41 protein-coding genes, 2 tRNA genes and 9 pseudogenes (2 of these 52 cut by a window edge) are annotated in these 57,671 nt (G+C 35.4%); 39 read left to right on the top strand and 13 right to left on the bottom strand.

Annotation, left to right across the window (positions count from 1 at the left end):
* From FNZ60_RS00890 to FNZ60_RS10565, 11 genes and pseudogenes are all read left to right on the top strand, one after another.
* Positions 1-3 carry the end of an aminopeptidase gene (locus tag FNZ60_RS00890; RefSeq protein ID WP_142415878.1) on the top strand. It extends 1,245 nt beyond the left edge of the window, so only the last 3 of its 1,248 coding nucleotides appear in the window; its start codon lies off the left edge, out of view; the stop codon is at positions 1-3.
* 305 nt (positions 4-308) lie between these two features.
* Positions 309-1,184: a bifunctional DNA-formamidopyrimidine glycosylase/DNA-(apurinic or apyrimidinic site) lyase gene (gene mutM / locus FNZ60_RS00885; RefSeq protein ID WP_142415877.1), complete on the top strand. Its 876-nt coding sequence runs from the start codon at positions 309-311 to the stop codon at positions 1,182-1,184.
* Between the two features lie 85 nt (positions 1,185-1,269).
* The gene (locus tag FNZ60_RS00880; RefSeq protein ID WP_142415876.1) at positions 1,270-2,664 is read left to right on the top strand and encodes a M20/M25/M40 family metallo-hydrolase; all 1,395 of its coding nucleotides are present in this window, start codon (positions 1,270-1,272) and stop codon (positions 2,662-2,664) included.
* Complete coding sequence (locus tag FNZ60_RS00875; protein WP_142415875.1) at positions 2,657-3,277, top strand: ribonuclease D; 621 nt, start codon at positions 2,657-2,659, stop codon at positions 3,275-3,277. Before FNZ60_RS00880 ends, FNZ60_RS00875 begins: the two co-directional genes overlap by 8 nt.
* Before the next feature lie 690 nt (positions 3,278-3,967).
* Positions 3,968-4,288, top strand: a complete 321-nt coding sequence (locus tag FNZ60_RS00870) for a hypothetical protein (RefSeq protein WP_185913390.1) — start codon at positions 3,968-3,970, stop codon at positions 4,286-4,288.
* Positions 4,289-6,141: 1,853 nt separating this feature from the next.
* Complete coding sequence (locus FNZ60_RS00865; protein WP_142415873.1) at positions 6,142-6,975, top strand: outer membrane protein; 834 nt, start codon at positions 6,142-6,144, stop codon at positions 6,973-6,975.
* Positions 6,976-7,312: 337 nt separating this feature from the next.
* Positions 7,313-8,140 (top strand): outer membrane protein, encoded by an 828-nt coding sequence (locus tag FNZ60_RS00860; RefSeq protein WP_142415872.1) that lies wholly within the window; start codon positions 7,313-7,315, stop codon positions 8,138-8,140.
* 385 nt (positions 8,141-8,525) lie between these two features.
* Positions 8,526-9,368: pseudogene (locus FNZ60_RS00855) on the top strand (outer membrane protein).
* Positions 9,369-9,535: 167 nt separating this feature from the next.
* A complete protein-coding gene (locus tag FNZ60_RS00850) occupies positions 9,536-10,420 on the top strand; it encodes an outer membrane protein (protein ID WP_142415871.1) in 885 nt (294 codons plus the stop codon).
* A 746-nt stretch (positions 10,421-11,166) separates the two neighbouring features.
* The gene (locus FNZ60_RS00845) at positions 11,167-11,358 is read left to right on the top strand and encodes a DUF4102 domain-containing protein (protein ID WP_246054684.1); all 192 of its coding nucleotides are present in this window, start codon (positions 11,167-11,169) and stop codon (positions 11,356-11,358) included.
* A gap of 214 nt (positions 11,359-11,572) precedes the next feature.
* Positions 11,573-12,203, top strand: a pseudogene (locus tag FNZ60_RS10565) (phage integrase central domain-containing protein); the annotation flags it as partial.
* Between the two features lie 157 nt (positions 12,204-12,360).
* Here FNZ60_RS10565 and FNZ60_RS09565 read toward each other — a convergent pair.
* Positions 12,361-12,507, bottom strand: coding sequence for a hypothetical protein (locus FNZ60_RS09565; RefSeq protein WP_185913388.1), 147 nt, complete (start codon positions 12,505-12,507; stop codon positions 12,361-12,363).
* Between the two features lie 640 nt (positions 12,508-13,147).
* On the opposite strand from FNZ60_RS09565, the gene FNZ60_RS00825 reads away from it, so the two are divergent.
* From FNZ60_RS00825 to FNZ60_RS00815, 3 genes are all read left to right on the top strand, one after another.
* Positions 13,148-14,779: an outer membrane protein gene (locus tag FNZ60_RS00825; protein WP_142415869.1), complete on the top strand. Its 1,632-nt coding sequence runs from the start codon at positions 13,148-13,150 to the stop codon at positions 14,777-14,779.
* Between the two features lie 247 nt (positions 14,780-15,026).
* Positions 15,027-17,942, top strand: a complete 2,916-nt coding sequence (gene ileS, locus FNZ60_RS00820) for an isoleucine--tRNA ligase (protein ID WP_142415868.1) — start codon at positions 15,027-15,029, stop codon at positions 17,940-17,942.
* Between the two features lie 177 nt (positions 17,943-18,119).
* A complete protein-coding gene (locus FNZ60_RS00815) occupies positions 18,120-18,611 on the top strand; it encodes a hypothetical protein (RefSeq protein ID WP_142415867.1) in 492 nt (163 codons plus the stop codon).
* Between the two features lie 947 nt (positions 18,612-19,558).
* Here the strand turns inward: FNZ60_RS00815 and FNZ60_RS00810 are convergent.
* Positions 19,559-20,005, bottom strand: coding sequence for a nucleoside deaminase (locus FNZ60_RS00810; RefSeq protein WP_142415866.1), 447 nt, complete (start codon positions 20,003-20,005; stop codon positions 19,559-19,561).
* Between the two features lie 269 nt (positions 20,006-20,274).
* On the opposite strand from FNZ60_RS00810, the gene FNZ60_RS00805 reads away from it, so the two are divergent.
* The 10 genes and pseudogenes from FNZ60_RS00805 to lpxK all read left to right on the top strand — a co-directional run bounded on the left by FNZ60_RS00805 (position 20,275) and on the right by lpxK (position 32,222).
* A complete protein-coding gene (locus FNZ60_RS00805) occupies positions 20,275-21,675 on the top strand; it encodes a pseudouridine synthase (RefSeq protein ID WP_142415865.1) in 1,401 nt (466 codons plus the stop codon).
* Positions 21,656-22,222: a 16S rRNA (guanine(966)-N(2))-methyltransferase RsmD gene (rsmD, locus tag FNZ60_RS00800; RefSeq protein WP_142415864.1), complete on the top strand. Its 567-nt coding sequence runs from the start codon at positions 21,656-21,658 to the stop codon at positions 22,220-22,222. Before FNZ60_RS00805 ends, rsmD begins: the two co-directional genes overlap by 20 nt.
* Positions 22,223-22,503: 281 nt before the next feature.
* A pseudogene (locus FNZ60_RS10515) lies at positions 22,504-22,780 on the top strand (type II toxin-antitoxin system RelE/ParE family toxin).
* 18 nt (positions 22,781-22,798) lie between these two features.
* Complete coding sequence (locus FNZ60_RS00790; RefSeq protein ID WP_142415863.1) at positions 22,799-23,098, top strand: HigA family addiction module antitoxin; 300 nt, start codon at positions 22,799-22,801, stop codon at positions 23,096-23,098.
* A gap of 687 nt (positions 23,099-23,785) precedes the next feature.
* Positions 23,786-24,243, top strand: a pseudogene (locus tag FNZ60_RS00785) (SRPBCC family protein).
* 1,686 nt (positions 24,244-25,929) lie between these two features.
* On the top strand, positions 25,930-27,261 hold the full coding sequence (locus FNZ60_RS00780; RefSeq protein WP_142415862.1) for a TldD/PmbA family protein: 1,332 nt from the start codon (positions 25,930-25,932) through the stop codon (positions 27,259-27,261).
* Positions 27,248-28,051 (top strand): 3'(2'),5'-bisphosphate nucleotidase CysQ, encoded by an 804-nt coding sequence (locus FNZ60_RS00775; protein ID WP_142415861.1) that lies wholly within the window; start codon positions 27,248-27,250, stop codon positions 28,049-28,051. The genes FNZ60_RS00780 and FNZ60_RS00775 overlap by 14 nt, the downstream gene beginning before the upstream one ends.
* Before the next feature lie 45 nt (positions 28,052-28,096).
* Positions 28,097-28,342, top strand: coding sequence for a DUF4170 domain-containing protein (locus tag FNZ60_RS00770; RefSeq protein ID WP_142415860.1), 246 nt, complete (start codon positions 28,097-28,099; stop codon positions 28,340-28,342).
* 1,527 nt (positions 28,343-29,869) lie between these two features.
* Positions 29,870-31,198, top strand: coding sequence for a lipid IV(A) 3-deoxy-D-manno-octulosonic acid transferase (gene waaA / locus FNZ60_RS00765; protein WP_142415859.1), 1,329 nt, complete (start codon positions 29,870-29,872; stop codon positions 31,196-31,198).
* Positions 31,188-32,222 (top strand): tetraacyldisaccharide 4'-kinase, encoded by a 1,035-nt coding sequence (lpxK, locus tag FNZ60_RS00760; RefSeq protein WP_142415858.1) that lies wholly within the window; start codon positions 31,188-31,190, stop codon positions 32,220-32,222. The genes waaA and lpxK overlap by 11 nt, the downstream gene beginning before the upstream one ends.
* Positions 32,223-32,248: 26 nt before the next feature.
* On the opposite strand, the gene FNZ60_RS00755 is transcribed toward lpxK, so the two are convergent.
* A complete protein-coding gene (locus FNZ60_RS00755; protein ID WP_142415857.1) occupies positions 32,249-32,485 on the bottom strand; it encodes a DUF2093 domain-containing protein in 237 nt (78 codons plus the stop codon).
* Between the two features lie 109 nt (positions 32,486-32,594).
* Complete coding sequence (gene mutL, locus FNZ60_RS00750) at positions 32,595-34,448, bottom strand: DNA mismatch repair endonuclease MutL (RefSeq protein ID WP_142415856.1); 1,854 nt, start codon at positions 34,446-34,448, stop codon at positions 32,595-32,597.
* Between the two features lie 272 nt (positions 34,449-34,720).
* Between mutL and FNZ60_RS00745 the strand changes: the two genes are divergently transcribed.
* Positions 34,721-35,809, top strand: coding sequence for a 2'-deoxycytidine 5'-triphosphate deaminase (locus FNZ60_RS00745; RefSeq protein ID WP_142415855.1), 1,089 nt, complete (start codon positions 34,721-34,723; stop codon positions 35,807-35,809).
* 1,095 nt (positions 35,810-36,904) lie between these two features.
* Positions 36,905-38,056 (top strand): FMN-dependent L-lactate dehydrogenase LldD, encoded by a 1,152-nt coding sequence (lldD, locus tag FNZ60_RS00740; RefSeq protein WP_142415854.1) that lies wholly within the window; start codon positions 36,905-36,907, stop codon positions 38,054-38,056.
* 587 nt (positions 38,057-38,643) lie between these two features.
* Here lldD and FNZ60_RS00735 read toward each other — a convergent pair.
* From FNZ60_RS00735 to FNZ60_RS00725, 3 genes and pseudogenes are all read right to left on the bottom strand, one after another.
* Positions 38,644-38,949 (bottom strand): annotated as a pseudogene (locus FNZ60_RS00735) (hypothetical protein); the annotation flags it as partial.
* A 214-nt stretch (positions 38,950-39,163) separates the two neighbouring features.
* The gene (locus FNZ60_RS00730; protein WP_185913386.1) at positions 39,164-40,144 is read right to left on the bottom strand and encodes a transketolase family protein; all 981 of its coding nucleotides are present in this window, start codon (positions 40,142-40,144) and stop codon (positions 39,164-39,166) included.
* The gene (locus FNZ60_RS00725; protein WP_142415852.1) at positions 40,141-40,989 is read right to left on the bottom strand and encodes a transketolase; all 849 of its coding nucleotides are present in this window, start codon (positions 40,987-40,989) and stop codon (positions 40,141-40,143) included. Before FNZ60_RS00725 ends, FNZ60_RS00730 begins: the two co-directional genes overlap by 4 nt.
* A gap of 1,217 nt (positions 40,990-42,206) precedes the next feature.
* Between FNZ60_RS00725 and FNZ60_RS00720 the strand changes: the two genes are divergently transcribed.
* Positions 42,207-42,479 (top strand): hypothetical protein, encoded by a 273-nt coding sequence (locus tag FNZ60_RS00720; RefSeq protein WP_142415851.1) that lies wholly within the window; start codon positions 42,207-42,209, stop codon positions 42,477-42,479.
* A gap of 1,275 nt (positions 42,480-43,754) precedes the next feature.
* Here FNZ60_RS00720 and FNZ60_RS09950 read toward each other — a convergent pair.
* From FNZ60_RS09950 to FNZ60_RS00705, 3 genes are read right to left on the bottom strand one after another with little or no spacing between them, the layout of a single operon-like run.
* A complete protein-coding gene (locus FNZ60_RS09950; RefSeq protein ID WP_142415850.1) occupies positions 43,755-43,964 on the bottom strand; it encodes a hypothetical protein in 210 nt (69 codons plus the stop codon).
* A complete protein-coding gene (locus FNZ60_RS00710; RefSeq protein WP_142415849.1) occupies positions 43,897-44,124 on the bottom strand; it encodes a hypothetical protein in 228 nt (75 codons plus the stop codon). Before FNZ60_RS00710 ends, FNZ60_RS09950 begins: the two co-directional genes overlap by 68 nt.
* Positions 44,121-44,783, bottom strand: coding sequence for a lysozyme (locus FNZ60_RS00705; RefSeq protein ID WP_142415848.1), 663 nt, complete (start codon positions 44,781-44,783; stop codon positions 44,121-44,123). The genes FNZ60_RS00710 and FNZ60_RS00705 overlap by 4 nt, the downstream gene beginning before the upstream one ends.
* Positions 44,784-45,912: 1,129 nt before the next feature.
* Here FNZ60_RS00705 and FNZ60_RS09945 point away from each other — a divergent pair.
* Together FNZ60_RS09945 and FNZ60_RS00695 are read left to right on the top strand one after the other, a co-directional pair.
* The gene (locus FNZ60_RS09945; protein WP_342774750.1) at positions 45,913-46,086 is read left to right on the top strand and encodes a DUF488 family protein; all 174 of its coding nucleotides are present in this window, start codon (positions 45,913-45,915) and stop codon (positions 46,084-46,086) included.
* Positions 46,087-46,384: 298 nt separating this feature from the next.
* Positions 46,385-46,587, top strand: a pseudogene (locus FNZ60_RS00695) (helix-turn-helix transcriptional regulator).
* A 100-nt stretch (positions 46,588-46,687) separates the two neighbouring features.
* On the opposite strand, the gene FNZ60_RS00690 reads toward FNZ60_RS00695, so the two are convergent.
* Positions 46,688-46,760, bottom strand: a tRNA-Thr gene (locus FNZ60_RS00690).
* A gap of 1,805 nt (positions 46,761-48,565) precedes the next feature.
* Positions 48,566-48,886, bottom strand: coding sequence for a hypothetical protein (locus FNZ60_RS09940; protein ID WP_142415847.1), 321 nt, complete (start codon positions 48,884-48,886; stop codon positions 48,566-48,568).
* A gap of 146 nt (positions 48,887-49,032) precedes the next feature.
* Here FNZ60_RS09940 and FNZ60_RS00680 point away from each other — a divergent pair, with 146 nt between their 5' ends.
* From FNZ60_RS00680 to FNZ60_RS00635, 9 genes and pseudogenes are all read left to right on the top strand, one after another.
* Positions 49,033-50,460 carry an amino acid permease gene (locus tag FNZ60_RS00680; RefSeq protein WP_142415846.1) on the top strand — a complete coding sequence of 476 codons (1,428 nt, stop codon included), beginning with the start codon at positions 49,033-49,035 and terminating at the stop codon, positions 50,458-50,460.
* 40 nt (positions 50,461-50,500) lie between these two features.
* Positions 50,501-51,181 (top strand): energy-coupling factor ABC transporter ATP-binding protein, encoded by a 681-nt coding sequence (locus tag FNZ60_RS00675; RefSeq protein ID WP_142415845.1) that lies wholly within the window; start codon positions 50,501-50,503, stop codon positions 51,179-51,181.
* Positions 51,178-51,773, top strand: a pseudogene (locus FNZ60_RS00670) (energy-coupling factor transporter transmembrane component T family protein). The gene FNZ60_RS00675 and the pseudogene FNZ60_RS00670 overlap by 4 nt, the downstream one beginning before the upstream one ends.
* Before the next feature lie 58 nt (positions 51,774-51,831).
* On the top strand, positions 51,832-52,386 hold the full coding sequence (locus FNZ60_RS00665; RefSeq protein ID WP_142415844.1) for a biotin transporter BioY: 555 nt from the start codon (positions 51,832-51,834) through the stop codon (positions 52,384-52,386).
* A gap of 188 nt (positions 52,387-52,574) precedes the next feature.
* Positions 52,575-53,135: a biotin transporter BioY gene (locus tag FNZ60_RS00660; RefSeq protein WP_142415843.1), complete on the top strand. Its 561-nt coding sequence runs from the start codon at positions 52,575-52,577 to the stop codon at positions 53,133-53,135.
* Positions 53,136-54,987: 1,852 nt separating this feature from the next.
* The gene (locus FNZ60_RS09935) at positions 54,988-55,155 is read left to right on the top strand and encodes an ERF family protein (protein ID WP_342774749.1); all 168 of its coding nucleotides are present in this window, start codon (positions 54,988-54,990) and stop codon (positions 55,153-55,155) included.
* A 211-nt stretch (positions 55,156-55,366) separates the two neighbouring features.
* Positions 55,367-55,986 (top strand): annotated as a pseudogene (locus FNZ60_RS00645) (lambda exonuclease family protein); the annotation flags it as partial.
* Positions 55,987-56,262: 276 nt separating this feature from the next.
* Entirely contained in the window at positions 56,263-56,442 is a 180-nt protein-coding gene (locus tag FNZ60_RS09930) for a hypothetical protein (RefSeq protein WP_425456817.1), read from the top strand.
* Between the two features lie 165 nt (positions 56,443-56,607).
* A pseudogene (locus FNZ60_RS00635) lies at positions 56,608-56,811 on the top strand (helix-turn-helix transcriptional regulator).
* 65 nt (positions 56,812-56,876) lie between these two features.
* On the opposite strand, the gene FNZ60_RS00630 reads toward FNZ60_RS00635, so the two are convergent.
* Positions 56,877-56,952 (bottom strand) — tRNA-Phe (locus FNZ60_RS00630).
* 402 nt (positions 56,953-57,354) lie between these two features.
* Here FNZ60_RS00630 and FNZ60_RS00625 point away from each other — a divergent pair.
* Positions 57,355-57,671 carry the beginning of a phosphoserine transaminase gene (locus tag FNZ60_RS00625; RefSeq protein WP_142415842.1) on the top strand. It continues 847 nt past the right edge of the window, so the window shows 317 of its 1,164 coding nt (coding positions 1-317); its start codon is at positions 57,355-57,357; the stop codon falls past the right edge of the window.

Here is a 57,671-nt window from a genome sequence, read left to right as displayed (position 1 = left end):
TAATCCTGTTATAGTGTAAAACACCGTCATTTGAGATGGGAAATGTAGGCTTTCTTGACATGTGAAGTATTCTATAAGAGTACGTGTTGAATACTCAAGGTGGAGGTCTGACCGTAAAATCTTTTGGTAAGTAAATCACATGGTTAGGAAGCCAAGAGAGGTCCATTTGACGAGAGCTTGTTTTTTTTATAGACCAGATGAGGTGAGGGGTTTCGTTCTTTAAGAACAGAGAAGAAGTCAATTTATCGGTGATATGATTGGAAAGTGCATAAATCATTAAAAAAGTGCATAATTATTAAAGAGGACTGATGCCAGAGCTTCCTGAAGTAGAGACAGTTCGTCGTGGACTTGAGTCTGTTGTCACTGATGCAAAGATAGTGTCTGCCAAACTTAATCGTAGAGATTTGCGTTTTCCTTTTCCTGAGGCTTTTTCTGAGCGTCTTGTTGGCAGAACAATTATAGAGCTTGGTCGGCGTGCGAAATATCTATTATTTCATCTTTCTCAGGATGAAACCATTTTAAGCCATTTAGGAATGTCGGGCTCATGGCGTATAGAGAATGATCTTTTAAGAAAAGGTTTTTCAAAGACAAGTAAATTGGTTAAGCATGATCATTTTATTATGGTTCTTCAAGCCAAGGATGGTGAAGTTTATCATCTTATTTATAATGATGTGCGTCGCTTTGGGTTTATGCTTTTAGTTGATACAGACAAGCTTTATGAACATCCGCTTTTAAATAAGCTAGGGCTTGAACCTATGAGTAATGCATTTTCTGGTCATTATTTACAAAAGGCTTTTGTTAATAAAAAAATGTCTCTTAAAGGGGTTTTACTTGATCAATCTATCGTTGCGGGTCTTGGGAATATTTATGTTTGTGAGGCACTTTGGCGGAGTCGTTTATCTCCACACCGTGGGGCATTTACATTGGCATCAAAAAACCTACATGCACGTGAACTTGCAGATTCTTTAGCACAGAATATACGCAATGTAATTTCTGAAGCCATTTTGTCTGGTGGCTCTTCTTTACGTGATTATACGCATGTAGATGGTTCACTTGGTTATTTTCAACATGCTTTTTCAGTTTATGGACGAGAAGGCAAGGAATGTTTGGAATGCGGAACGCCTATACTCCGTATTTTACAGGCTGGGCGTTCAAGTTTTTACTGCTCACAATGTCAAAAATGAATAAGGTGTCTTGCAAAATCCGACAAGAAGCTTAAAGTCAGGATCTGACAATTATACGAAAATACAAGGCTTGAGAGGTTTTTTTATGCTGAATAAAGTACTAACACATCTTGATAAGAATATAGAAAAGAGCCTTGAACGCCTTTTTTTTCTTTTACGTTTTCAATCGATTTCTACAGACTCGGCTTATAAAGATGAATGTCGTAAAGCAGCTGATTGGTTAGTAGAAGATTTAAAAAGCATTGGTTTTGAGGCTTCACGGCGTGATACACCAGGTCATCCAATGGTCGTTGGGCATCATCCAGGACCTTCAGAGGATTGTTTACATGTGTTATTTTATGGACATTACGATGTTCAACCTGTTGATCCACTAAGTTTATGGGAAGATGATCCATTTAGTCCTTCCTTAAAAGAGAAAGAGGGAGAACAGGTTATTTGTGCTCGCGGAGCTTCTGATGACAAGGGGCAGTTGATGACTTTTATTGAAGCGTGCCGTGCGTTTAAAAAAGAAACGGGACAGCTTCCCATTAAAGTTACTGTTTTATTGGAGGGGGAAGAAGAAAGTGGCTCTTCTTCTCTTGTTCCTTTCTTGAAAGAAAACAAGGATGAGCTTAAGGCTGATTATGCATTGGTTTGTGATACTTCAATGTGGAATGCAGATACACCATCTATTTGTATTGCTCTTCGGGGTATTTTAGGAGAAGAGGTTACCATTACGGCAGCTAATCGTGATTTGCATTCTGGTGCTTTTGGAGGAGTCGCGGCCAATCCTATTCATATCCTAACGAAAATTTTAGCAGGACTTCATGATGATAATGGTCAGGTAACACTTCCTGGTTTTTATGATGGCGTAGAGGAAACACCTCCACATATTTTACAATTATGGAATGCATTGGACTGTACTGCTGAAAATTTTCTTGGTCCTATAGGACTTTCCATTCCTTCTGGTGAAAAAGGTCGGAGCATTTTAGAACTTGTATGGGCACGTCCTACGGCAGAAATTAATGGGATTAGTGGTGGTTATGAAGGAGAGGGAATAAAAACGGTTATTGCTTCTCAAGCGAATGCGAAAGTGTCTTTTCGCTTAGTGCATAAGCAAGATCCGGATAAAATACGTCAAGCTTTCCGTCATTATGTGCACAGTCTTATTCCTGCTGACTGTACTGTTGAGTTTAAGGAACATGGTGGTTCTTCTGCAATTCAAATACCTTATGATTCACCTTGTATTAAGGCGGCAAAGGAAGCTTTATCGCAAGAATGGAGTAATCCTGCTGTACTTGAAGCTATGGGGGGCTCGATTCCAGTGGTTGGAGATTTTCGGTCAATTCTTGATATGGAATCTATTCTAGTTGGGTTTGCGTTACATAATGACCGTATTCATTCCCCTAATGAAAAGTATAATCTAAAATCATTTCATAAAGGGCAACGGTCTTGGGCACGTATTCTTGCTGCTTTTGCAAATAGGGGGAAAAATGGCTGAGATTCGTGTTCATCAAGGTGATTTACCAAACTTAGACAATTATAAAACTGATGCCATTGCGATTGATACTGAGACTTTAGGGCTTCAACCACATCGTGATCGTTTATGTGTTGTTCAGATTTCTTCTGGAGATGGGACTGCTGATATTATACAGATTGCTAAAGGACAAAAGAGTGCGCCTCATTTGGTCAAGATTCTTAAAGATAATGCAGTCACCAAGATATTCCATTTTGGGCGTTTTGATCTTGCTATTTTAGCGCATACATTTGGAGTGATGCCAGAGGCTGTTTTTTGTACAAAGATTGCTTCAAAACTTACGCGTACCTATACAGATCGTCATGGATTGAAAGAAATTTGTAGTGAATTGCTGAATGTGAATATTTCTAAACAGCAACAATCTTCCGATTGGGCGGCAGAAAAGTTATCTCAGGCACAAATTGAATATGCTGCGTCGGATGTGTTATATTTGCATCGTTTAAAAGTTATATTTGAAGAACGCTTAAAACGCGAAGAGCGAGAAAGTGTTGCTAAGGCATGTTTTCAATTTTTGCCTATGAGAGCTAGGCTTGACCTTTTAGGGTGGTCGGAAGTTGATATTTTTGCGCATAGCTAGCTTTGAAAATTGGCTTTTAAATGGAGTGAATTATTAATGCGAGAGGATAAAATGCCCACATTATCGGCATTTTTTCCTCTTATTTTTTTGATGAGAGCATTTTTATAATAGAGTTGCGCTATTTTAGTTGAAGTTTAGGCAATAAAAATACATTTACGGCTTTATGCTTTTTTATGCTTATGTTTTTAACGGTCTTTATTTGAAAAAAGCGATTTTGAGGAGAGGTTGGGAACATATGCTAGGTTGGAGGACTTCAATTTCTGAAATCGGTATATGGCTTAATTTGCCGAGAATATGAAGACATCAATGTAAAAACAACTTCCATTCTTACCATCCTTAATTCTACTTTATGCCTTTCAAAAGTATCTAAAGCAATATCATTAAGTCATGGAGATGACACGCGTGCTTCACGCTCTTTAATGGTATAATACTTTGATTTATAAATATATTGATGTGATACTTGTGTCGTTTCTTCCAGACGATACTTTATGCTTTTATTTATTACCAAACAAGAGATTTCTATGTTGGTAGAGCAGGGCAATTTGTATTTATTTTAAAATTAAGATGCTCCAAAACTTTGTTTTTTTTATATTTTTCACTTTTTATCTATAAACATGCTATTTTTTCTGGAAATTTGCAATGAAGATACTAGGTAAAACTCATTATGAATATTTTAATGAGGTTAAATTTATGAGTATAAAATATTTTATGACAGCTTTTGCTACTTTTACTTCAATCTCTGTCGCTCAGGGGGGGGCTTTTTGGGCGTCTCAAAACCTTATACAGAGAGCATCTTCAGTTGCTCCTCTTATAGATCTTTTTTCTAGGGAACAGCTGAGTAAGGCTTTATCTGATGTTGTTCAAATGGAACTTTCTTGTATAAATAGCAACCCGTGTATGACAGCTGCTCAGTTAGTACCTGTATCACATTTTGGTAAAAACAGAGGCCCTAAAAAAGGACCAGGTAAAAAAGGGCGGCCAAGATTGTCACGAGGTCCAATGAGTTTCTAAAAAGTGAAACGATAATATCAGGAGTTGTAACTATGCTCGGGAGTTGAAGAAAAGAGATATTTTTTATCAATTGGAAAGGGGGAGGAGTGTTTGTTTGCAAAGAGTAATATAATTCTGCGCGATAAGGATGAAATGCACTGTTTATAAAGTATATTGATTTATAATGATTATTCATTGTTTTGCGTGTTGAGTGAGAATACAGAGTATCATAGGCTTTTCCTATTTCAAACGTGCTCCATGATTGAATGAATCAAAATCATTTCTTTGTATTTTACCAGCGTGATGAGCGTTTGGAGTGAGGCTGTACAATAAAATGCCTCTTATGAGCCGTCTGTAAGGGCGAGAAGGTTGAGGCAGGCTTGGAGATTAGCAGAGTGCAGGAGGGTATCTGTTTGCTCTTTCATAAGCATAAAGATGGTAACAAGGGATTTACCTTATACCGTTCATGTTTGCCGTTGCGAAATGGGAGTGGAAACTATAAGAGATGTCTCTTTAAAGTGAATGCGTGGCTATACAACCCAATGGTGTTTTGACATTGGAAAATATAGGAGCTGGGAGATTTCAGTAAAAACTGTATAATGGCAATCGCTCGTTATAAATTTATCGCTCTATTACAAATTTTATGGGTTTATAAACCTATAGATTGGGTGGAAGCGGTAAATACCTTTTTAAGTGTGGCATTTAAACTTCCGTGATCATTCATTTTTAAAGGAAGGGATGGATCAGAGCAGGGTTTAGTCCATAGAGTCTTCAGTTAAGTCAATTACATGAGCGGGAAATGAAGAAACCTCGTTTGACAAGAGTCTTAGCTGTTTGCATACTGGATGCGATGAGGCCCTTTCCTCAAAATCGAGGAGGACTTTATGAGTGAAGGTATAACAAACTTTTTTAATTAAACTTTTGATTTTTGTAGTATGTTTCAACGACACAATTAAAAACACTGCATTATTTGCCTATGATTCAATTTCAGGTATTTTTTCCACCAAATTATTTACCAAATTCATGATTTTTAGAGCAAGGTTTGTTTTGAACACTTTAAGAACAATCTCTCATTTTTTTAACTTTAGGGAGAGCTTTTATATAAGTTTCAATGTTTATCATACCGGTTGTTTATCATGAATTGTTTTTTCAATTTAGTTTATAAAAGAGCATGGAATAGAGCGCCAAAAAAGAAGGCTGAAGCTTTGAAAAAGATTTTCTACAAAGTCGAGATAAAAATGGGCAATCTTTCAAAAACAATAAGCGTCTAACGTAAAAACAAAGAGCAGGTAAGTTGAATGTGATCTTGTTACAACCTATGAAGTATTCGAAACTTTGTTTATATGCAACACACATCCTTTACAGTAAAAAAAATAATCAAAGAGCTATGTGCATTTTCTCAAGATCGTAATAGTTTTTTCGCTGTCTTTGATATTGAGAGTGTCATAAAAGCCATTTTTAGCTTTTTCTTAAACAGGTTTTACACACACATGCTTGTTTGTAACCTATAGGTGGGTGATTTTGCTTACTTTAAATAAAATGATTTAAGATGAAAGCCTTTTCAATATTACAGAGGAAAAGATAACTTTTGCATTATAATCAATAAGCTATCTTTCCATAGTTAATAACACATGCTTTACACGGGGGATGACACAGTTTTTTTGAAAAATTTATAAAGAAAAAAATATGGTGAGAGGAACCCATTTGTGTATGGGCATCGTTTACTTCTCATTTGTTAAAGCACAAGCAATTAAGGGCGCTGTGATTGGCTTTTTGTTTTTTTATAAGTGTGTCATTTTTACTACAGATATCTGGAATTGCGGCTCTATATGACATGATGTGTTCAAATAAATATTCAGCTATGGAGAGAAAATATGAATATGAAATGGTTAATGACAGCTTCTGCTTTCGCTTTTATTTCAGGTTCAGCGGTGCAGGCAGCAGATGTTATTGTTCCCCCGAATCCAACACCTGTTGCTCCCGTTATTGTTGCACCAACTTTTTCTTGGACAGGTTTATACCTTGGTGGGCAGATTGGTGGTTTTTCTGGTAAGACGAAGATGGATATTCTTGCTGGAGGACAAAAGATTCCTGTGAGTAAAAGCCTTTTGCCTAAATTATCTGGTTTTATGGGGGGGCTTTACGCAGGTTCCAATATTGATCTTGGCAATGGTCTCATTTTAGGTGTCGATACAGATATCATGTGGACTGATAAAAGCGACACGAAGACAGGAGAAACATTTCTCATTGACAAAGGTCACGTCAATTATATTAAGAGGATGTTGAAAGAGGCTGGAATTAATATTGGTGAAGATGCACTCGTAGAGGGTTCTAAACGGACACATAGTTTTACTTTTAAAGAAAAGTGGGCCGGTGCAACGCGTGTACGTATTGGTTTTGCTGCTGAACGTATTATGCCTTATGTTGCGGGGGGTATTGCCTATACACAGCTTCAAGATACTGCATCGATTTCAATAACAGGAAAAGATTCAGACAAAGTTATAGCTTCTGGTAATCTTACTGATGAAACAAAGACTCTTGTTGGTTACACCCTTGGTGCAGGTGTTGATTTAGCCATGACCAATCATGTTATTGTCCGTGCGGAATATCGTTACTCCGATTTTGGTAAAAAGAAATTCTCAAATGATAAATATGAAACTTCTTATAAAACCAATGATTTCCGTGTTGGTGTTGCTTACAAATTTTAACAGATGATCAGTTAAATAACGAAGAGGCTCTGTTAAAGATAGGGTCTCTTGTTATTTTTGTTGCTATATTATCACACTTCCATATTTTAGTGTGGATGTGAAAAGATATTTATCAGACTTTACTAAAAGTATTTTCATAAACAAAAAAATAAGATTTACATTTTAAATCAATCATTTATTTATATACACCGTTTCCAGTTTCTCGTATAAAACGAGGGTATGAAGTGTTTTTATCTTCGGCAAACTCTCCATTTCCTGTGACTGTGTCATTTTTACTACAGCTTTTCTCCATATTATTTTGTAGCACTGTCTCATAAATAAATTAGGAGCAAAGTTTATGAATATAAAATCTTTAGTAACAACTTCTGTTATCGCTATAGCAGCTGCTTCTGCAGCACAAGCTGCTGATGTTATCGTCCCTCATAAAACAGCCCCAGCAGCAGTTATTGCAGCAGCCCCTTCATTTTCTTGGGCAGGTTTTTATATCGGAGGTCAAGTTGGAAACTTTTCAAGTAAAGTTGATATCTTTGATTCAGAATCAAAAAAGAAAATTACAGATAAAGACTCGGTATTTAAGCCTTCTGGTTTTATGGGCGGTATCTATGTAGGTTCTAACGTGGATCTTGGCAATGGCCTCATTTTAGGTGTTGAAACTGATGCCGTTTGGGCAGATCGCAAAGAAACAAAAGCTTCTTCAGAAGTTATTGGGAAGACTGACCTTCCAACATTCAAAAATAAGCTTACAGCACTTAAAGCTACGGGAAAGGTTGATAGTATTACGGAGAATGACAAGAAAGTAGAGAGCAGCTTTCTAAAAGAAAAGTGGTCTGGTGCTACACGCGTTCGCGTTGGTTTTTCAGCCATTGACCGTATTATGCCTTATATTGCTGGTGGTATTGCTTATACACAGCTGCAGCTTGCCAGTTCTCTTAAGGCAGAAACAGCTGGTGGTGACGAAATCGCTACTGCTAAAGTATATGATAAATCAAAAACGTTTGTTGGTTTCACCATTGGTGGTGGTGTTGACTTCGCAATGACAGACAATGTTTTGTTGCGTGCTGAATACCGTTACTCAGACTTTGGTAAAAAAGCCTTTGAAAAGGACGAGGATAAAACCTCTTACAAAACCAATGATTTCCGTGTAGGTGTTGCTTACAAATTCTAATTTCGTAAAAAACGAAATGATGAACATAAAATAATTTATTATGAGGCTCTGTCAAAAACAGAGCCTCTGTTTTTTTCTGTTTCTATCTTATTCACGCACTTCGTGTCTTATTGAGGGTGCAAAAAGGATATTATTCAGATTTTCTTAAAATGTTTTTATAAATCATAGACAATAATGACGCTGTAAGATCAACATCTTATGTATGTGTATAGCTTGCATTTTTTTGTACGAACTAAAGTTATGAAGCGTTGTGAGGGTGTGGAAGCTGTGCAGTGATTTTATTTTCGGCAAACTCCTCCTTTCCTGTAACCGTGTCATTTTTACTATAGCTTTTCTTCATTTAATCTTGTAGCACTGTCTCATAAATAAATGAGGAGCAAAGTTTATGAATATAAAATCTTTAATAACAACTTCTGTCATTGCTATAGCAACGGCTTCTGCGGCACAAGCTGCTGATGTTATTACCTCTCGTGAAATAGCTCCAGCAGCAGCTATTGCAGCAGCCCCATCATTTTCTTAGGCAGGTTTTTATATCGGTGGTCAAGTTGAAAACTTTTCAAGTAAAGTTGCAGCATTTGATTTAGAGACAAAAGAAAAAACGACAGATAAAGATGGGCTCCCTAAGCCTTCTGGTTTCATGGGGGGATCTATGTAGGTTCTAACGTAGATCTTGGTAATGGCCTTATTCTAGGCGTTGAGACCGATGCCGTTTGGGCAGATCGAGGAGATAAGAAGACAGTCTCAAAGATCCTTGCGATTGATGAATTTGATGATTTTAATGATAAATTTGAAGATGCTGGTGTTATACTGGATGAAAATGAAAAGTTTAAGAAGGGTGACAAAGCAGTATATAGCATTGGTTTCAAAGAAAAATGGTCTGGCGCTACACGCGTTCGTATCGGTTTTGCTGTTACACACCGCATGATGCCTTATGTTGCGGGGGGAATTTCCTATGCGCAAATACAAGGTGTTGGTGGTGTTTCAGGAACAAAAAAGCCGGTAGATGGTAAACCAAGTAAAGAAGTCTTTGCGACAGTACTTGATAAAACAAAAATGATGGTCGGTTTTACTCTTGGGTGCAGGTGTTGATTTCGTAATGACAGACAATGTGTTATTGCGTGCAGAATACCGTTACTCAGACTTTGGTAAAAAAGAATTTAAAAAAGATAATCTTAAATTAGGCTATAAAACCAATGATTTCCGTTTCGGTGTCGCTTACAAATTTTAGGCCCGTAAAATAAAATGATTAATAAAAAATAAATTTCTAAGAGTTTTTATCAAAGATAACTCTTTTATTTTATTTCCTTTTTATTTGTACGACTGTGACATTTTTACTACAGCTTTTCACTCTGTAATCTTGTAGCACTGTCTTATAAATAAACTAGGAGCAAAATTATGAATACAAAATCTTTAATAGCGACTTCTGTTGTCGCTTTGGTTTCCGCTTCTGCAGCACAAGCTGCTGATGTCATGATCCCTCATGAAGCAGCCCCAGCAGCCGTTATTGCAGCAGCCCCTTCATTTTCTTGGACAGGTTTTTATATCGGTGGTCAAGTTGGAAACTTTTCAAGTAAAACTAAAGTAACTATTCCAGGAGAAGATAAAGATCTTTTCAAAAAAGATAACACACCTAAGCCTTCTGGTTTCATGGGAGGTATTTATGCAGGTTCTAACGTAGATCTTGGAAATGGCCTCATTCTCGGTGTTGAAACCGATGCCGTTTGGGCAGACCGTGAAAAAACAAAAACAGCAGATGAGTACACTCTTAATTCTACGCAAGCAGAAAGTTTTAATGCTGCCCTTGAAAAAGCTAAGGTTGAATTAGAAGGTGACCAAGTGTTTCAAGCAACGGACCAGGTAGCGGAAACACACAGCTACAAAGAAAAATGGTCTGGTGCGACACGTGTTCGTATTGGTTATACTGCTTTTGACCGTATTATGCCTTATATTGCTGGGGGTATTGCCTATGCGCAGGTACAGGGCATTCAATCCGTTGCAGGAAAAGGCCAAAGAGCTAAGGATGTGCAGAAAGATGGGGGGCAGGAGCCAGAAAAGAATATGCAAACTGTAGATTTGACTGGTGGTACTTGGGCTGATGACACGAAGACAATGGTTGGTTTCACTATAGGTGGTGGTGTTGACTTTGCAATGACAGACAATGTGCTGTTGCGTGCAGAATATCGTTACTCTGATTTTGGTAAAAAGAAATTCGCAAACGATACACGTGAATTCCACTACAAAACTAATGATTTCCGTGTAGGTGTTGCTTACAAATTTTAATTTCATAAACATGAAATTATAAACACAGGAAAAATACGAAGGCCTCGTTTAACGGGGCCTTTATTTCATTCACTCTCTATTTGATCTCTCTTAATTTCTTTATATTATTTTGCGTCATAAGACTTTTAAAAAAAGTTTTATATCATAGGGAGTAAATTGGGGCATATATCGGTTTTATAATGACTGATTCATAAAACTTTATAGTGCTACGACTATTCTACGAAACAAGTGGAAAGCATTTAGCAAATCTCAGAAGTAGAAAAAGATTATAATCAGTAATCAACTTTAACCTTCTTTTATAGACTATATACCAGATGAGAGCGAGGGTATGATGTATATCTACTCATCGCTAAAACCGAAATATAGAGCTTCATTTTAGAAAAATATGAAGTTTTAAAAATAGAAACCAATTTTTAAAAAATAGAAAACAGTTTCCAACTTCACCCTCTTTTTTGTCACTCAGCTTTACGATTTTCAAAAGCATCTAATATCTTTTAAATAATAAAGATTGGACATTTTTTCAATATATTGCGCTTTCATTAACGATGTTCTTTAAAGGATATGATACATTGATTTATAATGATAATCTAGCGTTATTCAACTTGAATTAAAAGTCTGAATACCGTAAGATTCTTTTATTTCAAATCTCACTATGTTGCATCAATAAAAATTACTTGGCTTGCGCGTCACAAGCGGGGCAGGCGTGTGAGTACAAACTATACAAGAAAGGTCTAAAAATGGTTCTTATGAATCGTCTTAAGTGCCAAGGTTTGCTGCAATATTTTAGGACTGGAAAATATAACGATGATGCCGGTTTTCTTTTTCACAAGCATAAAAATAGGGAGCTCAATAGATTTATATTATTGGGACTTTATCGTTATACCATTCACAGTCGGCGTCGTAAAATGGGGGGTATATCTTGGGAGATGCCTCTTTAAAACAAGCTCGTGAATATACAACATACCTATATTCTATTTGGAGCGTTCTGTGTTACATGAAGGTCGTACTCCCAGAACGCAATATTTTAGGGCTGGAAAATATAACGATGGTGCCGGCTTTCTCTTTCACTAGCGTAAAGATGGTGGAGCTCAATAGATTTTATATTATTGAGGCTTTATCACTATCCCCTTCATTTATGGGGCCCTGTGTGAAATGGGTATAATATACCTTGAGAGATATTTCTTTAAAACAAATCCATGAATGTGCAACATGCCTATATTCCATTTGGGCGCTGTTTTAGGTGAGAGTTGTGATTCCATTAGACACACAATAAACAAAAATGTGAGGCAATGGGTAATCTCCATTATTTAAAAGACATTAGATACTTTTGAAAGCCATAAAGCTGAATTAAAAGGTGATGGGGAAAAAATGGTAAATGGTTTACACCTTTACGTCTTCATATTCTTCCTAAATTAGGCTGTCTGCCCATTTTAGAAATTACACAAACAGAGATACGCAATACTCTCGCTCCTATTTGGCATAGAAAAGCTGCAACAGCTGAAAAAATACTGAACCGTTTTAATCTTTGTCTCAAATATGCGGCTGCCTTAGGGGTGGATATTGATTTACAAGCAATAGAAAAGCACGTATTTTTTTAGGAAAACAATGTCATAAAATACAACATATGCCAGTAATAAATTGGAGAGATATTTCGGCTTTTTATAAAATACTTTGTCAAACAACAGCTATAACACAACTGGCTTTACCTCTGCTGATCCTTACAGAAGTTCGTACATATCCTTTACGTTACATATGTGAAGATCAAGTTAAAGGGGATATATGGATCACCGCCCATGCAAAACAGAATATCCCAACAAAATACACTTGTTTTTCGTATTTAAACACTTACTCTAAAGAAATATTTGCTCAAAGCACATCACATTTACTTCATGACGGCTCTATGAATGATGCAATACTCCCCCCTCCATATCATATAAAATCTATCGATCACCCCCATCTTTACGCTTATGGAGTAATAAGCTGACATCATCATACACTTGTGCGAGCTCTAGAATGTCGCAGACTAAAGCTTGGCACTTCTCAACGGTTTGTGAAAAGGCATATCTTTCTTGTACGGTTTTTCCCACATGCTAACCTCGCTTTTGATGTGTAAGCAAGTAATTTTGACTAATTCAGTATAAATAGGTTTGAAATGAGATAATCCTATGTTTTTTTGCATTCAACGTGCAAAACAATAAGTTATTATTATCAATCAAAGTGATGTGTCTGGATGAAAATATCTCCACAAAGAATCTAAAAGTTGTTTGATGTTTGACTTTAGGCTTTTGTATTTCGTAATTAAAGATACAAAATACTCATTTCTAAAGCATCAAAGATAGACCATGTTGGACAATAGATAAAACTCTAATGGTGCTTAATTTTAACAAAGGCAATGATTTGTTTAATTGTTTGCGCTGGCATTAACTTTGCAATGACAGACAATATTCTATTGTATGAAGCATAGCATTATTTAGATTTCGGTCAAAAAAATTTGTAAAGAATATTGTCCTTAACAGTCATGCGAAAATTTAATGCAAATGAGTCCAACAATAAGACACATATCCAGTATGATTTAGTTTATAAATTTTCATTGAATACAAAATTCAATGGTTCAGAAGGCTTATTTTCAAAAGTTCTTTATTTTTTTGTGAGTGTGTCATTTTTGCTACAGATATTTCCAAAAAGATGCTCTATATACATATCATTTTGGATATTTGGAGAGATTTTATGAATACAAAACGTTTAATAACGGCGTCTATTTTTTCTTTAATTTCAGCGTCTACAGCGCTTGCTGCTGATGTGATGATTCCTCATCAGTCAGCATCATCAACGTCTTCTACTATTGTTGCGCCTACTTTTTCATGGACAGGCCTTTATTTAGGTGTTCAGGCTGGTGGTTTTTCGAGCAAAGGTGATATAGCTCTTGTTGATCAAGAAAAGAGTTTTCCACTAGATAAAGAGTTCTCTCCTAAACTTTCAGGTTTTGCAGGTGGTTTTTATATGGGCTCTAATATTGATCTCGGTGATAACTTTATTTTTGGTGTCGATACGGATTTAATGTTATCAGGTAAAAAACACACAAAGACCATTAATATAGGTGCAACTAATGACTCTACAGTAGAAAATGCAGTCGCAAGATCCCGCAGATCTGTACGTGCATTACGGTCAGGAGCATCAGGAACAGGAACAGTACCAGGAGAATCAGGAGAGGCAAAAGCACCAGAATCAGCAGGAGCAACATCTGGCACATCAGCAACGCTTAGCGCTTCAGTGACACCTGTAGCAGCAGCCTCCACTACCACATCAGCGTCAACGGTAACGACAGTATCAAGGAGTGGGGCTTCAACTACACCCACAACATCCTCTAGTTCAGGGGCAATATCACCATCAGTACAATCATCACCGGAATTATCAGCGCGATCAGATACAGGAGGGACATCATCGCTCTTATTGGGAAGATCAGCTTCGGTGGATAACTTATCAGGAGTAGGGGCAAGTGGAACAAGTGTGCCTATACAACCAGCACCAGTAAAACCTGATGATGTAGCTAAACCAGCAGCACAACCGACAACGGCAGTATCCTCTGCATCATCAACAGAATCAGCAGTAAATAAGCTAGCAACAACAGCACCTACGTCGATACAGCCAGGATCACAATCATCAACAGCAGAAAAAACAGTACCGAGCAAAACACTTACATTGGCGAGGTCAAGTTCATCCTCTGAACCAGCAAAAGCTGCAAACGGAACAGGAACAAGTGGAGCGCAAGGTTATCATGGTGCCCATGGTGGTGGATATCCTCATTCGCATGGTAGCTATCACGCAGGTAGTCATCATGGCTCTGGTGCTAACCCACACGGTTCACATGGCTCTCATCCACATGGAGTGCAAAGTACCCAAGCAGCGGATAAGGGGGCGTCCGGTGTATATGGTATAGAACAAATGAAAAGGATGGCTTCTGAACTTGGTCTTGATCAAGAGGATGACGTTGAAACTTTAAATCATACTTTCAAACAAAATTGGGGTGGTGCTACACGGGTACGTATTGGTTTTGCTGCTGATCGCTTTATGCCTTATCTTGCTGGTGGTATTGCTTATGGGCAGTTCCAAGATACTGTATCAATATCCGTTAAGGATGAGGATGGGAATGTTGTTTCTTCTAGGAATTTAACCGATGAAACTAAGACTATGGTTGGTTACACTCTTGGTGGTGGCATTGATTTTGCGATGTTGGATAACGTTATTGTGCGTGCAGAATACCGTTACTCCGATTTTGGTAAAAAGAAATTTGCAAAGGAAAAACTTGAGGTTAACTACAAAACCAATGATTTCCGTGTTGGTGTAGCTTATAAATTCTAATCTATTTTAAGAGCAAATTTTTAAGAGGCTCCACTAACAGTGGAGCCTTTATTTTTTTAAGCTCATTTTTTGGTTTCTTTTTTTGTGAATTTCATGATAAAGCCCATAAAGTGTGATGATATATTTTCTTGATTGCTGTTTAATACGAATGATAAGCAGGGCTTTCCCTATAGATAAAAACAAAAGTTGCAGGATTCAGGGAAGTTATGCAAAAATAAAATCGTAAAATGGACAGGAATATTTCACAATGACTGTGAAAAATGAAACAATAGATTATTCAAAAACTCTTTATCTCCCACAAACAAATTTTCCTATGCGTGCAGGGCTTCCGCAAAAAGAGCGTGAATTAATGGCGCGTTGGGAAAATATGGGGCTTTATGCGCAATTGCGCCAACAAGCAAAAGATCGTCCATTTTATATTCTGCATGATGGCCCACCTTATGCAAATGGTCATATTCATATTGGGCATGCCTTAAACAAAGTTCTCAAGGATGTAGTTGTTCGTTCATTCCAAATGCGGGGTTTTAATGCAAATTATGTTCCTGGTTGGGATTGCCATGGGCTTCCAATTGAATGGAAAATTGAGGAAAAATATCGCGCACAAGGAAAAAATAAGGACGAGGTTCCTCTGAACGAGTTTCGTCAGGAATGCCGTGAATTTGCACAGCATTGGGTGAGCGTTCAAAGTGAAGAATTTAAACGCCTTGGTGTTGTGGGAGATTTTAATACGCCTTATACAACAATGGCTTTTCAAGCAGAAGCACGCATTGCGCGTGAATTGATAAAATTTGCGATGTCAGATCAGATTTATCGTGGTTCCAAGCCAGTGATGTGGTCTGTTGTGGAGCGCACAGCCTTGGCAGAGGCAGAGATTGAATATCATGATCATGAATCAGAGGTGATTTGGGTTAAGTTTCCTGTTTTTGAAACAAATTCTGATGATTTATATGGGGCCTATGTCGTCATTTGGACAACAACACCATGGACAATTCCAGCTAACCGTGCGGTGAGTTATTCTTCGCAGATTTCTTATGGCCTTTATGAGGTTGAAAGGGCTGAAAATGATTTTGGTCCGCAAATGGGAGAAAAGCTTCTTTTTGCAGATGCTCTCGCCATGAGTTGTGCAGAAAAAGCCAAACTTGTTTTGAAACGTTTGCGTGTTATTTCCGCTGATGAATTGAAAGCTCTTATTCTTTCTCATCCACTTAAAGGTTTGGCTGGAGGATATAATTATAAGATTGCACTGCTTGAGGGGGCTCATGTGACGGAAAGTGCTGGTACAGGTTTTGTCCATACAGCACCGAGCCATGGGCGTGAGGACTTTGAAATTTGGAATGATTATAAGCTTTTATTAGAGCAAGCGGGAATTGATTCATCAATACCCTTTCCTGTTGATGATGCAGGGTTCTATACGAAAGATGTTCTTGGGTTTGGTCCGAATCGGGAAGGGGGACCAGCACGTGTTATTGATGATAATGGAAAAATGGGTAACGCCAATAAAGAGGTCATTAATGCTTTAATTAATGCAGATCGATTATTTGCACGGGGGCGTTTAAAACATTCCTATCCCCATAGTTGGCGTTCGAAAAAACCCGTTATTTTTCGCAATACGCCGCAATGGTTTATTTCAATGGATAAAGATCTTGGGGATGGGGAAACTTTACGTAGTCGAGCTTTGGAAGCTGTTGCAAAAACCCGTTTTGTACCATCTTCTGGGCAAAACCGCCTCGCTTCTATGATAGAAGATCGTCCTGATTGGGTTCTGTCACGGCAACGTTCTTGGGGGGTTCCTATTTGTATTTTTGCCAATGAGGATGGTGTTGTCCTAAAAGATGAAAGCGTGAACGAGCGTATTTTACGGGCTTTTGAAGAAGAAGGGGCAGATGCATGGTTTGCTGAAGGAGCGCGTGAACGTTTTTTAGGTAACCGTGCACATGAGCCTTGGGAGCAGGTTTATGATATTTTGGATGTTTGGTTTGATTCTGGCGCAAGTCATAGCTTTGTATTGGAAGATCGGGTGGATTTGAAATGGCCAGCAGATGTTTATTTTGAAGGTTCTGATCAACATCGTGGATGGTTTCAATCTTCTCTTTTGGAAAGCTGCGGCACACGTGGTTGTTCTCCTTATAAAACAGTGATCACACACGGTTTTACTTTGGATGAAAATGGTAAGAAAATGTCTAAATCTTTAGGCAATACGGTTGTTCCACAAGAGATCATAAAAACATCTGGAGCTGATATTTTTCGTCTTTGGGTGATGACAACAGATTATTGGGAAGATCAGCGTTTAGGTAAGAAAATTCTTCAGACAAATGTGGATTCATATCGTAAATTGCGCAATGCAATTCGCTGGATGCTTGGAACTTTAGCCTACGATGAAGGGGAAGAAATACCTTATGACGCACTGCCAGATCTTGAGAAACTTATCTTACATCGGCTTTTTGAACTCGATCAACTGATTAATCGAGCCTATGATGCGTTTGATTTTAAAAAGATTATGCGTGCATTATTGGATTTTTCAATCATTGAGTTATCGGCATTTTATTTTGATATCCGCAAGGATTCTCTTTACTGTGACGCACCTTCATCACAAAAACGTAAGGCTTCTTTACAAGTTGTTCGTGAGATTTTTGAACGAATGGTGACATGGCTTGCTCCAATGTTGCCTTTTACGATGGAAGAGGCTTGGTTGGAGCGTTATCCAGAAAGTCAGTCTGTGCATTTGGAACAATTTCGCTCTGTGCCAGAAGAATGGCAAAACCAATCTTTGGCTGAACGTTGGAAAAAAATTCGGCAGGTTCGTAAAGTTGTGACAGGTGCTTTAGAGCTTGAACGCGCAGATAAGCGTATTGGATCCTCACTAGAAGCAGCGCCTATTGTTTTTATTTCCAATCCGGTTTTACGAGAGGCATTAGAAAATGTGGATATGGCAGAGATCTGTATCACCAGTGCTCTCACGATTACGCAGGATCCTATACCGTCTGATGCTTTTACTTTGCATGATGTTGAAGGCGTTGGTGTCTTGCCAGAGAAAGCGGTAGGGAAAAAGTGTGCCAGGTCATGGCGTTATACACAAGATGTCGGGAGTGACCCAACTTATCCTGATGTCTCTGCTCGTGATGCAGCGGCTTTGCGGGAATTAAAAGCTCTTGGCAAGATTTAAAATTTTAGATCAGGGGAAAGAAATGCAAGAAGACTTCCCATATTGATAAATATAGTTTTTTGTGCTACGAGGTAAGTTCCGTTATTTTATCTGCAGGGGGGAAATTTGTGTATGGATCGTTCTCTCATAAATAGCGGGAATATTAATAAGCCATATACTTAGGAGATGGAATAGGCAGTGAGAAAACGTGAAGTAAAAATATTTCCAATAGGAGTTTTAAGTGTATGCTTTATTTTAACAGGATGCAGCTTATCTGCTCCTACCTATGGGACAAATAAACCGGTTTCGATACAGTTTTTTGAAGATGTTGCTAATATTGCTTCATTGACACCGGTCAACAATAGTAATCAGATTGTTATGAAACCTCGTCGAGAGCTTATCATACCAAGTCCTAGCTCACGTAGGTTTTTACCGTTGCCACAACAAGATAGATCGGTTAATAAAATGGCAGTATCGAAGAAAAATCAAGGAAGTTCTCCTTTTCCTCACAAAGGATCGTCAGTTAAGAGTGCTGGTTCAGAAAATCCTTCACAGTTAAATGCAAAACAACGACAAGAATATTTACGTCGTCAAAGAGCACAAGTGGGAAGTCCCAAATATCGTCGCTATCTCACGGAACCGCCTTTAAGTTATCGCCAACCAGCAAAGACTGCACCGATTGGTCGATAGAGGAAAGATCAAGTATTAAAGGATGTGCGGTATTCTTATAAGACTTATGATACCAAGTTTTTATTTACGCAGAGCTTTGTCATTGCTATAAGAAGATCGTTATTTTCATAAAGTTGTAATATAGCAATAGCATCGAGAGGGAGTTTTTTTATTTCTCTAACAAGAAACCTCTCTCAAAGTTCTCAAGCCCATTTCACACTGTTACTTGTGTGGATGGTATAACGATAAAACCTCCATGAAATAATATAAAATCTATTGAGTACTACCATCTTTATGCTTTTGAAGGAGAAAGCTGGTATCATCATTTTATTTTGTTGGCCTCAATATTTACGATAGATCTTAATTAAGACAATTCATAAAAAGGCATTTTCGTTCTTTCTTATATAATTTTTATCCACGCGTCAGCTCTGTTTGTGGTGTGCAAGAAAGTGATTTTGATTGATTCAATATAAACTAGATTGGAAATGAGAGAATCTCACGATATTCGGATCTCTAATCTAATATAAACACACTAAATTATCATTATAAATAAATGTGTTATATAAAAAATTCATTATTCTCTATCTTTATGCTTATACAGAAGCAGGCTGGTGTTATCATTGTATTTGCCAGCTTCTAATGTGCTAATTTTTCTATTTAAGAGTCTTCATAAAAGCTATTTTTAGTCTTTTCTAAATCATTTTTTATCCAGATGGTAATCTACCTTGTGGCATGTAAGAGGGAGATTTTTATTGATTCAGTATCATTTAAAATGAGCGTATATCTACGATATTTTGGACTATATATTTTATATACAAAATAATGGATTATCTAATAAAAGCACGATGTAGTGTTATAAGAGAAAAAATGCTTTGAAATAGTTTTTTCTATATTAAAAGGATAATAGTCTTTTTTTAAAGATAGGATAGTTCTTTTAAAGAGTGAAAGGTATAAATGAAGCATTGTTTTTAGGATCTCTTTTGGATAAAAAAATCTTTAAGTAATTGAGCAGCTTCTTTTTCCTTAAAGCCAGAATAAATCTCAGGTTTGTGATGACAAGTTGGTTGCTGATAAAAACGTGGGCCATTTTCTATAGCGCCTCCTTTGGGATCATTTGTTGCATAATAGAGACGTCGTATGCGTGCGAATGAAATGGCAGCAGCACACATAGCACAAGGCTCAAGTGTTACGTAAAGATCGCAATCCGGCAGTCTTTCGCTTTGCAATGTTTCACAAGCCATACGGATTGCACGCATTTCTGCGTGTCCTGTAGGGTCATAGGCAGATTTTATAAGGTTACCAGCGCGTGCGATAATAGCTTTTCCACGTGTAATGACAGCGCCTACGGGAACCTCATCTTTTTTTGCAGCCCATTGTGCTTCCAAAAGGGCTATTTCCATGGGCGTCAAGGTCATGATGTTCTTTCTACTGAAGGCATAGAAAATCTCAAGCTTTCTCGATAAGGAATGCTATGGAATGAGTAATTTATTATTTTTTTATAATGAAAGGAATACTTTTATTTTTTTTAAATGTTTAAAATAAACTTGCAAGTCAATGGATACGTTATTGCTGTTAAAGGATAGAAAATGATAAATGATTGTGTTACTTGCTCTTTCAGGATAAGCGGTATGGTGCATATAAATAATTTTCTGAACATACTGGCAAAAATTGGTTTGAAACGCAAATGAATGAAAATAATGAGAGTGAACGGATTGCTAAAAGGTTAGCGCGTGCTGGCGTTGCTTCACGTCGAGATGCAGAAATGATGATTGTTGCAGGTCGTATTTCTGTGAATGGTACAGTTGTGAAAACGCCTGCTTTTAATGTTAGCCGCTCTGATGTTATTAAAGTCGATGGCAAACTTTTACCCCCTGTAGAACGAACCCGTTTATGGCTTTACCATAAGCCAGCAGGGCTTGTCACCACGAACCGTGATCCGGAAGGTAGACCTACAGTATTTAGTCATTTACCAAAAGGAATGCCGCGCGTTCTTTCTGTTGGAAGGCTTGACATTAATACGGAAGGGCTTTTGCTTTTAACCAATGATGGTGGCTTAGCACGTGTATTAGAGCTTCCTGTAACGGGGTGGGTTCGCAAATATCGCGTTCGTGCCCATGGAAGAATAAAGCAGAGTGCGCTAGATAACCTTAAAAATGGTATTGCGATTAATGGTATTTTCTATGGTTCGATTGAAGCTTCAATTGAATGGGAACAGGGGTCTAATATATGGCTTTCTGTCGCTTTGCGAGAAGGAAAAAATCGTGAAATAAAGAATGTTTTAGGGGCGTTGGGATTATCAGTTAATCGTTTAATCCGTGTCTCTTATGGTCCATTTCATCTCTCTGATTTAGAAGAAGGAGCTGTACAAGAATTAAAAGGTCGGATGTTACGTGATCAGTTAGGAGAGCGTTTGATTATGCAAGCTAATGCAGATTTTGATGCTCCTATTCTGAAACCATTTTCAAATTCTCCAGTTGTTGGGAAAAAACAAAGCCAGAAGGATGTTTCTATTGCCAATAATGGTTGGGTTTTCTCAAGCGAAAGAGCGATACGGCGCCACCCTAGAGATGGTTCTGTTGAGCATAGTCGCGCACGATTAAATGCAAAGTCTCATGAGAATGTGAATAAGGGGAAAAGTGTGGAGGGAAAAGCAGAACGTTTTCTCCCGCGTTCTCGTCGTGCTAATGTTTGGATGGCTCCTGGTGCTCGTCCGCAGAGTGCACGGAGGAATCCTTCCTATAGTGAGGATAAATCGCATGATCATAAGAGAAATTTGACTGATAAAAAATTCTTTCATCGAGGCAAGGAAAAATTAAAAGACAATCACTTGCAGAAAGAGAAGGGGGGAAGCTTTGTTCAAAAACGTGGCAAAACATCTTATGATGAGACACATAGCTTTGGTAAGAAAGATCGCTTTTTAAAGGATAAAGAGAGAATGGTAAAAGGTGATCCTGATGAGCATTCTTTTGAAAGAAAGAAAAAGGTAAAATCATTTGGTGGTGCTATGAAAAAATCTAAACCACACAAAGATGGTACAAAAACTTCGAAACGATTTGGAGGCCCCCGTGCGGATCATCGGCGGTAAATTTGCTGGGCGCGTTTTGTTTTCGCCTATTGATCAGTCGATTCGCCCAACGAGTGATCGTACACGAGAAAGCCTTTTTAATATTCTTTCTAGCCGTGAAGAACAATTTTGGACCAGTAAACGCATTCTTGATCTGTTTGCGGGTACTGGTGCTTTAGGCATTGAAGCACTTTCACGTGGAGCAAAGGCTGCTGTTTTTGTTGAAAACTCGGTTGAGGGGCGGGGGATTCTTCAAAAAAATATCGAAGCCTTTGAGTTACAGTCGATAGGACGGATTTTACGTCGTGATGCAACCAAACTTGGCAATATTGGAACAATGCTTCCATTTGATGTTATCTTCGCTGATCCTCCTTATAGCCGTTGTTTAGGTGAACAGGCTTTTGTAGAAGCTTTGCGAGGAGGGTGGGCAAAAGCTGATACACTTTTTATACTTGAAGAAAAGAAAGATACAATCATTCATTTGCCTGACGTCTTTTATCTAGATGATGAGCGTTTTTATGGTGAAACAGCAATACGTCTTTATAAATTACGACTGCTTACATCTTGAGATTTTTTTTATCCGGTTGGGTAAAAAAACGCTTCTTTACAGTTTCTTTATTTTATATGGTTTCTTTCAAGCTTAAGCAGAAGATCAATAAAAGATTCTAACGTTAAAAGAACTGATGAATTTTAATTTTATTACGCTTTTTGCTTCTCTTTTTCGTTTTTTGGAAGTTTTTTTATAGCTTATTCCATCTCAATTGTTTTATCCGGATGTGAAATAGAATTTGCCAATAGAATACTTAACTCTTATTGTTATGAGCGTATAGTTATACTATACGATAAGAGGTGGTGATTATGAGTTTTAAACATAAAGGCTTAAAATTATTTTAATACAAGGGGTTCTACAAAAGTTATCCAAGCGTTTTATACAAAAAAGTTACGCGTTATCTTAACAGCTTTAACAAGTGCTACTACGTCTGAAGTGTTGAAAGCACCTGCCTTTAAAGTGCATCTTCTTAAAGGTGCAGGATCTGATTCTATGTGGGTGAATGGCAATGGGCGTGTTACTTTTCGCTTCATAGGAACAGATGTGGAGCTTGTTGATTATCAAGACTACCATTGATGAGAGGAACAAAAACAAATGATGCATAATCCTGCACATCCGGGCGAAGTTCTAAAGGTAGCTTTCTTGGAAGAAATGGGGCTATCAATACAAAAATTAGCCGACCACCTCCATATGACAAGAGCTTCTCTATCAAGAGTGATTAACGGTCATGCTTCTATGAGTAGCGAGCTTGCAATTAAATTAGAATTAGCTGGTTTTAGTAAAGCAAAATTTTGGTTGGATATGCAAACAAACTATAATTTATGGCAAACAATACAACAAGTACAACCACCTATTTCCCCACAGGTTTCTGATGCGCCTCAAACGTCGCTTTGATTTCGTTAATAATTTTGATGGTAATTTAGTTTGTGAAGTTAACTTTTTTGAAGTTTTTTCTCGTTCGAAGAGCGAACATTTTACGATATATGCTCTTTATAATATAGAAAATATCCTCTAATTTTCTGTCCAACCCCAAATTACGCTGAGGTGCAATTTATTGTATCTGTGTTCACAATATATGGTGCTGCTCGTTTTTGTAAGTTATGGGCTAATTTATTAATTTCAGATAGATTACAAGTTTTAATGCATTGTTAAAGCTTTAGTGTGTTATGAGCTACTGATAAATGTTTCTTCTTCAATAGGAAATATATTACACGACAATATTTACGATATATTTTTGTTTTATTTATTTTGGTTACACCTTAATTATCAATACCTTATAAACAGTTGAAAGTTTTAAGCTGTGTCATCTATATTGATATCTTAAGTAATTGCGTAAATTCTATCGTTGTTATTGTATGAACTTAAAACAGATATCTTTATTTAAGGTAGACAATATTGTTCATTTATTAATGAACATTTGTGTGTTGACGTTATTAATATCGCTTGTTGATTTACTCATTACCTATTTAAGGACACTTAAGAAAATTAAATATCTTATTGTTGTGCAGCTTTAAGCGTAATTTATATATTACTCTTTATCATTAAAGATTAAGTGATTTTGTAAAAAAAAGGGAGGTTATCATATTTAAATGGATACATAGTGAAGAAATTAGCATACAAGAAAGTGCAGAGCAAATGTGGTCTATGTGGGAAGATGTAGCAACATGTCCTTGCTGGATCATGCACTTGAATGGCTAGAATTTTCTGGTACTTTCAAAGAAGGCGCTATAGGACGCATAAAATCTAAAAAGGGACCAACAGTAATTTTTACACTGGATAAAGTTATAAAAAGTGTTTGTTTTTCTGATTATGCTAAACTTCCTCTTACACGCATGATTTTTGATCATGAATATATTTGTTCAAAAAAATCTGGTTCTTCAAATAATAAAATTCATCATCCTGTAACGATGTCTGGTTTACTTTCTCCTTTCTTTGGAATGATTATTGGATCAAAAATTAAATTACATCTTTGCGATGCAATGATTGAAATGAGCAGACGTGTTCTTACTGAAAATAAGCCATCTGATGTGTCTTCATAAAGAAGTTGGCTTTTTTAAAAAAAGATGCAGAAATTATAGCCTTATGAGAATGGAAATAGTTATGAGTATATCACAAACCAATGAGTTTTTAGTTAGTCGTTGAGAGCATATTAGATCATCTTACAGGATTAATTTTTCCCTAACGATCTTATAAAATTCATTGAATTTTATTGTATATATAAAAACTTATAAGATGATTTTTTCATTGAAAATAAGAAAGTTTTAGAAGTTCATGGCTTTTCTTATGAAGTTGCCGACATGATATCATCATGTGGTATTTTTCAGTTTCTAATAGTGCTACAGCTTTTGTATTTTAGGGCATTCATAAAAAGCATTTTGACTTCTTTTGCAATAATTTTGATTCACACAAACTCTATTCATGATGTGCTAGAAAATAGTTGTCATTCACTCAACGTGGGTAGATTTTTAATGGAGAGAATTGTATGATATTAAGCTCTTTTGAGCAAATGGCAAAACAATGAATTATGATTATAAATCAAAATACTGGTTACAAAATTACAAGGATAATTTTTTGTGATCATTTTTCTAAAGAGTATAGCTCTAAAAGACTCTAGAAGATAAAATAGGCACACACTTTGTTCCTGTAAAAATGAATCTCGTATCGATATATTTTGTTCAAATGTTTTAAAAATTGAATTTTTCAAATACGTGGAGATATCGCGGCTTCTACAAATATTTTTATAGCTGTTAAAATAATTATGAGTGATAAGGGGGCCAAAACTAATTGAGCGAATATGTTTATTGCAAACTAAATTGAGAAATAGATACAATATTGAGTTTCATAGACAACTTTTATTGATTATCATTGTATGACAATATCATGACCCTTCATTGTTTAATGGAGGGGTGAGAGGGAAAATATTAAATCAAAATCTATCCCGTATCTTGAGACTTTTGTTTCAGGAAAGAGAATTCTGTCAAATTATGCCTGCTTAATAACAAAGTAACCGATTAAGGATGAAGCATGAAAAAAAACAAGGATTCTCGTCTAGATACACTAGACTTGAAAAAAATGTTATAATTATAACTTATTTTTAATAAATATAAAAAGGAATTTTCTATGATATTACTTATCATGGATAAAGAAGTTTATGACAGCTCATTTTATTGAAATTATTTAATGAAAGAAAATATTTTTTACGCTGTTGATATTTTGTTTTATTGACAAGATTACAGTTCTCTTATGAGAGAGCTTATCGAAGTAAAGAAGTATCCCAAAACATAGATCTTTATTGATTCTTGCTTGAGAATTAAAGAAAGCTATAGAAATGAGGGAAGTTATTTGACACTCTAGAGGACAAAAGGTTTGCGGTTTAGGCCGTTTTATGCTTTTTGAATTTTTTGAGGATTTTGGCTTAAATCCAAGTATTATTGCTAAGCCGTCTATTAATTTACGAGGTTTTCTGTTGATCTAATTGTGAGTGCAGGTTGAGATTTTAAAATGATAAGGTCTCATGAGAAATCTTGAAACAAAAGAGATTTTACGACATATTACATCTTTTCATAAAGAAGCTAAAAGGAAATGATTTAATTGCATTAAAAGAAAAAGAATGCATGTGATGTGCATAATTTTATGAATGAAACCACAAGAGTTATATTCTGATTTGTATAAATTTGTCAGAGTGCTTATCAATGTAAATAATAAAATATTTTAGGGAGGCTATAATGACTGACAAGAACCAGATTGAGAAAGCGGTGTCGTTGGTCGAAGCGGCAAAGTGCTCTGGTGCGGATGCTGCTGATGCGGTTATTGTTCATACACATTCTACCAGTGTATCTGTTCGTTTTGGGAAAGTCGAATCGACAGAAGCGGCCGAGAGCAATGATTTTACTCTAAGGGTTTTTGTTGGAAAAAAAGTAGCCAGTGTTTCTGCTAATTTAGCGTCTTATCCGCAAGAACTCGCAGAACGTGCTGTTGCGATGGCTAAAGCTTCTCCCGATAGTTTATTTGAAGGTTTAGTCGATAAAGAGTGTTTGGTTAAGCAGCCGAAAGATCTTGATCTTTTTGATGATTTTGTACCAAGCAGTCATTTTTTAACAGAGGATGCTTTAAAAACGGAAGCAGCAGCTCTTGATGTTAAAGGCGTAAGCAATTCTGGTGGTGCTGCAACAGTTTATGGCCGTAGTGGGTTTGTTCTTGTAACCAGCGATGGTTTTTGTGGCACCTATCGCTCCAGTTGCTTTTCACGTTCTTGCAGTGCTCTTGCAGGGGAGGGGACACAGATGGAGCGGGATTATGATTATACAACAGCCTTACATTTTTCTGATTTAGAGGCGGCAGAAACAGTAGGAAAAAATGCAGGGCTTGGTGCTGTTCGACGTTTAGGGGCAGTTCGTGCAGCGACAGGAGGTGTTGATGTTATTTTTAATCCGCGTACGGCTCGCGGAATTGCAGGGCATATCGCATCTATGGTTAATGGAGCCTCTGTGGTTCGTAAAACGAGTCTTTTACAAGACTTTTTAGGCAAGTCAGTCATGAAGCCTGATGTTAATGTCACCGATCAGCCTTTGCGATTACGTGGAAATGCTTCTCATCCTTTTGATGGAGAAGGGGTAGAGGGGCAAACACTCAATATTATTGAAAATGGTATTTTAAAAAACTGGCTTCTGTCATCATCTACAGCACGTGAATTGGGGCTTAAAACAAATGGACACGGTGCGCGTTCAGGTGCGTTGGTGCAGCCGACACGTACGAATTTTGCTATTGAGCCGGGTTTAGTATCGCCTTGCGATATGATTAAAGATTTGCGAAGAGGGTTTTATGTGACAGAATTATTTGGCCATGGCATTGATTTTGTTACTGGTCAATATAGTCGGGGTGCTTCTGGTTTTTGGATTGAAAATGGTGAAATTGCTTATCCGGTGAGTGAAGTAACGCTGGGTTCTGATTTGCTCCATATGTTAGCACATTTAACACCTGCCAATGATATTGATCGACGTTATGGTACAGCGGCACCAACCTTGTTAATTGAAGGGATGACACTTGCAGGAAAATAACACGCATCATTGTTCTGATTTAAATCTTTTGTATGACGTTTGTCGAGAGGCGGGAGCTTTAGCGATGCGGTATTTTGGATGCACGTTGGATGTTTGGATGAAAGAGGGGAATTCACCGGTCAGTGAGGCAGATTTTGCTGTTGATCATTTTTTAAAAGATAAACTTCTTGGAGCACGTCCAGATTATGGATGGATTTCAGAAGAAACAAAAGATAATCGAGAACAGCAAAATTATGAACGTTCCTTTGTGGTTGATCCTATTGATGGAACACGTGGTTTTCTTTCTGGTAGCCCTTATTGGTGTATTTCGGTTGCTATTATTGAAAATGGGCGTCCTATTGTGGGCGTTCTACAATGTCCAATTCAAGGGGATGTTTATGCAGCGGTCACGGGTGAAGGGGCGACATTAAATGGGATAAAACTTCCTCGTTTAGCTTCGAGAGTTCATCGAAAATATAAAGTTTCGATTGATAAATCGCTCGCACAAAAATTACCAGATGATTTTCTCAATCGAATCAGTCTTTACCACTATCTTCCTTCTCTTGCTTATCGTATCGTTCTGGTTGCTCAAGATGAGATTGATATTGTATTGGTTCGTCCCAATTGTCATGAATGGGATATTGCCGCTGCTGATCTTATTTTGCAGGAGTGTGGAGGGCGTTTTTTATCGCTTGATGCCCCTTTACTATCTTACGGAATTGAACCTTATCAATATGGACTTCTGATTGCTGGTAAAAATAATTGCTGTCAGGATATGATAGATGTTGTTCGTCAAACAAAGTTAGTTTAATCACATGAAAAACGCTAAAATCATCTGAATGATATGGAGGCACATATGACTAAAGCCAACGAAAAAAAACAATATTTACACCTTGTATTTGGTGGTGAATTAAAAAATCTTAAGAGCAATCAATTTAAGAATCCTGATGATTTAGATGTGGTTGGTATTTTCTCAAATTATCAATCCGCTCAAGAAGCATGGCAGGCAAAGGCACAAAGCAGTGTCGATAATGCATTACAACGGTATTACATTGTAGACTTGCATCAGTTTCTTGATGCTGAATCAGGCGATGCAGAGTAAAATGTGAATAGCGATAGCCTGTAGATTGCCTCACGTTTCTTGATCGTGCTCTTGTAGGTGTGTTCTTTAATTAAAATAGAATGCTGAAAAACAGAAAATGCTTGTTTTTAAAAATTCATATGCTTTTTGAAAAGAAATATTTCAGAGGACATGTAACATTTATTTTACAACAACACTAATGAAGAATATAATGTAACATCTTTCATGGAGTATGTAAAATCCAGTTCGCGTTATCATCTTTACGCTTAATAAAAGTGCAAGATAGCCCACCAAATTATTTATAACAACAGTATTATAGTGAAAAAATATTGCTCAAAGCAGCCTATAATGATACTGCAAATAGTCACTATGCTCTTGAAAGGGATATAAGACGTTAATACGTTACAACTGATAAAAGAGTAGCATCGCTATGAAGCCAATTGCTCCTTTGTTGAGATCATTGGCAGTCCTATTTATCCATTGGAATGGTTTCAACGAGTCATTATTGTAAACTTAAAAACCATGAAAATCATGAGAAGTTTACCGAAATTGGAAACTTAGAGAAACTAAATAGCTTTATGAAGTTAACCTATCCCATCGGAGCCTCTTGAGTATTTGTTTAAAACGATAATTGATAAGTTAATCATTTTATTTAGTGAATTATATACAATCTTAAAAAGAATATTTATCTGCTCTTTTCTAAAAAAGAGGGGGGTAAAAATTAAAAAAAACCTATTTTAATAGCTTTAAGACTTTTAAGAAATTACCTCTTAAACAAGATTAAGTTTTTCTCGGTTGATTTTAAGAGATTGTACTATAATTTAAAATAACAGCTTCAGATTTTTCAAAAGTTCTATTTAAAGGTTCGTTTTATATATTTATTTTATTGAAATAAGAACATAGAGATTGACCTTTCCTTTAAATATATTCTATTTATGCAGGTTATAGCATCTATATGTTTTGCTAATTGATAACTCACACATATCTAAAAATAAAGTATTTTAAAAAAGATCAGTTTTTAAAATCTATAATACATCTTGCTAGCATTACAACAAAAATTGTTAAAAGGTTTTAAAAGATCATGGGCTTCTTAACGAAGATATATTTTAATGATTCACTAAACTTATGAGAGGTATTTTTTAAGAGGTCTGAAAAATTGATAAAACCTGTATCATAAATCGTATTGCGTTTATCTGTTACATTTTAAAAATTATAATCTATTGAAATATAGTTTTGTTATTTTTAACTAAGATTTTTTTAGGGTGCAAAATGAAATAATAAAGTTAATGTCACTGAATAACTAACAAAGTTTCATTAAAGTGGATTTAAAAAATGTGTATTTATTTTGATAGGAAAATATAACAGCAATACGGAGATAAAATTGCATTTCTTTTCCTTTTGTGTTTTCAATTTTCATTATGAATGAAGCTTTTTTATCCAAACTACGGACGGTATTAAAAAAATATAGATGCTCCTGATGATGTTGATAAATTTTTTAACAAAATAAGCTTATAGATATCTCAAAACAGCTGGATGAGGTAATTTTAAATGATAGAATTAAAGGCACATGCGGCTCTTTTGGCTTATCGAATCATTGGTTTTTGCTTATGTCCTGTTATTCCTTTTTATTTGTTTTTTCGTGCTATCCGTGGAAAAGAAGAATGGTGTCGCAAAAAAGAGCGTTTAGGTAAAAGCTCTCTTGTACGTCCCCAAGGTTCGTTAGTTTGGGTGCATGCAGCAAGTGTCGGGGAAACACTTGCGCTTATTCCACTTATCAATCATATTTTATCATTAAAAATTAATGTCTTATTGACAACAGGAACTGTAACATCTTCCTCTCTTGTGAAAAAACATTTTGGTAATCGATTGATTCATCAATATGCTCCTTTAGATTTAAATTTTGCAGTACGCCGTTTTATTCGACATTGGAAGCCTGATCTCGTTTTGATTTGTGAATCAGAAATTTGGCCTCTGCGTATTAAAGAACTTGCCAAAATGCATATTCCGCAGATTTTGGTTAATGCCCATATGTCTGAACGCTCTTTTAAAGTTTGGCAAAAGTGGCGTCTTCTTGCCAAATATATTTTTAAAGATATTAATTTGGCCATTGGGCAGAATGAAAGAGATGTCACTTATTATCATACACTTGGCGTAAAATCTGTTACATTTTCTGGTAATCTCAAGGCTGATGTTTTTTTGTCTGAAGATCAAGCATTACTTTCACGTTATCGTAGTGCTATAGGTAATCGCCCAGTTTGGGCTGCTGTTTCGACCCATGAAGGGGAAGAGGAGATTGCTTTTGAAGTTCATAAGATTGTTAAAAATTATTTGCCAGATTTATTGACGATTATTGTGCCTCGTCATCCAGAACGTTTAGAAGATCTGCTCAAAAAATGTGACAATCAGAGCTTACGCTTTATTCGGAGAAGCAGAAATGCTATTCCAGATATGAATACCGACATTTTATGGGGCGATACGATTGGAGAAATGGGACTCTTTCTTCGTTTATCAAAAGTTTCTTTTGTTGGTAAGTCGTTATGTGGAAAGGGTGGACATAATCCATTGGAATTGGCTTTGCTTGGATCTGCTGTTTTGACGGGGCCTCATGTTTCAAATTTTCAAGAGATGTTTGAACAATTTTTAGCACGTGATGCAGCATGTATGGTTCAAGATACAAAACAGCTTGCGATTGAGGTCTATAGGCTTTTAACAAATGAAACATCGCGACAAGAAATGGTTGATAGGGCTCATGAAGTAGCAACAGCTATGGCAGGTGCACTTGAGCGAACATTAAAGATTTTAGATCCGTTTTTACAACCTCTTGTCATACAAACAGGTTTAAGACAGTGTCAGGGGCAGGGTAGATATGCCTATTAGTGCTCCTCATTTTTGGTGGAAAAATAAAAGCTTTTTGCGTTTTTTATTTGCTCCAATTTCATGGGGGTATGGTTATTTTTCACGTCGTTTTATGGCAAGACAGCCGCCCGTGATTGATCTTCCGGTTTTATGCATTGGAAATTTTACATGTGGTGGTACAGGTAAAACGCCGGTTGTTATTGCTTTTGCCAAAGTGGCTAGAGAACTTGGTTTCATTCCTGGTGTTGTATCACGTGGTTATGGTGGAGCCGTTAAAGGAGTGCATCTTGTAAATGAGAAATATGATACCGCACGCGATGTTGGAGATGAAGCCCTTTTACTGGCACGACATGCGCTTGTCGCTGTATCAACTAATCGTTATGCAGCAGCACAGCGGCTGAAACAAGAGGGATGTGATCTTATTTTAATGGATGATGGATTTCAAAGCCGCCGCCTTTATACAGATTATGCATTACTCGTTGTTGATGCGATGCGTGGTTTTGGTAATGGCGCTGTCTTTCCAGCGGGCCCTTTACGTGTTCCATTAAAAACGCAGTTTTCTTTTATGGATAGCGTTTTATTGATTGGTCACTCAGATGCGTATGATAATATTGCTTTTCTTGTTTCACGTACAGGAAAGCCTTTATATCGTGCACATCTTAAAGCCAGTGCTTCTGATGAGGTTGCTGGAAAATCATTTTTGGCATTTGCAGGGATTGGCAATCCAGATAAATTTTTTCAATCCATCAAAGAATTGTCGGGTCATGTGGTGCAAACTTATACCTATCCAGATCACTATTTTTTCACCGATAAAAATTTAACAAGCCTTATACAAAAGGCTCAAATGCACAATTTATGGCTTGCGACAACTGCTAAAGATTATATCCGTATAAAGACAATTCATACGCAAAAAGATTTGAAAAATCTTATTGTTTTTGATGTGGATGTCGACTTTGTTCAAAAAGATTTCTGTCATATGCTCCTTGAGGAGGTCATAACGCGCTTTAGAAAACGTTCCCTTGAATTTTCTTGTCGTAAAAGGTAAAGGCTCAATTTATAGCTTTTAAGGATCTATTTTTCTTGTGTTTCTAACAATTTCTTGAGATATGGATTGCATTCAAGTTCGCGCTGATAGGAAATTTCACAACTGGCATATGCTTCTTGGCGGTGGTGATTCCAATATTTTAAATCATCGATAGGGATTTTTTGTCCGCTAACAGCACAAATAGTATAGGTTCCATATTCTACAATGTCATATCCGTTATTAGAATAACGAACTTTTGCTTCGCGTTCACCATTGGAAAACATTATCATTCCTTTTTACTTGATATTACTATTCAAGAAAAATGCCATAAGATATATTATAAAGTCAAAAGTGAATTTAAAAATATTTTTCTTATTCAAAATAAGTAAGAGCTTATTTTCTGCCAAAAAGCCGTTCTATATCTGCTAATTTGAGTTCAATATAAGTTGGGCGGCCATGATTACATGTACTTGTGTTGGGTATTGCCTCCATTTGTCGTAACAGTGTGTTCATTTCTTCGGGGCGTAAAAGGCGCCCTGAGCGTATTGAACCGTGACAAGCCATTGTTGCTGCAACATAATCAAGCATTGCTTTTAAATTATCTGTTGTATCATATTCAGCGGCTTCATCTGCAAGATCTTTAATAAGGGCTTGTACGTTAATCTCTCCTAACATGGAAGGTGTCTCGCGTACAACAATTGCTCCAGGCCCAAACGGTTCTATCCCTAAGCCAAATTTTTTCAAAGCATCTTTGTGTGTTAAAAGGCACGTTGCATCCTCTTCAGAGAGTTCTACAATTTCAGGAATGAGTAGTAATTGTGAAGGAAGTGGTTTGGCATAAAGTGCACTTTTGAGGGCTTCATAAACCAACCGTTCGTGCGCTGCATGCTGATCGACAATAATCAAACTATCTTGAGTTTGCGCGATAATATAGTTTTTATGGATTTGTGCTCTGGCTGCGCCTAGAGGGTAAGATAATTCTTCTGATGAAGGTATCGTGCTTGGAATATATGCCTCTCCACTTGGTGTATTTAAGTCCTCCATAAGGGGAGCAGTGTCTTCTTTAAAACCAAAAGAGCTGCTATTATCCAACGGTTTATGAACCATTGAAACAGTGGCAGAAGGGTAAGGCTGTGGGCTGTAAGAAGAGGGGGGGTGAGCATTTTTAAAATTGTCTAATGATTGTGGGGCCAATGGTTTTTGTGTTTGAAAAGCAGCCAACATTGCTTCAGAACGGGTTGAAGTAGGACGAATACCAGCTTGTTGCAATGCTTCACGAATGGCTCCAACGATTAAACCACGAATTAATCCTGGATCACGGAATCGTACATCAGCTTTGGCTGGATGGACATTAACATCTACCTCAGCAGGTGGAAGGTCAATAAAAAGAATAGCGACAGGATAACGATCCCGTGTCATGACATCAGCATAAGCCCCTCGGATTGCACCCCATAGAAATTTATCACGCACGGGGCGCCCATTAACATAGGCAAATTGGTGAAGGCTGTTATTTCGGTTGAAAGATGGCAAACAAGCAAACCCTGTTAAGCGCACAGATTCGCGTTCAGCATTCAGTGTGATACTGTTAGGAGCAAATTCTTTTCCCATAATTTGGGTAATACGTTGTAATTGTCCTTGCGTATTATTTTCTGTCGCAGACAGTTCTATAGAGCTTCTGTCTAGTCCTGAAAGAGAAAAGCGAATATGTGGAAATGCGATAGCAATTCGCTTAATCATATCACTGATAGCATTTGTTTCAGCCCGATCAGTTTTCATGAATTTTAATCGTGCTGGTGTAACAAAGAAAAGGTCACGAACTTCAACAATTGTTCCCAGATTTGCAGCGGCTGGTTTGGGACCTACAATTTTTCCTGCTGTAACGGAAATTTCAGCAGCATTCTCAGCTTCTTTTGTTCGTGAAATGAGCTTGAGTTTAGCAACAGAGCCAATAGAGGGGAGTGCTTCTCCTCTAAATCCAAGGAAGCAGATATTGTGCACGTCATCGGTAATTTTTGAGGTACAATGGCGAGAAACAGCTAAAGTTAATTGATCTGCCGGAATCCCACAACCATTATCACAGACTTTGATAAAATTTTTTCCACCATTTGCTGTAATAATTTCAATGCGCGTTGCACCAGCATCAATAGCATTTTCAACAAGTTCTTTAACAACATTTGCTGGTCGTTCAATAACTTCACCAGCGGCGATTTGATTAATAATATTTTCGCTAAGATGGCGTATAATCATAATAAATTCTAACAGGATTCTTAAAGGGTTTGTAGAAAATTATGATAACATTATTTGTGCAACATTCAAGAATGAGAGGATAGAAGAACTATTATTTCTAAACGCTTCTTATTTTTTCGAGAGCGTATTATATTAAATGTTTTTCATTCTTCGAAGTATTAACAAATTAGTTGGAAAAAATAGAAAAATAGTTTTTATCATCCTAAAATAGCTTGCAGCAATTGATCATCTAGGTCAAAAAAGAAACAGTGTAAAAAGGGAAGGCAATATATATGGCGCGTATAAGCGGTATTTTAGCAGATAGTGATATACAAGCTTTGATTGATAACAACTTTCTGAAAGCTCATAGTCCATTTGATCAATCTCAAATACAGCCCGCAAGTCTTGATCTTCGTTTAGGAAAGAAAGCTTATCGTATACGTGCTTCCTTTATGCCGGGTCTTGATGCAAAAGTTTCGGATAAGCTTGAACGGTTAAAGTTACATGAGTTTGATTTACGAGACGGAGCTGTTTTGGAAACGGGGTGTGTTTATATTGTTCCACTTTTGGAAAATTTGGCTTTACCAGAAACTTTATCGGCGATTGCCAATCCAAAAAGCTCTACGGGACGATTAGATATTTTTACACGCGTTATTACCGATAATGCTCAAGAGTTTGATAAAATTTGTGCTGGTTATCGTGGTCCGCTTTATTTAGAAATTAGCCCACGAACATTTCCAATTTTGGTGCGTACAGGCTCACATTTATCACAGCTTCGATTTAGAAAAGGACAAAGTTATTTAAATGAAATTGAGCTACATGCTTTGCAACGGCAAGAAACGCTGATATCGGATGATCTTCCTAATATTAGTGCTGGTGGTATTGGACTTTCCATTAATTTAAAAGGAGATGACAACGGGCTTATAGGTTATCGCGGTAAACATCATACAAGTGTTATTGATATTGATAAACGTGCTGTTGCCCATGTGTTAGACTTTTGGGAACCTCTGTTTGATCGTGGTCAAAATGAACTGATTCTTGATCCTGATGAGTTTTATATTTTAGTTTCACAAGAATCTGTTCATGTACCTCCACTTTATGCTGCAGAAATGACCCCTTTTGATCCTTTAGTGGGTGAGTTTAGGGTGCATTATGCAGGCTTTTTTGATCCAGGATTTGGGCATAGGGAAGCAGATGGTAAAGGGGCAAAAGCGGTTTTAGAAGTGCGGAGCCATGAAGTTCCTTTTATCTTAGAGCATGGTCAAATTATTGGTCGTTTGGTCTATGAGCATATGCTTAATCGACCATCAATTCTTTATGGACATGATGTTGGTTCCCATTATCAAGCACAGGGTTTAAAGTTGTCCAAGCATTTTAAATAAGCTGAAAACGACGAATTTTGATAAAATGTAGGTCTTAAATATCTTTTAAGTAAGAAAAGTTGTTTTTCACAAAACTGGTACCATGCATTCTATTTTCAATTTTAAAAATTATGATTGTTTTTGCATTTTAGAGGATGTAAGCGGCATTTTTACTTCTTTTTTCAAGAGCTTTTATCCATACGAGCTCCATTTATGAGGAAAAAAAGAATAGTTTCAAATGTTTCATTGTCAAAAGATCTAAAATGAAAGATCTGTACTATATTAAATATATTATGCATATGTATTGTGATAATAAATCAATAAGTTACGAAAATTTGATACAACAATAACGTTTTTGCTTGTTCAAAACAAACATGTAAGCTTTAGATTTTGCTATTAAGTTCATTTTTTTAGAGCTTAAATGCTTAGTATATATTATTTTATATAAAATTGATTATTAAGAGCCAATAAATATTTTTTTTGACTAAAGTTTAGTAATAATTTTATAAATAACGTTCTAATTTTAAGAAATACTCTATATCCTTAAGATATAATACTGCCAGAGCCTTATTAAAGATGAAGGTATTTTATTCGTATGAACATTAAATTTTTTTATACTTTATGTGAATGAGGCACTGTTAAAATTTTATGAAAAAATAACAGTTCTAATTTTGAATATTAATATGAGAAAATTTCTGGATGTCCACAACAGTTTTATTTTCAGCATTTGTAAATAATTTTTTATCTTTTTGGGGAAGGGGATATTTTATAATTAATGACAATGGTCTCTCCATTCTTATAAATGATAATGTAAATAATCTTTTAAAGGGAGAAACGACTGTTAAATTATAGTAAACTAAATGGTGAAGTAAGAGCTCTCGAAGAGATATTTTTTTACAGAAAGTATAATATTTCAATTGTACATGAACAATATATACGTGAATATGTTATTAATACTGCTCCATATTGTGAAGTTTTAAATTTGGGAAAGAGAAAAAAAGACGTTGTTTTTATCAATTGGTTTTTTTAGAAAGTTGCAATCCTTGTTACCTCTATTTATTCAATAGAGCATTTTAGGAGGTCTTTTCTTTTCATTTAGGAACAATGGTGCCATCAATGATTATTTCTTCAACATTTGATTATCGCAAGGCAGCAAAGCGTCGGCTTCCTCCTTTTCTTTTTCATTATATTGATGGTGGAGCTTATGCTGAAGAAACGATGCGGCGTAATTGTACAGATCTTCAAGCACTTGCACTACGTCAAAAGATTCTGAGACAGATTGGTGTTGTTGATCTTACCACCAAGATTTTTGATCAAAAATTCGATTTACCGATTATACTTGCACCTGTTGGTCTAACGGGCATGTATGCACGTCGTGGTGAAGTGCAAGCAGCACGTGCTGCCGTTGCAAAAGGCATTCCTTTTACCCTATCCTCAGTTTCAGTTTGTTCCATTGCAGAAGTGCAGGAAGCGGTTGGAGGGGAATTTTGGTTTCAGCTTTATGTTCTCAAAGATCGCGGTTTCATGCGTGATGTATTAGAGCGGGCTTGGGCATCTGGTGTACGCACGTTGGTTTTTACAGTTGATATGCCAACCCCCGGTGCACGTTATCGTGATGCGCATTCAGGAATGTCTGGTCCTTATGCTGGGTTACGCCGTTTTTTACAAGCTTTTACGCATCCACATTGGGCTTGGAATGTTGGTATTATGGGGCGCCCCCATGATCTTGGAAATGTTTCCACTTATCTCAAAAAGAAGATTGCATTGGACGATTATGTTGGTTGGCTTGGAAAAAATTTTGACCCATCAATTGGTTGGAATGATCTACAATGGATTCGAGATTTCTGGAAGGGAAAAATGATTCTAAAAGGTATTCTTGATCCAGAAGATGCGCGAGAAGCGGTACAATTTGGTGCTGATGGGATTGTTGTTTCCAATCACGGCGGACGTCAGCTTGACGGTGCCTTATCAACGGCACAGGCATTACCATCAATTGCGGAGGCTGTAAAGAATGATTTGGTTATTTTAGTGGATTCTGGTGTGCGTTCTGGGCTTGATGTTGTACGCATGATCGCACAAGGCGCGGATGCTGTTATGATTGGTCGTGCTTTTGTTTATGCGCTTGCAGCAGCAGGTGAGAAAGGTGTTGCTCACCTACTTGATCTTTTTGCCAATGAAATGCGGGTAGCTATGACATTGACTGGTGCCCAGACAATCAAAGAGATTACACATGAGAGTTTAGTGAATACAGATGTTTTTAAGCAATGAGAGCAATATTTCATACTGCTTTTAGAAAAAGAAAGCTTTTTATAGAGGAATATATTTATATATTTCACAAATACATTGACAGTTAACGTTAAGGAAAAAGGTCAAAATTCTTCTCCACAAAATAATAAAAAATATTCAATAATTGCAATACTGAGTAAAGAAAAAAAGCTTAATAATCATAAACGCAGAAAAATCACCAATAACACTTCATAAATCTGTTATTCACTTTAGTTAAAACTCATTCTAAGGATAAAAAGGAACAAGCGCTGCGATTAAAGGCAAAACAACTGTTGACATAGAAAAAATAGATATAAGGAATGCTGTGAACATTTTTCCTCTCTTATTTATATTTTTTATTGAATAATATATTATATGGATATGATATTGTCATTTTATGAAATATATTTTAAAGCAATAAAAAAATACAGGATAGTATCTTAAAAAACGCGTTCACGAGAAAACAAAACAGCACGATTTAACATACTTATCAGACTTTTTTATTTCATCCCCAATTATTGATGACGTTTTAAATTTATAATGTTTTTTTACGACCGTGCATATTAGACAGCAGTTTAATGTTTTTTATATCTTGTATCAGCTTTACGACTTTCAAAAGTGTCGAGAGCAATATCATTTTAAATAATGAAGATTGCGCATTGCCTCACGCTTTTTTTTGTTGCATGTCAATGGGGGCACGACCCTCACGTAAAACAGAACGCCCCCCGGTTGCATATTCACGGGCTTGTTTTAAAGAGACATCTCTCAAAGTGTACACCACTCCCATTTCGCGACAGCTCTCGTGAATGGTGTAACGATAAAGCTCCACTAGAATAATATAAAAGCCATTGAGCACCGCCATCTTTACGCTTATGGAGAAGCAAGCCAACACCATCACACTATTGGCCAGCCTTTGAGTGTTGCGACTGACTTTGGCATTTAAGACAATTTATAAGAGCCATTTTTATTATACAATTTTACCCACACATCACCCCCACTTTTTATGTGCAAACAAATGGTTTTGATTGATTCAAGATAAATAAGTTTGAAATGAGAGAATCTTACGATATTCGGGACTCTCAATTCAATATGAATAACGCTATATTATCATTATAAATCAATAACTTTTATCATTTCTAACACAGTTTTCGTTATACCTTCTCGACTTATTCCATAATGTGCTAAAACATCTAATTGGCTTCCATTACAGATTGGTTCATCTGGTATTCCTAACGATACAAATCTACATGCAATACCGTATTCCATAAGTAATCTTGCAATGGCATCTCCAAGCCCCCCGTTAATGCTATGCTCTTCACAAACAATGACAGAACGGTGGGATTTACAAAATTCTAATAGAGATGCGTTATCTAAAGGGCGAATTGTTGGTACACTGACAACTGTTGGTATAATTTCATATTTTTTGAGTTCTTCAGCCGCATCAAGACAAATCTGCACCGTTTCACCAGTGGCAAGTACGAGAATATCTTTTCCCTTTTTTATAACAGAAGCTTTATTGATATCAATTTTTGCAGCATCTTTATGAATATTTGTAAGAGCACGCTTTCCTAAACGTATATAAGCAGGCATAGGACTGCTTAACGTCGAGAGAATTGCAGCTTCTGTTTCTTTATTATCCGCAGGAGCAATAATGTGTATGTTGGGAATGGCACGAAGTGAAGCAAAATCAGAAATAGCATGATGTGTAGCCCCCAGTGCCCCATAGCTAATCCCAGCACTAATACCAATTAATCGAACAGGATTTTCACAATAAGCGACATCTACCTTTATTTGTTCAAGGGCACGCGTTGTCAAAAAACAAGCCTGCGAAACAACAAAAGGCTTTTTGCCACATGAAGCAAGACCAGCAGCAACACCTACTAAATTTTGTTCAGCAATTCCAACTTCTATAATACGCTCTGGATAGAGCTTTGCAAATTGATCAATCTTTCCAGATAAGCGTGAATCAGCCGTTAAAACAACAATATCTTTATCAAATTTTGCTATTTTTATAAGAGTCTTATTTAAAATATCGAGGTTTGAAAATTTCACGGCATTTTGTGTTTTTTGATGAAGATGATCCACACTCATACTCCCATTAATTGAATTTTTGTCTCAATTTCCTCGACAGCAAGATTATATTCCTCATCTGTTGGAACTTTATGGTGCCAGATTATGTCATTTTCCACGATAGAAATTCCACTTCCCTTTATGGTATTCATAATAATTGCTGTTGGCTTATCCTGATGAAATGGAGGTAATTTTAATGATGTTTTCAGTTGGGCCATATCGTGACCATCAATTTCTACAACATGCCAGCCAAAACTTGTAAATTTATCTGCTAAGGGCTCTGTTTTCATTAAAACATCCGTTTTATCTGTAATTTGCAACCGATTTCTATCAACAACGGCGATGAGGTTGCTCAGTTTATAATGTGCTGAAAAAAGTGCTGCTTCCCAAACAGAACCCTCTGTCATTTCGCCATCACCAAGAAGCACAAAAACACGATAAGATTGAGAATTAAGCAGTCCAGAGAGAGCCATCCCTGTGCCAAGAGATAGGCCATGCCCAAGAGAACCTGTGCTTTGTTCTATACCAGGGACTTTTTTAGTGACATGACCAATAAAATCCGAACCAAAGCCTAAATAAGTATCAAGAAGTTGAGGATCAAAATACCCCATTTCTGATAATACAATATACAACGCTTCAACGGCGTGTCCCTTACTTTGGATATATCGATCTCGATTGGGATCATGGATACGCTTTGGATCTATTTGAAGAATATATTTGTATAAGATATAGATAAAATCAATACAGGAAAGGCTCCCAGCTGTGTGACCAGATTTTGCTTTCCTAATAAGATCAAGTATTTTAAGGCGTAAACGAAGAGCATAAATCGCATCATCAATATTTGCTTTATTGGCTACATAAGCCATATCTTCTTCCCCCCCTTTATAAAATTATCACTTCCAAGTGCAACTTTGTGTGCTATTTATCCTCTATTTTAAACAGTTCGTACGATCATTTTATTTTCTCGTTCCAAACATTGCAATAGCCTTTGCACTTAAACGTTTTATAAGAAGTATTCTCAATTCTTTTTTGTGCAGTTTTTTCCACACACCAATCCTAGCTGTAGCGTGCGCCAATAGTTCTGATGAATTTACGATGAAAAAATTTAAAATAAAATTTTACAGTATTAGATTTTCTCAATTTAATACGAAAACATTAAATCAATATATTATCCTCGGATAAAGAAGGCGCGGATCAGCTTGTACTATAGAAAGCGGTTCTTTGGCATCAAAATGGCGCCACAAAAATCATGGTTTATCAATCATTTATTCTCTAGGGCTCCATGGAAAGATTCATGATATCAGTTCTTTCTATGTTATTCATACTATGAGAAGACAAGCGGATATACCAAAAAAATTATCTTAATCCCCAAACATGAGTCAATTAATCTCGCGAGAATAGAAAATGAAAGAGCTAAATTGTTCCTTTTTTTGGTTTTATGGCACTGAGATCAAAGGGTAAATTTTGTACTTCAGTTTGAGGGTGAAGAATAGGGACAAAATGATCCAACTGTTCTTGTAAGCAATAGGGTAAATTTTACTCTGTAGCTAAGGAAAACTCTTTCTCATAGAGGTCAGGCGAGTTAGTCAGCCAACACAGATAGTTTTGCGACGAACCAGTTCGATAGAATAAAACTTAATATCGCAGTTACTTTTTATCACAATGCAATGAGAATACGGCGAATATAGCTGACAAGAATATTAAAAATAATGGATATACTTTACGTATGAAAAATTAAAACATGTTGATTTTATCACACCAGTTGCTGCCGATATCGATGACAAAAGAAATTTTACTAAAACTTTTAAGATATTCCTCATAGCTTGTATACAAAGTCTTTTGTCTGCATGGGGACTTTAGAAGGTAATTCAATCTATTTGCTGAAATCAGCCAAAATCTCTTAAGTGATGTCATAAACTTTTGGAACGATGTTATGTCACCACGATCGTTCTTTTTTGAAAATTGTTAGCGTTTCAGATGAGCAGCCCGTGAAGGGTTTCAACGTTTAATAAAGCACAATTTAGAACGGTCTTCAAAGTTTGATATTTACACCCATTATTCGCTGGAAGGTAGCCAACTGTCGATGAGAGTTGAAATCATTGTAGCGCACGAGTTTAGTCCTTTCCAACTTGAAGGCGAGCTAAAATTTATTGGCTACCCTTTATTAGGTGTTCGCATTAAACATTTAAACGAGTCTGAGTTTATTGTGCATTATGAGCGTCCAAAAACCTTGTTTTATTTTTCTCCTCTTTATTGTGATGTTGAAGGTTACTACGGAAAGGATTTGTGTAAGCGAGAAAATTATCAGATGGTGTCTAGGCTGTTTGCACAACTAAAAGAAAGTTTTTTAATTTGAATGTTTGTTAAGAATCCTTTGAAAAAAGTGAACTGATGCAATATTCTCTATCAAAATATAGAAACTTTTCTAGCAAGTTACGAATAAATTTAAAAATATATATTAAATATAAAAAAATAGTGTCTCATGTCAGCAGACTGGGCTTTAGCAACGAGAAGAAAGATATATAAAGCTCTTGCTTCATATATTTTTATAATTCAATAAAAAGTAAGAATTAAAGAAAAAGTTTCAAGGCATAAACTAAGGGGGGCTAAAAGGTGATCCCCAAGGGGGGGACAGGTAATGCATGAAAAAAGTAGAGAAAAAATAAGTTAGGTAAGGATGCTTCATAGATTCATCAGCAGCATTGGTAAAGACCTTGCTTCAAGGTCAATATTGTGATAAAGTAGGAGAGTGAATGTTTGAAAAGATAATATACGCTCTTGGCTTTTTCGTTGTATATATCACAATGAGCTCCGTAAAATGGATTTTGATCTATCACAAGTTTTTTTACAAGAAGCGTGGAAGTTTGCAAGACATTAGAGTGATATTCTCAAAGAAGGTAATGGTCCTATTGTGTTTGGGGGACAAACGATCTAAAAACAGCAAAGTAATATTTTTAAAGAGATTGCGCATTCAGCCTTTGAAAATACAAAAGTTCGATTAAAAAATAAAGGCAAAAATAAAAAATAGTTGTGAGTGTTTCCACGGGAGTTGCATGTTATTTCGCACATAGACAGCTTACCGATAAAAAATTAACAGCCAATACCATTCGCAATCTTTTTACGCCACTTTAGCGTGGAAAAGCAGATACAATGTGAAAATATTGACCTTATCTTCAACATCATGACGGTAAAAAAGCTACACAATGTCATGTACAAATCGCATAAAAAGCCAATATTTCCATACAGTTCTGTGGGGTTATATTCTTAAGGCTAGCACTCTAGATATGATTTTTCTTGAAGACAGCTCCTTTTTTGTATCATCAAATCTTTGAATGGCAATCACAGAGTAATCCATCATATTTTCTTATCTTGTTTGGATAGGATAACAGAGATCTCTTCAAAATATATGAATACACTCAATTCTTTTACGCAAATATAACCTGTTGAATCCTTTGGTTCTAAGTCAAGTACCCCCTTATCATTCCAATTAAATTAAGCCACTTCAATTAAACCAAATAGATCATCAAAGTGCTTTAACCTTTTAAGTGCCGCTGATTTTAACGTGAATGTACACACCTTTTTCAAATTTCTTTACGGATTAATCTTGCAAAAGAAGTGTATTTTTATCACTTTACTTTCGTGTATGTTTCCATCCACATAGACGTTCACCTTGTTCGTTATGTTTTAGGATATCTCTTGCCAAATGAGAGCTAATGACATTGATGTCTTGTCGATTCAAATAAATTGGCAGCCAACCAATACAAGACATTTGTTTATTCGTCGCGCAACCAGTTAGAAAGCTTAGCGCGTACATCAGCATCACTTTTCTTGTTAATTTCATTTTCTACCTCAAGCCGTGTTGTCGCTACCTTAAAAGCTTCTTTTGTTTGTTTTTGCTTTTCAACTTTTTTTCCAATAAAAAAGGCTTTTACTAAAGCTATAAAAAAAGCTGCTATGATTGCTGATGTTAGCGTTAGATATTTTTTTATCCATAAAATCATAGGCGGTGTTCCTGAAAACGTTTAGCAATATAGACCATAGCTGTACAAGCAGCCAAAACCATAATGCCTGCTAAAACCCATTGGACAGGGCCATTTCCTGCGAAAAGTCCTCCAAGCCCTGAAAAAGAACCTATGATTGGTGCAAGAGCTTCTACTTTGCAAATACCTGTTACACCTTCTGATTCCACGACATGATAATTGGGGGCAACATGAGCTCCTTTCGCCCATAATCCTGCCTCGGCTGCTCGACGGTTGACAAGACCTTGGATACGTTTTCCTCCTACTCTTGTCCATTTTTGTAATTCAGCTGGTACCGCTTCATATTCACCTTTATTGAGCTTTTTTAAAAGGGTAGAGTTGCAAAAAGCTGTTATTCCTACATTATAACAAAATGATACTAATGCCGCGAATTGTTCGTCACTTAAAGGAGGCTTAACGACTTTTCCAACGACAGCCTCACACTCTTTCAAGTCCTGATAAAGAATTTTTTCAGCCTCTTTTTCTGTGATTTCTAGGTCTTTATGGACACTTGGGGCACCAGCAGCACTTGTATGCCCATAACCAATTGTCCATATCCCACCAGAATCCTCATAGGCTTTTAAACGCAAGCCTTCTAATTGCTTAATCAGTGCAATTCCTTCCTTTGATATTTTTCTCATTATTCTTATCCTATAAAAAAACCTACAAAAAGTAGGATATGAATTCAAAACTTACATCTACGCATAAAAAAACGGAACAGTAAAAGAATCTAAATAACTAAGACCTCTATAATGGGCTTTGTAAAATTCATATAGTTTTTATTTAAAACAAAGATTATGCTAAAAACTATTCATTTCGCAGCAATTAATCTCCATTTAAAGAAAATAATCCTTCATAAATTCAATTAATAATCAAATGGATTCTGCTCATAATTTTTTTTACAATTATTCAAAATTATTTTATAAAACCTACCTGAAGAACTTGATATATCTAGAGAAAAAAGTTTTTCTTATAAAAACAAGATATATAATAATTAACGAAATAATAGGTATCGATTTTTAAATAATTGTAAAATCCATAATTTAACACCATAGAAATTTTCTATAAAAACAAAAAGATATATTATGGCTAAAGGCTATATATCTTAAAGCTTTTTTAGAATCAATATAACGAATACATAATGTGTTACACGTATTTAATCAAAAAATCTATAGCTAATTTAACTATTCTTTATTTTTCCGCTAATGGCTTAATTTTCTTAAAAAAGTACCATTATGAAAGATTTTAAATAGACTGTTACATCAATTTCTTTATAAATAAAGTATATTTATATAAAAACATAATGGATATTTTTTATTCTCTTATAATATGTTTCCAACTGAAACAATATATTAGTGGAACATATTCAATATATAGGCCAATGATATTTGATAGGTTTGTAAAGAATATTATTTTGTAATAAAATCTAACAATAGGCTTAGCTGTGTATTTTTATTCATATGAGTAAAGCTTTACTTTTTTTGATATGAAGTATTTTATGGGAGGAGGACAATAATATCCATCTTTTTCTAATGTTTATTGGCTAGGTGTCCAGCAACAGATTCAATAAATCAATCAAACTTTTGAAATCTTTTTAGGGAGCACTCGTAAACAAGAGATGCAAAAGATTTTGATAAAAGCCACTTGGAGTTATGGGGCTGCTTTCTCCTCCCAGCCCCCCATATAAAGAAATTAAACATGTGTAATAGCAAAGATGAGAAACCTTGTTTTTTTACCATTGGTTATGAAGGAAAATCATGAGACCATTGTCTGAATTGTCTTATAGAAAACGATATAAAATTTTTATGTGATGTTCGTAAAAAGCCAATAAGTAGAAAACATGGTTTTTCAAAAAGGCAATTAGAGAAAGCTGTAAGCAACATTGGCATTGAATATATACACTTGCCTGAACTTGGAATTGTCTCTAAAAAAGACGCAATCTGAAAACACGAGAAGATTATGAACATCTTTTTGAAGATTACAAAAATACAACTCTTAAAGATAATCTTCATGCAATAGAAAAATTATACCAGCTTTTTTGGGATAAAAAACGTGTTGCTCTTACTTATTTTGAATCTGATGTGTGCGATGTGTTATCGGGGAGAAATTGCGAAGGCTCTTATACAATTCAAAGATTGGAAATATGAAATTAAACACATCTAAGAAATAAATTTGCAAATTTTAAATACAGAGGCGTCTCTTAGCAGTCCACTTATTTACATTAAAATAGAAAGATCATGAGATGATATTTTATGATGGCGATAGATATGTAACAACCCGTGAATGTGCAGAGCTTTTTAGTGGATCGACAACAACGATTCGCAATTGAGTTCTTCAAGGGGTATTTCAGAACCATATAAGTTAGAAAGAGCTGTAAGATGGAGAAAAAAAGAGATTCTAACCTTTACTCCAAAGAAAAATACAGAGCAAATAACAACAAATTAGGTAAAATTGTATAAACCGTAGAAGGTGGTCTGAAAGGTGGTCTAAAAAAGCGAATCAAATAAAAATCTATATATTTCAATATGTTAAAAACACAAAACGGTGCCGCATGCCGGATTCGAACCAGCGACCCCATCATTACGAATGATGTGCTCTACCAACTGAGCTAATGCGGCATAAGCTTATAATTCAATAAGACAAAACTAGTTTGATGGTAATAACCAAAAGTACGCATAAAAGCAAGTATGCATTTTTTTCAATAATTTATAATGTATGATAATCATTGAAGTAGAAGAGAGGAATGCAAAAGTTGAAAGCAGGTCAGTGTCTTTTAATTTACGATCGTTTTTTAATCAAGAAGTTATTAGAAAAACACATCTTTAAGGTGGAAAACAGTGTCAGGATATCTTTGTAAAAATTAAAATATTTGCTGATTTTAGAAAGGGAAGAAAATTGTTGAATAAGCCATGAGGGCAACAAAAGCTATTATCTTTTGTGATGTAAAGATAAGTAGAATTGGTTAAAAGGTTATTTTTCCTTTATAATTTTATTTATAAAAAACAGTACTTCCAAGTTATATTCATAACAGATAAAACAACAGCATAAAAAAACGTCTATCCATAAAAATACAGTACTGCTCTCGATAGTCTGTACGACAGATAGTCAAGCTCTTTTGGATAAAATTATGTATTGAGTTTATATTATATTTTAAGCGCCATTTCTCTGCTGTTGCTTCAATTTTTTCAGAAGATACTTCTACATTTTCAGAGTTTATTTAAAGTTTGGTTTGTTGCTGAAACCATCAATTAAATTCTACCCTTTAGTGTATTGTATATTTGGCTTCTGAGCAACATGGCTTCCTAGCAAGAAAAAATTATAATTTATTTGTTGATGATTACACTCAAATTGTATGCTTAATTGTAATCAAAATATGCACGGACTCATTTCATAGTAAAAATAGTGTAAAATTTAATTATTTATAGGGACGTTTATCTCATAAAATGCACTGTTTTAGCAGCAGCTTTGTTTTCTGCTTTTTCTTCAGTATTGTCTCCAGTAACGGCTAATGCACTTCTGGTGAGAGGTGAATAGGGCAATGAGAGAGATAAGGTAGTGGCAAACATTATAAACGGAAAAGAAATTGGATCGGCTGGGAGAGAAGTTTTTGGACAGCTTATTGTTTCTGAAAAAATAACCTCTTTAAATATAACGATAACAAATTTTCTCTTCTAAAGAGTGAGTATTCCGCTTTTTAGTTTGTGCTTAATTTTTTGGGGATTGGATAGTTAAGTGGATTACGTGTAAAGATATTAATCTGACAACACGTATAGGCTACGAATGGAAAGCATGTTCTATTCAATAGTTAATAGAGAGATAGAAGCTCTTTATAAAACAGCACATCTTGTTGTATAGGGGGGCGATTTCACAAGTTGGTATCATCGTTATATTTACTAGCCCCTAATATTGCGACGGGTTTTGGCATGTAAGACGGTTCATAAGAACCATTTTTAGTTTTTCTCTTGTACAGTTTTATCTACATGGCTTTCTTCCTTGTAACGTGCAAGCGAAGAGTTTTGATTGATTCAATATAGAGAGATTTGAAATAAGAGAACTTTACGTTATTTAAGCGCTCCAATATAAACAAGTGATAAACTATCATTATAAATCAATATGTTGAATTATATCAAAAAGGTTTTTGTAGAGTATCAAGCAGCAGCAAGAGAAAAATTTAGGGACTTCGATATATTTCAATCTTTCTGTACAGAATGTTTCTATAGGTTAAGGACTTTATTTATCACTAATTATGCCAATACAGTGATATAGATAGATGTTATGGGGAAGTATATGTTTATTTTAATTCATTCTTATGATCAAATAACTTTCTGTTATTTTGATAGAAAGGGGTGCTTTTAGCTATACTGATGATGTATTATACAGAGGATTCTAGAAGTCTTTTTCAAGATTAAATGTATTTTTCATTTTATGAATATAATATTTTGTGAAAAGGCTTTTGTTTTTCGTAATTTAAGATATAAAATACTATTGCTAAAGCACCAAAAATAGACCATGCTGGTAAATAAGTAAGAGTAATGCAAATTGAGGACAGGAAATTGGGCATTATCTTATCAAGAGATTGATTAAGGCTATAAATATCTGTTTGCAGAAGATTTGCCAGAATTTTATTAAGGGGGGTTGTTTTCCAACGTGATGTAATTACAGAGTGTGTATTATCAATGACCAATGCTATAATTGTTAGCGTAACGAAAATGAAGGTCATTAAGCTAAATAAAGGGCGGAGCATATTTTTTCCTAAGGCTTTAACGAGGTATACGTATATAATGCACAGAAAAATAAGGAGTTGCATTATGGTAAGAAAATAAGTTTACGTTTGTTTTGTGTTTTTTGAAAAAGGTGCGTAATCAGTTTCAACAAAAGTAATGAGGCATAATGTTTGAAGAAAAGCACGATGAATTAACACGTAATCTTCAAAATCGTCATATTCAAATGATTGCTTTAGGAGGTGTTATTGGAACAGGTCTTTTTTATGGTTCAACGGAATCTATAAAATTGGCTGGTCCTTCGGCTATTCTAGCTTATCTTTTCGGGGGACTTATTATTTATTTCATCATGCGAATGCTTGGTGAAATGTCAGTAGAAGAACCAACATCGGGTGCTTTTAGTTTTTTTGCTTATAAATATTGGGGGAGTTTAGCAGGTTTTATATCAGGTTGGAATTATTGGTTTCTTTATATTCTCGTCAGTATGACTGAGCTTACAGTGATTGGATTTTATCTAGATCATTGGATTTTGATTGATCATTGGAAGTCTTCTTTCATTGTTCTTTTATGTGTGACATTGATCAATTTGTTGAATGTTCGTTTTTATGGAGAATTTGAATTTGGTTGTGCTTTAATCAAAGTTGCTGCTGTGATTGGTATGATTATTTTTGGGATTTTTCTCATTGTCACTGGAATAGGGCAAAATCAAGCGAGTATCCATTATCTTTGGGATCACGGCGGTTTTTTTCCTTATGGAGCTATAGGGGTTATTTTGGCGACTTCTGTAGTGATGTTTTCTTTTGGAGGAACCGAGCTTATTGGTATTGCTGCTGGAGAAACATCTAATCCACAAAAAACAATTTCGGCGGCTATTCGTCAAGTTATGTGGAGAATTATAATTTTTTATGTTGGTTCTATCAGCGTTATCATGATAATCAGTCCGTGGAATATGATTGGAAAAGATAGTAGTCCTTTTGTTACAATTTTTGAAACTGTAGGGATTTCCGCTGCGGGTCATATTTTGAATTTTGTGGTTATTATGGCGGCTATTTCTGTTTACAATAGTGGAATTTATTCTAATGGTCGTATGCTTTATAGTTTAGCGATACAAAAAAATGCACCACATATTTTCAGTAAACTAAGTGCTGCTCGTGTTCCTTATATTGCTATCCTTTTTTCGTCGTTATGTACAGCAATAATCGTTGTTATTAATGCTCTTGTTCCTGATAATAGTTTTATGCGAATCATGGCTCTTGCAACTGCAGCCGCGCTTATTACTTGGGCTATGATTGTTATTGTTCATTTGAAATTTCGAAAGACCCATAAAAACAGAAAAGAAAGCTTTATTTATCCATTTGGTTTATATCCTTACGCTAACTATCTTTGCTTATGCTTTCTTATTTTATTATTTTTTATAATGCTTATAAGTGGTTTTGGGAAAAATGGATTAATGGTTCGACTTTTGGATATGGTAGGGATAAGAATACCTTTTCTTGAAACATATATTCCTGGACAGATGCCTGATATGAGTTTGGCAGTTATTATTATTCCTCTATGGTGCTTATTTTTACTTTTAGGCTATAAACTTAAGCGATAACAATAAAAGGGTAATATAAAGGGTTTGATTGGAGTAAACCTTGGGAATTATAAAATTTGATAAGGTGACACAAGTCTTTGGTGAGTTGTATGTTTTAAAGAATATTACTGTACAACTTACCGAAAGACGCATCGCCATTATTGGTGCAAATGGTTCTGGGAAAAGTACATTTGTTCGCCTTATTAATGGGCTCCAATTACCATCTCATGGTTTTGTAAGCGTTGATGGGCTTGATACCAAACGCGACGCAAAAGCAGTAAAACGCAAAGTGGGATTTGTTTTTCAAAATCCTGATAATCAGATTGTTTTACCCTTAGTGGAAGAAGACTTATCCTTTGGTCTTAAAAATTTGAAGCTTAGTAAGGATGAAATTAAGGAGCGTGTAGATGAAATTTTACAGCGTTATGAACTTCAGGATTTCAGAAATCACGCTGTTCATTTATTAAGTGGTGGCCAAAAACAACTTGTTGCTATTTCCAGTGTGGTGGCCATGAAACCAGATTACATTATTTTTGATGAGCCTACGACATTACTTGATTTGCGAAATAAGCATCGCGTTACGCAAGTGATAGAAGAATTACCACAAACGGCAATAGTTGTATCGCATGATTTAGAGTTTTTGAAAAGTTTTGATAGAGTACTTGTTTTTGATAGGGGAGAAATAGTAATCGATGATATACCTTTTGTTGCTATAAGAGAATATATACGAAGAATGTCATGATCGGTTTATATATTCCAAAAGACACATCTATTCATAGGCTTAATCCTAGAGTAAAGTTATTATTCCTTACAGTATGTGGAACTTTTATAATAATGGTTTCATCTATACCACTTCTTGGACTCTTTTTATTATTCGTTGCCTTATTCTATAGAGTTGCCAAGGTTCCTTTTAGCACTGTGATAAATCAGTTTAAATCGATGGGATTACTTTTAGTTCTTCTGTTTGTATTTCAGGCTATTTTTAATAGTTGGCTTACAGGAGTTGAAGTCGTATTACGTCTTATTATCCTCTTTTTTTATCATCACTTATTTCATTCACAACAAAAGTTTCAGATATGGTGGAGGCAATTGAAGCAGGGCTTCAGCCTTTTTGTTATGTTGGTCTAAATCCATCAAAAGTAAGTATGGTTATCTCTATGGCGATCAGGTTTATTCCTCTTTTGAGTGAGAAGTTTAATGATGTGCGTGAAGCACAGCAAGCACGGGGGCTTAATACTAACATTGTTGCTCTTGCAATACCTTTAATTATAAAAGTCATAAGAATGGCTTCAGAAGTGGCTGAGGCATTGGAAGCACGCTCTTATGATGGCTGATATTTTTGATAAAGTATTTCATAATTATCAAAGTGTCTTATAACGAAAGAATAATCAAATGCATACAAAAGATTTAGTCTATATAGCTTTATTTGCCGCGATTTATGCTGTTTTGAGCCTTTTTCCTCCTATTTATTTCCCTTTTCTTTTAGGAGTTCCTATTACAGCTCAGTCGATGGGACCGATGTTAGCAGGGGCTATACTTGGGGCTAAAAGGGGAGCTCTCGCATCACTTCTTTTCCTTGTTCTTGTTGCAATTGGATTGCCTTTATTGCCTGGAGGTCGGGGTGGCATTGGCGTTTTTTTAGGCGTTACGAGTGGCTATCTCATTAGTTTTCCCTTTGCTGCATTTTTTATTGGTTTACTGGTTGAGTTATTTTGGAAGAGATTAAATTTTATACTCTTATTCTTGATAAATGCTGTGGGTGGTATAGGAATTATCTATGCTTTTGGTATTCCATGGACAACATATATGACTAAAGCTTCTTTACTGAAAGTTTTAACCGCTTCCTCAGTTTTTTTGATAGGTGATTGCTTAAAAGTGCTGATAGCATCCTTTGTTGCACTCGCGATTAAAAGATCTGTTCCTCTCATTCATTCAAAGAAAAAATAGGTTTTATTTTGAATACATTATTATATTATAATACAATAAATTAAAAATGCAGCATAATAAGAATAAGCTAAAGCCAATATAATATTTTTCTTTATATCTAAGGCATTGGAAATTTGTTTTTATAAAGCTGATACTTTTGATTAATTATACAACAATAACAAAACTTTGCTACAATGAAGGAATATCAAGTGAATACAAAAGATTTAGTCTATATAGCTTTATTTGCCGCGATTTATGCTGTTTTGAGCCTTTTTCCTCCTATTTATTTCCCTTTTCTTTTAGGAGTTCCTATTACAGCTCAGTCTATGGCTCCAATGTTAGCAGGGTCTATACTTGGTGCTAAAAGGGGAGCTCTCGCATCACTTCTTTTCCTTGTTCTTGTTGCGATTGGATTGCCTTTATTGCCTGGAGGTCGGGGTGGCATTGGCGTTTTTTTAGGCGTTACGAGTGGCTATCTCATTAGTTTTCCCTTTGCTGCATTTTTTATTGGTTTACTGGTTGAGTTATTTTGGAAGAGATTAAATTTTATACTCTTATTTTTGATAAATGCTGTGGGTGGTATAGGCATTGTCTATGCTTTTGGTATTCCATGGACAGCGTATATGACACAAGTGTCTTTGTTGACAGTTTTAATGGGGTCATTAGTTTTTTTAATTGGTGGTTTTTTTAAAGTGCTGATTGCATCCTTTGTAGCGCTTATCATAAAAAAAACTGTTCCTCTCATTCATTCCGAGAAAGGGGCTTTCTGATGCTTGAATAAAGTTTTTATGACATTGCATGAGAAAGTTAGAACGCAAATCGTAATAATATAAAGTATTTTTGATGTTCCTTTATATTTTAAGGTAAGAGAATATCTAGCAAATAGAAATTTATTATGTATTATATTGTATGTTTACTGTTAAATATATATTAAAACTAAATTGTAAATAATATTATAATATATTCAAAATACTATTATAAAATTATTAATTATAAAGCTCAGTTAAAAAATATATAACGCTAATAAATTATAAATTTACATAAAAATTATTTTCTCATAAATATTAATAGTATAAAATAATTTTTGTATTTTTTGTTATGTTAAAGTTATAATATAGATACAAAATCATAATTATATTTATTTCATAATGGTTATTTATTAATGGAAGGTAAATTATTATTATGACTATAAAATATTTCTTTGCCATATGTGCTCTATTATTAATTTCTGTATCTGTTTTTAAAGTATCTGAATGTACAGTTTTTCAAGGAAAAACATCTATGATGATTACTTCTAATATTTCTGCATAAGATTTATTTTTTAGTAAACAGAGTTATTCTTTATTTAATAAAGTAATTTTACCAGTACATCCTGGCAATCATAATGTATCTTGGAAAAATGCAATAATTTTTTTCAAACAGCAAAACGTGTATATGCTGATTTAGGAATGTATTTATATTATTCAATATTTTTCATATTCAAATGATAGAGTATTTTAATTTTTTAAGAGAGGAAAATAATTTTATCATCAATATAATAAATGAAAATATACGTAGGTATCTATAAAGAATAAATTAAGTAACTTAATATTTCTATTATTTCCTAATAAACAGATTTTGAATAAGAGTATCTTACGATATTCGGGTCTCTCGTTCAATATAAAGAACACTATATTATTATAATAAATCAATGTGCTATCCGAAAAAATGATATTATCATCGAAGCTGATAATGTCTTTCAAATCTTTTGCATTGAATGAAGAATAAACGGGTGTGAAATGTCTCTAAAAATATAGTCGTTTTTTATCTTCAAGAGTTGGAACCATAGTATTTTGATAGCGTCATATTGGATGACTTTAATTTTATACGACACAGCATATGTTTTTTAGACAATATCGAGCAGCAGAGATATGAAAATAAAATGTTTTGTTCTTATTAATAGCAACATCGTTTGCATTTTTGCGATGTAATTTAAAAATTTTTTAAGAGCATTTTAGAAAGCTTATTTTTATTAAAAAAATTCACAAAAAAGATACTGCCGTTTTGTCAAGGACAACACAGGAAGAGTTTAGTTTAAAGGAAAAAAATCATAAAAAATATGAATGCAACACTCACATTATAGTATCTTTACAGATTTGCCTTTAACAACACAAAATAATTTTTTAAAAACAAAAGCCTGATACACGACACAGGGAAATTACACCTAAAATAAGTAAATAAAAATGAATGAGTTAAATATCACACAAACTGAACTCTTTAACCAAAGCTTTAAAAAATGATGTCGATATGGATCATTTCGAGCATCTTATTGCATTACGAGAAAAGGAGATAGAATGACAAAATTATCAAAGCTTCGTCTCTGATCTTTTGCGCTATGTAAATGGAATATAAAAATATCGAACAAAACGCCACGAATACACATACTGAAAGCATCTCTAAAACGCTTAAATATATTGATGCAATAAAAGAAATTTTTGCAAAAATCACTTTGCTTTGTTCTCTCGTTTTAAAGAACAGGGTGCAAATGGCACAACTGTAGAAACGGCTTTAAAGCATATATAAGATCATGAAATATCAACATAAGGAACATTTCTTCCTAACGCTACAGAGAACAAAACTACCATACAAGCAGTTGATTCTACTATCACCTATGCACGTAAATATCTCTTTGGCATGCTTCTTAATGTCGCAAGTAAAGAAGACGATACAGATGGAATAACACTTCTTTCAGGGAACTCTCCTAAAAAGGTAAATGAAATCAAAGAACTAATTGAAAAAAACATAAGCTGAAAAAAGTAGACTTCTCTCTTTCACAAGAGTAAAAAAGCTAAAAGATATGTCTTATAAATAAGCACAAACCGCTTTGTTTTCTTTGAAAAAAAGTGGGTACAAATGAAAGGAGCGCAATAAAATCAAATAGAAGCTCCTCTACAAGAGGTCGAATATATCCAAGATATTAAATATGTAGCAGAATATCATGAACAGAAAATGGCGATGTGAAATGGAACAAAGGACAGCAGAATGGTTTCAAACATGTTTAGGCAAAGTCACTGCATCCAATATTTACGGCGTGCTCAATAAAACAGCAAAAGGAACACCTACAAGCAAATATGAGGAGTACAAAATAAAGCTTATGACAGAGCGATTAACAGGGGAAATAAGCCAATCTTATATAACGCCAGCTATGCAATAAGGCCTTGAACATGAAGAGAATGCCTTGAGAGAATATGCATTCATTTATGATACAAAGGTCATAAGGTGTAGCTTTATCCAACATCCCACAATCCAAATAGCCGGCGCTAGTCCAGATGGGTTTGTTGGTGAGGGCGGTTTAGTAGAGGTTAAATGTCCACAGTCACCAAATCATCTAAGCTTCTTTATAGATAGTAATCTCAAATCTGAATATCTTGCACAAATGCAATTCTAAATGGCTTTTACGGGACGTAAATGGTGTGATTTTATCAATTATGACCCGCGTTTGTAGGTAGATCATCTGATTTCCCTATGAAAATCAAATGCATCAGCCGTGATGAAGAACAAATCGAACAGATTAATCAAACGGTTGAAAATTTTTTAACAGAAATAGAACAAGAGATGCAAAAGATTTTGACAAAAGTTGCTGGAGGGCTCTCTCTCTTTCTAGTATCCCCACCCATTTACATAAGTAACTTAAACATATGTAACACCAAACACGCTGCTATCTATCTTGATAAAGATGAGAAACCTTGTTTTTGTACCATTGGCTATGAAGGAAAATCATGAGATCATTATCTGAATTGTCTCATAGAAAACAGTATAAAAATTTTGTGTGATGTTCGTAAAAAATTAATTAAATAAAAAACATGTTTTTTGAAAAGACAATTAGAGAAAGTTGTAAGAAACATTGGCATTGAATATATGCATATGCCTGAACTTAGAATTACCTCTGAGAAAACGCGCAAACTGAAAACACGAGAAAATTATAAACATCTTTTTGAAGATTACCAAAATACAACTCTTAAAAATATTCTTCATGCAATAGAAAACTTATACCAGCTTTTTGGGGATAAAAGACGTGTTGAGACTAGTTGTTTTTAAAATGATTTGTGTATGTGTTATCGGGGGAAAGTAGCTTTGGCTCTTACACAACTAAAAGGTTGGAAATATAAAATTAAATACATTTAATAAATAAATTTTAAATATAGAGTTGTCTCTTAGCAGCCCACTTATTTATATAACATAAAAAAATAAAAAGCGAATGAGATGATATTTTATGATGGCGATAGATATGTAACAACTCGTGAATGTGCAGAGCTTTTTAGTGTATCCACAACAACGATTCGCAATTGAGTTCTTCAAGGGGTATTTCCGGAACTATATAAGTTAGGCAGAGCTGTAAGATGGAGAAAAAAAGAGATTCTAGCCTTTACTCCAAAGAAAAATACAGAGCAAATAACAACAAATTAGGTAAAATTATATAAACCACTAAAGAGTGATCTAAAAAGTGGTCTGACAACAAAGAAACAAAAAAGTGGTGCCCAGACGCGGATTCGAACCACGGACACGCGGATTTTCAGTCCGCTGCTCTACCTACTGAGCTATCTGGGCACGCTTCATAAAAAATATAAAGCGTTTGCGGTTATAACATTAAAATTTTCTCTGTCCAGTCATCAAAAGAAAAATAATTGATTTTTTAATAAGTTTATCTCCTTATGCTAGAGAATTATCAATAAATCTTTATCATAAAATAAACTTGATAGGTATGTTGTGATACGTTAGTCTATGATTATCAAGATGCTATTTTATTGTGGTGCTGATACGAAAAAAAATAAAAGAATCAATTGAAAAGCATGATTAAGAAAGATTTTTTTATAAAGTTTGTGTGAATTTTAAGCCCACGAAATAAAAGGAAACATTTTTGACTTTTTTCTAAAAGGACTATTGATTAGTCTTTATAATAATTTGTTTTTCTTTATTAAAGAAAGCACAACTTTTAAAAGGGGAGAAATAATGATAATGTTACAAAAACCAAGTAGTCGTCCCACAAATACTAATTTTTCTTCAGGTCCTTGTAGCAAACGGCCTGGTTGGACTCTTGATGTTCTTAAAAATGCATTAGTTGGGCGTTCGCACAGATCAAGAGAAGCAGAATTAAAACTTGCTGAAGTTGTTAATCTAACGCGAGAGATTCTTGAAGTTCCCTCTGATTATCGTATAGGAATTATGCCAGGTTCAGATACCGGTGCTGTGGAAGCTTCTCTATGGTCTCTATTAGGTGAGCGTGGTGTTGATATGGCGGCGTGGGAAAGTTTTGGTCTTGGGTGGAA

The sequence above is a fragment of the Bartonella massiliensis genome (genome assembly GCF_902150025.1).
Classification (GTDB): domain Bacteria; phylum Pseudomonadota; class Alphaproteobacteria; order Rhizobiales; family Rhizobiaceae; genus Bartonella; species Bartonella massiliensis.
The sequence above is the reverse complement of the archived record's forward strand: the minus strand, read 5'-3'. Positions and strand labels throughout refer to the sequence as shown.

Excerpts from the sequence above, each read along its gene's own strand:
- FNZ60_RS00665 (WP_142415844.1), top strand. The coding sequence starts at position 51,832 with ATGCATACAAAAGATTTAGTCTATATAGCTTTATTTGCCGCGATTTAT.
- FNZ60_RS00720 (WP_142415851.1), top strand. The coding sequence starts at position 42,207 with ATGAGAGTTGAAATCATTGTAGCGCACGAGTTTAGTCCTTTCCAACTT.
- FNZ60_RS09940 (WP_142415847.1), bottom strand. The coding sequence starts at position 48,886 with ATGCTCCGCCCTTTATTTAGCTTAATGACCTTCATTTTCGTTACGCTA.
- lldD (WP_142415854.1), top strand. The coding sequence starts at position 36,905 with ATGATTATTTCTTCAACATTTGATTATCGCAAGGCAGCAAAGCGTCGG.
- FNZ60_RS00805 (WP_142415865.1), top strand. The coding sequence starts at position 20,275 with ATGAATGAAAATAATGAGAGTGAACGGATTGCTAAAAGGTTAGCGCGT.
- FNZ60_RS00730 (WP_185913386.1), bottom strand. The coding sequence starts at position 40,144 with ATGAGTGTGGATCATCTTCATCAAAAAACACAAAATGCCGTGAAATTT.
- FNZ60_RS00870 (WP_185913390.1), top strand. The coding sequence starts at position 3,968 with ATGAGTATAAAATATTTTATGACAGCTTTTGCTACTTTTACTTCAATC.
- FNZ60_RS00705 (WP_142415848.1), bottom strand. The coding sequence starts at position 44,783 with ATGAGAAAAATATCAAAGGAAGGAATTGCACTGATTAAGCAATTAGAA.
- FNZ60_RS00710 (WP_142415849.1), bottom strand. The coding sequence starts at position 44,124 with ATGATTTTATGGATAAAAAAATATCTAACGCTAACATCAGCAATCATA.
- FNZ60_RS09930 (WP_425456817.1), top strand. The coding sequence starts at position 56,263 with ATGCATATGCCTGAACTTAGAATTACCTCTGAGAAAACGCGCAAACTG.
- FNZ60_RS00810 (WP_142415866.1), bottom strand. The coding sequence starts at position 20,005 with ATGACCTTGACGCCCATGGAAATAGCCCTTTTGGAAGCACAATGGGCT.
- FNZ60_RS00880 (WP_142415876.1), top strand. The coding sequence starts at position 1,270 with ATGCTGAATAAAGTACTAACACATCTTGATAAGAATATAGAAAAGAGC.
- FNZ60_RS00825 (WP_142415869.1), top strand. The coding sequence starts at position 13,148 with ATGAATACAAAACGTTTAATAACGGCGTCTATTTTTTCTTTAATTTCA.
- ileS (WP_142415868.1), top strand. The coding sequence starts at position 15,027 with ATGACTGTGAAAAATGAAACAATAGATTATTCAAAAACTCTTTATCTC.
- FNZ60_RS00860 (WP_142415872.1), top strand. The coding sequence starts at position 7,313 with ATGAATATAAAATCTTTAGTAACAACTTCTGTTATCGCTATAGCAGCT.
- FNZ60_RS00865 (WP_142415873.1), top strand. The coding sequence starts at position 6,142 with ATGAATATGAAATGGTTAATGACAGCTTCTGCTTTCGCTTTTATTTCA.
- FNZ60_RS00875 (WP_142415875.1), top strand. The coding sequence starts at position 2,657 with ATGGCTGAGATTCGTGTTCATCAAGGTGATTTACCAAACTTAGACAAT.
- FNZ60_RS00745 (WP_142415855.1), top strand. The coding sequence starts at position 34,721 with ATGGCGCGTATAAGCGGTATTTTAGCAGATAGTGATATACAAGCTTTG.
- FNZ60_RS00680 (WP_142415846.1), top strand. The coding sequence starts at position 49,033 with ATGTTTGAAGAAAAGCACGATGAATTAACACGTAATCTTCAAAATCGT.
- FNZ60_RS00780 (WP_142415862.1), top strand. The coding sequence starts at position 25,930 with ATGACTGACAAGAACCAGATTGAGAAAGCGGTGTCGTTGGTCGAAGCG.
- FNZ60_RS00850 (WP_142415871.1), top strand. The coding sequence starts at position 9,536 with ATGAATACAAAATCTTTAATAGCGACTTCTGTTGTCGCTTTGGTTTCC.
- FNZ60_RS00790 (WP_142415863.1), top strand. The coding sequence starts at position 22,799 with ATGATGCATAATCCTGCACATCCGGGCGAAGTTCTAAAGGTAGCTTTC.
- mutM (WP_142415877.1), top strand. The coding sequence starts at position 309 with ATGCCAGAGCTTCCTGAAGTAGAGACAGTTCGTCGTGGACTTGAGTCT.
- FNZ60_RS00770 (WP_142415860.1), top strand. The coding sequence starts at position 28,097 with ATGACTAAAGCCAACGAAAAAAAACAATATTTACACCTTGTATTTGGT.
- FNZ60_RS00755 (WP_142415857.1), bottom strand. The coding sequence starts at position 32,485 with ATGTTTTCCAATGGTGAACGCGAAGCAAAAGTTCGTTATTCTAATAAC.
- FNZ60_RS00845 (WP_246054684.1), top strand. The coding sequence starts at position 11,167 with ATGAATCGTCTTAAGTGCCAAGGTTTGCTGCAATATTTTAGGACTGGA.
- FNZ60_RS00725 (WP_142415852.1), bottom strand. The coding sequence starts at position 40,989 with ATGGCTTATGTAGCCAATAAAGCAAATATTGATGATGCGATTTATGCT.
- FNZ60_RS09950 (WP_142415850.1), bottom strand. The coding sequence starts at position 43,964 with ATGAAATTAACAAGAAAAGTGATGCTGATGTACGCGCTAAGCTTTCTA.
- mutL (WP_142415856.1), bottom strand. The coding sequence starts at position 34,448 with ATGATTATACGCCATCTTAGCGAAAATATTATTAATCAAATCGCCGCT.
- waaA (WP_142415859.1), top strand. The coding sequence starts at position 29,870 with ATGATAGAATTAAAGGCACATGCGGCTCTTTTGGCTTATCGAATCATT.
- lpxK (WP_142415858.1), top strand. The coding sequence starts at position 31,188 with ATGCCTATTAGTGCTCCTCATTTTTGGTGGAAAAATAAAAGCTTTTTG.